This is a genomic window from Kordia jejudonensis (assembly GCF_001005315.1).
Lineage (GTDB): Bacteria > Bacteroidota > Bacteroidia > Flavobacteriales > Flavobacteriaceae > Kordia > Kordia jejudonensis.
This window is the reverse complement of the sequence record NZ_LBMG01000024.1, coordinates 57,672-107,578: the sequence shown is the minus strand read 5'-3', so window position 1 is coordinate 107,578 and position 49,907 is coordinate 57,672. Positions and strand designations below refer to the sequence as shown.

Annotated in this window: 42 protein-coding genes and 1 other RNA gene; 16 read left to right on the top strand and 27 right to left on the bottom strand. The window is 33.9% G+C overall.

All coding sequences use genetic code 11. The features are described 5' to 3' along the window. Positions 1–273: 273 nt before the first annotated feature. From AA089_RS12770 to typA, 5 genes are all read right to left on the bottom strand, one after another. Complete coding sequence (locus tag AA089_RS12770) at positions 274–1,752, bottom strand: sulfatase-like hydrolase/transferase (RefSeq protein ID WP_046757340.1); 1,479 nt, start codon at positions 1,750–1,752, stop codon at positions 274–276. Next, the gene (locus AA089_RS12765; RefSeq protein ID WP_046757339.1) at positions 1,742–3,130 is read right to left on the bottom strand and encodes a hypothetical protein; all 1,389 of its coding nucleotides are present in this window, start codon (positions 3,128–3,130) and stop codon (positions 1,742–1,744) included. Before AA089_RS12765 ends, AA089_RS12770 begins: the two co-directional genes overlap by 11 nt. Next, positions 3,120–3,332 carry a hypothetical protein gene (locus tag AA089_RS12760; protein WP_046757338.1) on the bottom strand — a complete coding sequence of 71 codons (213 nt, stop codon included), beginning with the start codon at positions 3,330–3,332 and terminating at the stop codon, positions 3,120–3,122. The genes AA089_RS12765 and AA089_RS12760 overlap by 11 nt, the downstream gene beginning before the upstream one ends. 63 nt (positions 3,333–3,395) lie before the next feature. Continuing rightward, complete coding sequence (locus AA089_RS12755) at positions 3,396–3,638, bottom strand: hypothetical protein (RefSeq protein WP_046757337.1); 243 nt, start codon at positions 3,636–3,638, stop codon at positions 3,396–3,398. A 122-nt stretch (positions 3,639–3,760) separates the two neighbouring features. Continuing rightward, the gene (gene typA / locus AA089_RS12750) at positions 3,761–5,560 is read right to left on the bottom strand and encodes a translational GTPase TypA (RefSeq protein ID WP_046757336.1); all 1,800 of its coding nucleotides are present in this window, start codon (positions 5,558–5,560) and stop codon (positions 3,761–3,763) included. 165 nt (positions 5,561–5,725) lie between these two features. Here typA and kdsA point away from each other — a divergent pair, with 165 nt between their 5' ends. Then, positions 5,726–6,544 (top strand): 3-deoxy-8-phosphooctulonate synthase, encoded by an 819-nt coding sequence (gene kdsA / locus AA089_RS12745; RefSeq protein ID WP_046757335.1) that lies wholly within the window; start codon positions 5,726–5,728, stop codon positions 6,542–6,544. 337 nt (positions 6,545–6,881) lie between these two features. Here the strand turns inward: kdsA and AA089_RS12740 are convergent, their stop codons facing one another. From AA089_RS12740 to AA089_RS23685, 9 genes are all read right to left on the bottom strand, one after another. Continuing rightward, the gene (locus AA089_RS12740; RefSeq protein WP_046757334.1) at positions 6,882–7,232 is read right to left on the bottom strand and encodes a DUF1801 domain-containing protein; all 351 of its coding nucleotides are present in this window, start codon (positions 7,230–7,232) and stop codon (positions 6,882–6,884) included. A 101-nt stretch (positions 7,233–7,333) separates the two neighbouring features. Beyond that, positions 7,334–7,639, bottom strand: coding sequence for a hypothetical protein (locus AA089_RS12735; protein ID WP_046757333.1), 306 nt, complete (start codon positions 7,637–7,639; stop codon positions 7,334–7,336). A 100-nt stretch (positions 7,640–7,739) separates the two neighbouring features. Continuing rightward, positions 7,740–9,524, bottom strand: a complete 1,785-nt coding sequence (locus AA089_RS23695; RefSeq protein WP_053002378.1) for a helix-turn-helix domain-containing protein — start codon at positions 9,522–9,524, stop codon at positions 7,740–7,742. Positions 9,525–9,978: 454 nt separating this feature from the next. Beyond that, entirely contained in the window at positions 9,979–10,224 is a 246-nt protein-coding gene (locus AA089_RS12725; RefSeq protein WP_046757332.1) for a hypothetical protein, read from the bottom strand. A gap of 158 nt (positions 10,225–10,382) precedes the next feature. Then, on the bottom strand, positions 10,383–10,607 hold the full coding sequence (locus tag AA089_RS12720) for a hypothetical protein (protein ID WP_046757331.1): 225 nt from the start codon (positions 10,605–10,607) through the stop codon (positions 10,383–10,385). Positions 10,608–10,763: 156 nt separating this feature from the next. Then, positions 10,764–11,009: a hypothetical protein gene (locus AA089_RS12715; protein ID WP_046757330.1), complete on the bottom strand. Its 246-nt coding sequence runs from the start codon at positions 11,007–11,009 to the stop codon at positions 10,764–10,766. 93 nt (positions 11,010–11,102) lie between these two features. After that, positions 11,103–12,944, bottom strand: coding sequence for an AraC family transcriptional regulator (locus tag AA089_RS12710; RefSeq protein ID WP_162200443.1), 1,842 nt, complete (start codon positions 12,942–12,944; stop codon positions 11,103–11,105). A 47-nt stretch (positions 12,945–12,991) separates the two neighbouring features. Continuing rightward, positions 12,992–14,272, bottom strand: coding sequence for a sensor histidine kinase (locus AA089_RS23690; protein ID WP_053002376.1), 1,281 nt, complete (start codon positions 14,270–14,272; stop codon positions 12,992–12,994). 57 nt (positions 14,273–14,329) lie between these two features. Further along, positions 14,330–15,613 carry a sensor histidine kinase gene (locus tag AA089_RS23685; RefSeq protein ID WP_053002373.1) on the bottom strand — a complete coding sequence of 428 codons (1,284 nt, stop codon included), beginning with the start codon at positions 15,611–15,613 and terminating at the stop codon, positions 14,330–14,332. A gap of 131 nt (positions 15,614–15,744) precedes the next feature. On the opposite strand from AA089_RS23685, the gene AA089_RS12695 reads away from it, so the two are divergent. The 7 genes from AA089_RS12695 to AA089_RS12665 all read left to right on the top strand — a co-directional run bounded on the left by AA089_RS12695 (position 15,745) and on the right by AA089_RS12665 (position 22,607). Then, positions 15,745–16,371 carry a hypothetical protein gene (locus AA089_RS12695; RefSeq protein ID WP_046757328.1) on the top strand — a complete coding sequence of 209 codons (627 nt, stop codon included), beginning with the start codon at positions 15,745–15,747 and terminating at the stop codon, positions 16,369–16,371. A gap of 5 nt (positions 16,372–16,376) precedes the next feature. Next, positions 16,377–16,676 (top strand): winged helix-turn-helix domain-containing protein, encoded by a 300-nt coding sequence (locus AA089_RS12690; RefSeq protein WP_046757327.1) that lies wholly within the window; start codon positions 16,377–16,379, stop codon positions 16,674–16,676. A 199-nt stretch (positions 16,677–16,875) separates the two neighbouring features. Then, positions 16,876–18,279, top strand: a complete 1,404-nt coding sequence (creD, locus tag AA089_RS12685; RefSeq protein WP_046757326.1) for a cell envelope integrity protein CreD — start codon at positions 16,876–16,878, stop codon at positions 18,277–18,279. Between the two features lie 186 nt (positions 18,280–18,465). Beyond that, positions 18,466–18,774, top strand: a complete 309-nt coding sequence (locus tag AA089_RS12680) for a hypothetical protein (protein ID WP_046757325.1) — start codon at positions 18,466–18,468, stop codon at positions 18,772–18,774. Positions 18,775–18,782: 8 nt separating this feature from the next. Beyond that, positions 18,783–19,292, top strand: a complete 510-nt coding sequence (gene xrtK / locus AA089_RS12675; protein ID WP_082113267.1) for an exosortase K — start codon at positions 18,783–18,785, stop codon at positions 19,290–19,292. Then, the gene (locus tag AA089_RS12670) at positions 19,270–21,948 is read left to right on the top strand and encodes an MSEP-CTERM sorting domain-containing protein (RefSeq protein WP_046757323.1); all 2,679 of its coding nucleotides are present in this window, start codon (positions 19,270–19,272) and stop codon (positions 21,946–21,948) included. Before xrtK ends, AA089_RS12670 begins: the two co-directional genes overlap by 23 nt. After that, positions 21,945–22,607: a DUF1361 domain-containing protein gene (locus AA089_RS12665; RefSeq protein WP_053002371.1), complete on the top strand. Its 663-nt coding sequence runs from the start codon at positions 21,945–21,947 to the stop codon at positions 22,605–22,607. The genes AA089_RS12670 and AA089_RS12665 overlap by 4 nt, the downstream gene beginning before the upstream one ends. Before the next feature lie 35 nt (positions 22,608–22,642). On the opposite strand, the gene AA089_RS12660 is transcribed toward AA089_RS12665, so the two are convergent. After that, positions 22,643–25,543, bottom strand: a complete 2,901-nt coding sequence (locus tag AA089_RS12660; RefSeq protein ID WP_046757322.1) for a Calx-beta domain-containing protein — start codon at positions 25,541–25,543, stop codon at positions 22,643–22,645. A 72-nt stretch (positions 25,544–25,615) separates the two neighbouring features. Then, positions 25,616–26,824: an NAD(P)-dependent oxidoreductase gene (locus tag AA089_RS12655; protein ID WP_046757321.1), complete on the bottom strand. Its 1,209-nt coding sequence runs from the start codon at positions 26,822–26,824 to the stop codon at positions 25,616–25,618. A gap of 167 nt (positions 26,825–26,991) precedes the next feature. Here AA089_RS12655 and ssrA point away from each other — a divergent pair. Continuing rightward, positions 26,992–27,388: a transfer-messenger RNA gene (gene ssrA, locus AA089_RS24090) on the top strand. Positions 27,389–27,811: 423 nt separating this feature from the next. Continuing rightward, a complete protein-coding gene (locus tag AA089_RS12650; RefSeq protein WP_082113266.1) occupies positions 27,812–28,777 on the top strand; it encodes an SMP-30/gluconolactonase/LRE family protein in 966 nt (321 codons plus the stop codon). A 104-nt stretch (positions 28,778–28,881) separates the two neighbouring features. Here the strand turns inward: AA089_RS12650 and rimK are convergent, their stop codons facing one another. The 3 genes from rimK to AA089_RS12635 all read right to left on the bottom strand — a co-directional run bounded on the left by rimK (position 28,882) and on the right by AA089_RS12635 (position 31,911). Further along, positions 28,882–30,258, bottom strand: a complete 1,377-nt coding sequence (gene rimK, locus AA089_RS12645) for a 30S ribosomal protein S6--L-glutamate ligase (RefSeq protein WP_046757320.1) — start codon at positions 30,256–30,258, stop codon at positions 28,882–28,884. Between the two features lie 388 nt (positions 30,259–30,646). Continuing rightward, positions 30,647–31,366, bottom strand: coding sequence for a tetratricopeptide repeat protein (locus tag AA089_RS12640; protein WP_046757319.1), 720 nt, complete (start codon positions 31,364–31,366; stop codon positions 30,647–30,649). Further along, complete coding sequence (locus tag AA089_RS12635) at positions 31,366–31,911, bottom strand: RNA polymerase sigma factor (protein ID WP_046757318.1); 546 nt, start codon at positions 31,909–31,911, stop codon at positions 31,366–31,368. Before AA089_RS12635 ends, AA089_RS12640 begins: the two co-directional genes overlap by 1 nt. 107 nt (positions 31,912–32,018) lie before the next feature. Between AA089_RS12635 and AA089_RS12630 the strand changes: the two genes are divergently transcribed. The 3 genes from AA089_RS12630 to AA089_RS12620 all read left to right on the top strand — a co-directional run bounded on the left by AA089_RS12630 (position 32,019) and on the right by AA089_RS12620 (position 36,966). Then, a complete protein-coding gene (locus tag AA089_RS12630) occupies positions 32,019–33,425 on the top strand; it encodes a hypothetical protein (RefSeq protein ID WP_046757317.1) in 1,407 nt (468 codons plus the stop codon). Between the two features lie 60 nt (positions 33,426–33,485). Continuing rightward, positions 33,486–34,073: a hypothetical protein gene (locus AA089_RS12625; RefSeq protein ID WP_046757316.1), complete on the top strand. Its 588-nt coding sequence runs from the start codon at positions 33,486–33,488 to the stop codon at positions 34,071–34,073. A 139-nt stretch (positions 34,074–34,212) separates the two neighbouring features. After that, positions 34,213–36,966, top strand: a complete 2,754-nt coding sequence (locus AA089_RS12620; protein ID WP_156168996.1) for a CHAT domain-containing protein — start codon at positions 34,213–34,215, stop codon at positions 36,964–36,966. Positions 36,967–37,332: 366 nt separating this feature from the next. On the opposite strand, the gene AA089_RS12610 is transcribed toward AA089_RS12620, so the two are convergent. The 3 genes from AA089_RS12610 to AA089_RS12600 all read right to left on the bottom strand — a co-directional run bounded on the left by AA089_RS12610 (position 37,333) and on the right by AA089_RS12600 (position 39,408). Further along, positions 37,333–37,899 carry a hypothetical protein gene (locus tag AA089_RS12610; RefSeq protein ID WP_162200442.1) on the bottom strand — a complete coding sequence of 189 codons (567 nt, stop codon included), beginning with the start codon at positions 37,897–37,899 and terminating at the stop codon, positions 37,333–37,335. Between the two features lie 62 nt (positions 37,900–37,961). Then, entirely contained in the window at positions 37,962–38,981 is a 1,020-nt protein-coding gene (lpxK, locus tag AA089_RS12605; RefSeq protein ID WP_046757346.1) for a tetraacyldisaccharide 4'-kinase, read from the bottom strand. Between the two features lie 43 nt (positions 38,982–39,024). Further along, on the bottom strand, positions 39,025–39,408 hold the full coding sequence (locus AA089_RS12600; RefSeq protein ID WP_156168995.1) for a hypothetical protein: 384 nt from the start codon (positions 39,406–39,408) through the stop codon (positions 39,025–39,027). 219 nt (positions 39,409–39,627) lie between these two features. On the opposite strand from AA089_RS12600, the gene AA089_RS12595 reads away from it, so the two are divergent. Together AA089_RS12595 and AA089_RS12590 are read left to right on the top strand one after the other, a co-directional pair. Then, positions 39,628–40,722, top strand: a complete 1,095-nt coding sequence (locus tag AA089_RS12595) for a Nif3-like dinuclear metal center hexameric protein (protein WP_046757311.1) — start codon at positions 39,628–39,630, stop codon at positions 40,720–40,722. Positions 40,723–40,724: 2 nt separating this feature from the next. Further along, entirely contained in the window at positions 40,725–41,504 is a 780-nt protein-coding gene (locus AA089_RS12590) for a zinc ribbon domain-containing protein (protein WP_046757310.1), read from the top strand. A 30-nt stretch (positions 41,505–41,534) separates the two neighbouring features. Here AA089_RS12590 and AA089_RS12585 read toward each other — a convergent pair whose 3' ends face one another. Continuing rightward, entirely contained in the window at positions 41,535–42,341 is an 807-nt protein-coding gene (locus AA089_RS12585) for a class I SAM-dependent methyltransferase (protein WP_046757309.1), read from the bottom strand. A 120-nt stretch (positions 42,342–42,461) separates the two neighbouring features. Between AA089_RS12585 and AA089_RS12580 the strand changes: the two genes are divergently transcribed. Next, the gene (locus AA089_RS12580) at positions 42,462–44,387 is read left to right on the top strand and encodes a T9SS type A sorting domain-containing protein (RefSeq protein ID WP_046757308.1); all 1,926 of its coding nucleotides are present in this window, start codon (positions 42,462–42,464) and stop codon (positions 44,385–44,387) included. 406 nt (positions 44,388–44,793) lie between these two features. Here the strand turns inward: AA089_RS12580 and AA089_RS12575 are convergent, their stop codons facing one another. The 4 genes from AA089_RS12575 to AA089_RS12560 all read right to left on the bottom strand — a co-directional run bounded on the left by AA089_RS12575 (position 44,794) and on the right by AA089_RS12560 (position 49,889). Then, positions 44,794–46,338: a peptide MFS transporter gene (locus AA089_RS12575; protein WP_046757307.1), complete on the bottom strand. Its 1,545-nt coding sequence runs from the start codon at positions 46,336–46,338 to the stop codon at positions 44,794–44,796. Between the two features lie 119 nt (positions 46,339–46,457). Continuing rightward, positions 46,458–47,597 (bottom strand): hypothetical protein, encoded by a 1,140-nt coding sequence (locus tag AA089_RS12570; protein ID WP_046757306.1) that lies wholly within the window; start codon positions 47,595–47,597, stop codon positions 46,458–46,460. A gap of 337 nt (positions 47,598–47,934) precedes the next feature. Next, the gene (locus tag AA089_RS12565; RefSeq protein ID WP_156168997.1) at positions 47,935–49,023 is read right to left on the bottom strand and encodes an amidohydrolase family protein; all 1,089 of its coding nucleotides are present in this window, start codon (positions 49,021–49,023) and stop codon (positions 47,935–47,937) included. 281 nt (positions 49,024–49,304) lie between these two features. Further along, positions 49,305–49,889, bottom strand: coding sequence for a hypothetical protein (locus AA089_RS12560; protein ID WP_046757304.1), 585 nt, complete (start codon positions 49,887–49,889; stop codon positions 49,305–49,307). Positions 49,890–49,907: the final 18 nt, after the last annotated feature.

Genomic DNA, 49,907 nt, shown 5'->3' with positions numbered 1-49,907 from the left:
GTCAACACATATCAGGGACGTACAACTTTTAAATTTAACATTCAACATTTAGCATTTAACATTGATTTTTTGTCACGAATACACGAATATTTGGTTTTTGGTCTTGGGTTTTTGGTCTTTGCTCTATATTCTTTGTTCTTTGTTCCTTAATCTTGGGTCTTCGTTCTATGCTCTTGGATCTTGGGTCTATATTCTATGTTCAGAATCTTTCTCAATACTCATATCTCAATACTCAATACTAAAAACACAATACTAAATTCTCATTTCCAAACACTACTCCACTTTCTTAAAAACCATATTTCCATCATTATCAATATATTCATACACGCCAGTTGGTGCGTTTTTTTTGATGATCGAATAGCTTTTGTCGTCTTGAAGATTCTCTAACAACGCTTCGTTATCGCCTAAATACGTAAACAATGTTCTAAATAGATTGACGGGCGTTTTTAGTTTTGCATCGTACGTTGGCGCTGTATTGTTTGGCCATTTGATGGCTAACGCCGCAGAAAATGACGAGTAAATTAGTGCTTTGTCTGTTTGTTTTTCAAAGAGTTCTTTGGTGTAATTCAATCCCACATAACCGCCGTGATCCGCTGCAATAACAATTAAACCATTAGGATCATTTTTGATGATCACACTTGTAATTTCTTTCAACCATTCGTTTGCTTCTTTGACGCTTTCAAGATAGTTTTCACGTTCAATTTCTTTGCCTAATGCTTGATTTTTGAAAGTCGTAATGTGTCCTGGTGTAATTTTTTCAATGAAATAAAAACTGCGCTTTCCTTGTTGCTTTTTGATGGTTTCCGCGACAGGTTGTATCAACTTTTTGTTTATGGAAAATGCGCCAATCCCAAACCATGGCACTTCATCCATCGTGAAGTTACACGAATCGTATGCAATTGTCGGTCGGTTGAGTAATAAGTACGGATTTTGCATGAATAGAAACGTTTCGTAACCGTTGTTTTTGAAGATTTCTATCACAGGATTGTTTCCTGCAATGACTTCACGCGCGCCAAATAATTGTTCGCCTTTGTAATGGTGTTTCATCCCAAACATGGAACTATTTGATAATACTGTAGATGTATAATTGCTTCTGAAATTTGTGTACAATTTGAATCCGCTATTTTCCAAATAGGCTTCAAATTCCTCATTTTGAAAGTTGTATGGCGCTTTTTCCAATTCGGAAAAATTCACGTAACCATCTGGCTGAATGATATAAATGTTTGGAAATTTGTTGAATTCCGTTTCAACAATTGCATCAGGCTGTGTCAACCAAGTGTCCGAATCAAAAGTTGCTCTGAACAATGTCGGCAACAAAGTAACAAATGCCACAAGCGCCATCAAAAATTGAATGACAACTATTTTTTTGTAGTGTTTTCTGAGTACAATCGCGAGAAGCGAAAATCCAATGATGTATGCTAAGATGATTTTTTTTTGATGAAACCCATTAATTCTTCCTGCAAAGTAAGCACAGAAAAATGCCGCATTTAAGACTGGTAATGTAATGTGAGCGAATTTGGTTAAAAATTTTACACGCTTTATAATTTCCCAAGAAATTGTAAATACAACTATTGGAAGGAGAATGTATACACTAAAGATTACGACAAATTGAAACGCCGAATTGACCAACATAAAGTTAGAATGGTATACGTAGAGAAACGAGTACAAACCTGCCGCAAGCGCAAAAATGATGGGATATTCTTTGTTGCTTGCTACAAACTCTTGTATGCTTTTTCGAAGTTTAGCCAACATGTTTTTTCTTGAATAAATACAACACGCGTTCTGAATCGATAATTTCTTTTTTCTCAATCAATTGAAAATGTGCTGTGTATGTGTTTTCAAAGTTTTCCAAATTGTAATGCCCAAATTGATCTTTGAATTCTGCTTTTGCATTGAGTAAACGTGTTGCATAGGAATCGTTTCGTTTTGGAAATTCAATGATTAAGTGTTCTGAAAAGGAAGCAAAAAAGGCAGCTGAGTTTTCAAAAGGCACATTTCCTGTTAAGGACAAGTGATGAATTAACGCTAATGCCAAGGTGGCGTCTGGTTTGCATTCCTGAACACGGTGTACAAACGAGAAACGTTCGGTATTTTGGAAACCAATTGCTGCTGACGGATTGAGCAAATCAATCACAAAAGGCACCATATTTTGCTCTTTGTTTTTCTTTACCGCATAGTAGTTTTGATCGACAGCATTGTTGTCAATATCGCCTACCAAAGCGAGTTCAATATTCGTTGTAATTTCGCGTACAAATGTTCCGTCATTTCCGCCAACATCAATGACAGTAGTAGCTTGAAGCTGTTGTATCCATTTGTTGATGATGGTTGATTTTTGCTGAAAAGCAGTATCGGAATAGTTGGTTTTTTGGTAATAATTTCCCCATTCTGATTGCTCTTTGAGTTGCAGTTTTTTGATGTAATTGTATAAACTATCAATGATGTTAAACAATCCTTTTTTTGATAAAGAAGCTTGTTTTGTAGCTTTTACGGCTGACTCTTGATGTTTGTTTTCATATTTTGCCAATAAGTGAATGTTGGTATATAAAAACGGATTCAGTTTTGTACTTTTTGGCAGTAAGGAAGCTATCATTTTTAGTGGAATTCCGTCAATGAAATTCGACATCGTTTTTAGGAATTCTGCACCGTGATATTTTGCCAATAACAAAGGTCCTAAAAAGTGGGTAATAAATTGTTTGTACGCTCGCCAAGGTGTATTTTCAACATAAAAATCTAGCGAAAGTGTATCGATAAAAATAGCATTTCCTTTGTGAAAAGCGATGTTATACGCTGTTGCATCTTTTAGAGAAAAACCATTTTGCAACGCGTATTTCTGTAATTTTAAAGTGAGCAATGCAGCTTCTTTGTATTGTTGAAAACTCCATTCGTACGGATATGTTATAAACGGAATTTGCTCAGGTTGAATACAGATTTTTGTTTCCGTGTATTCTAGTTCTTCATGCGGAATTAACAGCTTGTGCTGAAACGCTTTTTCGAAAAATCCTGAATCTTTGAGTTTGTTGTACTGTGGAAAGTAACTTGGAAATATAACCCGTTTTATGACATTGTTTTCTACAAATACATGTCCACTAGGATCACGATATGAAGAAGCATGTCGCGAATTAGTTGTCATCTTTCGATGGGTTTTCTATCTGAGAATCGTCAATATTGATATCATCAAATACATCTTCATCTGTGGTGTTTTTATGCAAACCAAAGATTGTTTTTATTTTAAACATGACATTTTTAGAAAATAATACAACGCCAGCCACAATAGCAACAAGTGCTTGCACTAACATTGCTCCGAGTCCTGCGTCAAAATATAGAAAATGCATAGTTTTGATATTTTGGTAAAGATAGAAAATAGAATTGTAATAACTAATCTTCTAAAAAGAGTTTTACAATGCTTTACGACGTGTAAGATGATAGATATTAATTCCTAAAATGGCAAAGTTTGTTATGATAATTGGCAAACCAACGCGTAATGTTGGCATTAGAAAACCGTATAGTACAAATAGGATACAACCAATTGCATTGATCATTCGCAAGTTTTTCAAGTCTTTCACTGTAAATGATATTAATACTGCAGCAGATGCTAAATAGCCTACCCATTCTGTTCCTGTAATTCCGAATAATTCCATGTTTTGTTAATTGAAAAATTGAATGATTGAATGATCGTATATCAACAATCGTATTTTATATATTAAAAAAGGTTTCACTACCTGCGCAATGAAACCTTTTATATAATTTGAATCTTGTATTCTTAGATTGTTTTGTTGCGCTTTCGTTCTACTTCTGTTAAGTATACTTTTCGTAAACGTAAGAAGTTTGGCGTTACTTCAACATATTCATCTTTTTGAATGTATTCCAACGCTTCTTCCAAAGAGAATTTGATTGCAGGAACAATTTTTGCTTTGTCATCGGCTCCTGAAGAACGTACGTTTGATAGTTTTTTCGTTTTGGTAACGTTTACTGTCATATCGTCTCTACGAGAGTTTTCTCCGATTACTTGTCCTTCATAGATATCTTCTCCTGGATCCACAAAGAATTTTCCTCTGTCTTGCAATTTGTCAATTGAATAAGGAATTGCAGTTCCTTTTTCCATGGATACTAATGAACCATTTTGACGTTCTGGAATTCCACCACGTAATGGTTGGTATTCTTTGTATCTGTGTGCCATGATTGCTTCTCCAGCCGTAGCTGTTAACAATTGGTTACGCAATCCGATGATTCCTCTTGATGGAATTAAGAATTCACAAACCATACGATCGCCTTTGGCTTCCATACTGAGCATTTCTCCTTTACGAAGTGTTACCATTTCGATCGCTTTTCCTGAAACGTGTTCTGGTAAATCGATCGTTAATTCTTCAATTGGCTCACATTTTACACCATCAATTTCTTTGATAATTACCTGTGGCTGACCAATTTGTAATTCGTATCCTTCTCTACGCATTGTTTCAATCAATACTGATAAGTGTAATACACCTCTACCAAATACGATGAATTTGTCTGCGCTGTCTGTTTCGTTTACACGTAAAGCTAAGTTTTTTTCTAGCTCTTTCATTAAACGATCTTTGATATGACGAGATGTTACAAATTTTCCATCTTTTCCGAAGAAAGGAGAATCGTTAATGGTAAATAACATACTCATTGTTGGTTCGTCAATTGCGATTGTTTTTAATCCTTCAGGATTTTCCAAATCTGCAATGGTATCTCCAATTTCGAATCCTTCTAAACCAACGATTGCACAGATATCTCCAACTTGAACTTCAGACACTTTCTTACGTCCAAGACCTTCAAATGTGTGTAATTCTTTTATTTTTGATTTGATGATACTTTTATCACGCTTCACTAAAGCAACTTGCATTCCTTCTTTTAGTGAACCTCTTTGTAAACGTCCGATAGCGATTCGTCCGGTAAACGAAGAATAGTCCAATGAAGTGATTAACATTTGCGTGCTTCCTTCTTCAAATTCTGGCGATGGAATGTGTTCCATAACCATGTCTAATAAAGGCTCAATATTTTTTGTTTCGTTTTTCCAATCGTCTGACATCCAATTGTTTTTCGCAGAACCGTATACCACTGGGAAATCTAACTGCCATTCTTCAGCACCTAATTCGAACATTAGATCGAATACTTTTTCATATACTTCTTCTGGCGTACAGTTTTCTTTGTCTACTTTGTTTACAACAACACAAGGTTTTAATCCTAAGTCAATTGCTTTTTGAAGTACAAAACGCGTTTGTGGCATTGGCCCTTCAAAGGCATCAACTAATAATAAAACTCCATCAGCCATGTTTAATACACGTTCTACTTCTCCTCCAAAATCGGCGTGACCTGGTGTATCAATGATGTTAATTTTAGTTCCTTTGTAGTTTACAGAAACGTTTTTAGACGTAATTGTGATTCCACGTTCACGTTCTAAGTCGTTGTTATCAAGAATTAAGTCTCCTGTGTTTTCGTTTTCACGAAATAATTGACAGTGATACATAATTTTATCAACCAAGGTTGTTTTCCCGTGATCTACGTGCGCAATTATTGCAATATTTTTTATTGAAGCCATTTATCGCTGATTTTTAAGCGTGCAAATGTACTGTTTATTTGTTAGACAATGTAATTTTATGGAGTTTTTTAAGTTATCTTTCTGTTAATCAATCATTTTTAAACGATTTCTTTTGTGTTATGATCTACTAAAATTTAGCGTATCTTTGTGCAAAATTTACACCATATGCAATTGAGTTCTATTCCTAAGATTAAACATACTCATGCTAATAATTTCTTTTTATTGGCTGGTCCTTGCGCTATTGAGAGCGAAGATATGGCATTACGCATTGCCGAAAAAGTGATTACAATTACAGATAAATTAGCAATTCCATATGTATTTAAAGGAAGCTTTAAGAAAGCGAATCGTAGTAGAATTGATAGCTTTACTGGCATTGGAGATGAAAAAGCCTTAGAAATTCTTAAAAAGGTTTCTGAGACCTTTGATGTACCAACTATTACGGATATTCATGAAGTTTCAGATGCTGAAAAAGCGGCGCACTATGTTGATGTTTTACAAATTCCTGCGTTTTTAGTACGCCAAACCGATTTAGTAGTTGCGGCGGCAAAAACAGGAAAGGTTGTAAATTTGAAAAAAGGACAGTTTATGAGTCCCGAAAGTATGCAACATGCTGTGAAAAAAGTACACGATGCTGGAAATGAAAAGGCTTGGATTACCGATAGAGGAACCATGTTTGGCTACCAAGATATGATCGTGGATTTTCGTGGTATTCCAACTATGAAACAGTTTGCTCCTACCGTGTTGGATGTGACACATTCATTACAACAGCCAAATCAATCGAGTGGTGTAACTGGTGGACGACCAGAAATGATTGAAACCATTGCACGTGCTGGAGTTGTAAATAATGTGGATGGATTGTTTATTGAAACACATTTTGATCCTGCAAATGCAAAAAGTGATGGCGCTAATATGTTGCACTTAGATCATTTGGAAAGATTGCTTACTAATTTGGTAAAGATTCGTAAAACAATCAATAGTTTATAGATTGTTAGATTTTTAGATTTTTAGATTTTTAGATTTTTAGATTTTTAGATTTTTAGATTTTTAGAAAAATAGACTTTTTTAATTCGTCTCGACTGCGCTCGATGTGACAATTAATATCTAAAACACCTAATACAAACTAGCGGCTTTTTTTAGTACTTCTATTCAAATTTTATCATTGATATCTTCGATTGTTTTGTATTGAGAATAGTAGTTTTTAGTTCTCAATACTATTTTTCGTGCCTCAAAATCACTCGAACAGACGTTTAAATTCTAAATACACAATGAGTAACATGAAACTTATTTAATGAATTAGATTATCAAAAAATATACAAAGTCGTTAGTAAAAACTAGCGGCTTTTTTTAGTACTTCAATTAAAATTTTATCATTGATATCTTCGATTGTTTTGTATCGAAGTGAAGCCATGATTTTACGTTTTTCTGTGACTAAATGTTCTTTGTGAATTTGTATTTCTCCGCCTTTTACAATTCCGATATCTACATATTGTTTTTTGTGACTTGCGTTTAGATAGCAAAATGGTTTTCCCTTGAAGTAATAAAACGGAATACGGTATTTGTATTTTAATTCGATCTCATAAGGAAACGCATATTCAATTAATACTTGTAATTGTAGTAAGATAGATTTATACGGTTCGGGTTGTTGTAGTATGTAATTTTCAGCGGGATTCATGTTTCAAAATAGTATTCTAAGATACATTTTATTTTGAAATTGGTGTATAAAAAAAGACCTCAAATACGTTTGAAGTCTTTTTTTATTTTAACTTTTGACGATTAACAAAATGGGCGCTGTGTTTGTGTGCAACCTTGTTTTGTTGGTAAGTCACTGTAACAAAAATCAGTGTTATCGGTTCTAGTCGTTGGACGTGTACAAACTGTTACCACTTGAGACAAACACATATCATCCAGTGTGTGTGTTACTGTTATGCAATGCGTAGATTCGCAGGTAAATCCGTCTACAGATACAATTTGCGTGTCTGCACCTTGTAGCATTCCACCTTTAATAGTATTTCTAGCATTAAATGATACGATAGTCGTTTTTTGAAGTTTTAATTTGGAGAGGAGTTCTTTTTTTTTCATTTCATAAGGTTTTACTAAGTTACCTTCAAATATATATCCGAAGACATGATTTATTCGTAAACTATATCTAGAAATTCATAAATTTCGAGTGTAAAAAACATTACCCAATATTCTGATTTTCAAGCTTTTTTATGAAATACGACGGATATAAACCTGTTTTATTTTTAAATGCTCTTGAAAACGATTCTGAACGGTTAAAACCTATTTCTTGTGCGATGGAATCAATGGTATAGGAACGAAATTTTTTATCTTCTTTAAGCCGTCTGATGGCATAATTGACACGTAAATCTGTAATGTAAGCTGTAAACGATTTTCCTTTGTGCGTGTTTACCAATTTTGAAAGATACGAAGTATTCGTTTTTAACTTTTTTGCGACTTCATTTAAACTGCAATGTTTACTTAGGAATAATTGTTTCGTTTCAAAATTTTGAAGTTTTTTGAGTAGTTTTTCTTTAGTCTCGTCAATAATTTCTACTTCTTTTAATGCTGTTTCTTCTGGTTTTTGAGTTATTATTTCACTTACAATGTTAACTTCAGGAACTGTTTTTTCTTCTTTTTCATCTTCAATACTTTTCAGTAAAGCTTCAAATTTTTGCTGATTATCTTTTTCTCTTTTTTTATAAAAATAAATTAATCCGCTTATAATCAATACTGCTAAAAAGATACTCACGTATAATAATACTTGTGTTTTTTGAGTTCTTTTTTCGGCTTGATTCAACTCTTCTTTCAAAGATTTTAGATCATATTTTTTTATTATTTCAATACCGATAGCATTCTGCTTTTTATCATTTTCGGTATATACTTCGTTGGTCTTTTCAAAATAATACAGACTCTTTTCGGTATTCCCTATTGCTTTATACGACTTGCCCAAAAACTCATACATATCTTCTAAACTAAAGAAGTTTGTATTTTTTTTCTGTTGATTTGCTTCTATTTTTTCTAACGTTTCTATAGTTTTTTCAAAATCACCTTTATAGTAATGTATTTTTGCCAAGTTTAAATTTATAAAAGGTAATTGTCCTTGAGAACTTTCTACTTCGTATGCTTTTTCTCTTGCTCTATTTAGGAAAATTTGTGCTTCAGCATAGTTTCCTTGATTCATCTTTGTTTCCCCTAAAAAATTATATAAATATGTTTTTGCATCTTCATCACCATTGCGACTACTAAGTTCTATTCCTCTATTACCATAATACTCTGCCTTTTTGAATTCTCCTGCTCTCATACATGACTTAGCAAGTGCAATATGAATACTTACCGTTAGTACTTTAAATTTATCTTTATGTTCATCTTCTATAATTTTTAATGTACCTTCTAATAATTCAATAGCACCACTATTATCTCCGACTTCAATTTTTAATAATGCAATATTTTTTGATATTGCTAATTGTCGCCCAACATGTTTGATTTGTTTAGCATAAGTAGCCGCATTGAGATAACTTTCCATTGATTCCTTATATTTACCATAATCATAGTAAAAATTACCCTGAAAGATATAAGTAGTCAGTAATAAATCTGGATCGTCAATGGCCTTCGCTACAGCAATAGCCTTATTTATATACACTATTGCCTCCTTTAAATTAACTTTATAGTTTTCCCACTTTGCCAAACAATAATATCCCCAACACTGTGCATATTTATCTTGTGAAGAGAGCATATTATTATTAATATGTTCTAAACTTAATAATGACTTTATAGGATCTTCTGCATATTCTAGTGTAAACAAGCGCGCAAATTCTTTCGGAGGCAATTCTTTTAATGATGCTTTGAAGGCTTCTTCATCAACACTTTGAATGGTGTCTTGTGTTGTGTTTGTTGCAAAAGTAGTTTCACTAAAACAAAAGGAAATGATAAGGAATATAAGTAGTATATGTTTTTTTGAGGGCATATATGGTATTTTCTTTAAATTTTGTGCTTTGAGCAGGTAGGTTATCAAAAATAACGGTTTTCCTGTATTTTCGCTATTGTTTTGCCGTCAACTTTTAGAAAATATCATTAGTTTGTTAATAATCAAATAGGTGTACTACAATAACCGAACTCGTGTTTTATAAATTGAGAGGAGCTTTTTGAAAGTTCCATTACTTATTTTTTCTTTTGCTACATGATATCCTTATTTTTATACCGTAAAATAATGAATATTTTCCGTGTATTGATAAAGCTCCATACCATTTGTGGTTGCGTAGAAAGGATATATTTTTAATAATTTAATTCAAGCATTTATGCACTTTATAGTATATATTATACTAAAGATTTTTTCTTAACTCAGTATGTTAGGTTTTAGGTATAAAAAAACTCCCTAAGTAATTCTTAGAGAGTTTTGAAGAATTAATAATTGCAGAGTGTTAGCAACCACCTGAATTGTTCAGGCAACTTACTAAACTCTGATTTGTTTTGGTAGCTCCTGTCCAGCAATATTCTGTTTCTATGATTGGATTCGTATTTGTATCCACACATCTTGTATCACAAGATATATCAGTGTAGGCACATCGCTCTGTTTCTTCACGGCTACCATTTCCTCCAAATACGTGATTTAAGTTTGATATTTTGATCTTATTTACAATTAGTTTTAGTTTTCTATCTTTTTTCATACAGTATTTTTTAATAATTAATTTTATTTAATATTAAGTAGAATATAGAATTTAGGGACAATAGTACTCTACTACCAATCTATTAAAACAAGTTTGCTATTTTAATAGATGGCTAGTAATTTTTTTCTTAAATACTTTTTCAGATTAAAGTTGAATAATTAACATTCTCTTGATCCAATACCGATACAATTTCCTAAGCTGTCGTTTGTTTTTGTTGCTCCAGTCTTACAATCGACTCCAATTATTGTTGTTATTACAATAGTTGTAAGCTCACATGGCAAATCAACAGAAGGCACAGGATCTCCACCTGCTCCAAAAATAGTATTCAGTTTAGATATACTCACTTTTTTAATTGCTAGTTTCAATTTTCTCTCTCTTTTCATATCGTATATTATAAATAATTAATGTGATTTCAAATATAGTAGAAAATGAAATTTACGTTTTACAGCGCTAGTCGTGATTTATAAATAACGACAACTCAAAATCATATCAAGACTAAGACAACAAATACTAAGTATATTAGAAAAAATGCTTAATGTTTAACATTGAGCAGACATAATACATTGTAAGCTTTGATTTGTTTTTGTAGCTCCTGTTCCTGAGGTTGGATCAGGACAGGTACCATTTTGTGAAATGTTACAATTTAGAGGTGCAGTTTGATTATCTGTAGCACAAAGCACTGCTGATGCAACTGTTGTATTAGGATCTGCACCTCCATACAATACAGTAAGTTGTGAAATTTTCATTTTGTTCATGACCAACTTGAGTTTTCTTTCTTTTTTCATTTTATGCAATTTTTAGGGTTTATTCAAATCAAATATAGTAGAAAATGAAATCGATGGTATGATATGTTTGTCGTGATTTATAAATAACGATTATTACGATTCGCTATTCAACTGTTTTTCAAGCTCTTTTATGAAGTATGAAGGATATAATCCTGTTTTTACTTTGAAGGCTTTTGAGAACGATTCCGAACGTTTGAAACCTATTTCCTGTGCAATAGCGCCAATGGTAAACGATCTAAATTTACGATCGTGCGATAAACGTTCAATAGCATAATCGACTCGTAAATCTGTAATGTATGACGTAAATGATTTTTCTTTGTGTGTATTGATTACTTTGGAAAGATAGGTGGTATTGGTTTGAATTTTTTTAGCAACTTCAACCAAAGTACTGTCTTTACTTAGGAATAATTCTTTTGCTTCAAATTCTTCAAGTTTTTCTAAAATTTCCGCCATTTTTGGATCTATTTCAGCAGGCTGTGTTTCCGAAGCTTCTTTTGATGCAGCTATCGCTTCAGTTTTTTGATCAGCCTGTTTTACTTCAGTACGGAGTTTTCCTTTTTGTCGTTTTTCTTCTAGTTGTTGCATCAATAAGGCAAAACGTGCTTTATTTTTTTGCTGTTGTTTTTTATTGAATATTAGTAAACCTATTATAATAATAATTAATAACGTTATACCTAGAATATAGATTAGCTTTGTACGTTGAGATTTTCGTTGCAATTCTTCTACTTCATCTTTTAACTCTACAAGATCATATTTCTTTATTAGATTGTTATTTATTTCATCTCGTTTTTTATCATTCTTATTCCCAATTTCTTGTGCTATATCATAATATTTCATAGCTTCATCTCTATTCCCGAACTCTCGATATGATTTTGCCAAGAGATAGTACATCTGTTGTAGGCTCAAAATTTCAACATCATATTTGTTTTTGATCTTTTCTATTTCTAGAAGTTCATCAATTGCTAACTGGTACTTTTTTTCATCAAAATACGTCCTTCCTCTATAAAACTTTAGGAATAAATCCAGACTCTCGTGTCCAACACGTTTTTTCATTATTTCCTCAGCTTCATCTAAAAGCTTATGACTTTTTTCATATTCTTTTTTATCTCTGGCAATTTCTGCAAAAGACGATAAAAAATGGACTTCATCGATGGAATCTCGCTTATCAACTTTTATAGCAGCACCTTTTTCACAATAAATAATTGCAGCATCAAAATCTTCAAGATATGTATATACACCACACAAATTTAGGTAGATTTCTAATTCTTCTTGTGCAGTTACTAAACTCGGATCTTCTTTAATTTCTTCAATGATTTCGAGAAAAAGTTCAATCGCGCCAATTCTATCATACGCTTGCATTCTTACCAAAGCAATATTGCTTTTTACAAAGATTTCTCTTTTTTTATTCTTTTCTTTTTTTGCTATGCTAAGAGCTTCGTAATACGATTTTAAAGCAAGTTCATGGTTTGTTAAATCGAAATGAACATTTCCTTTTCGTAATAATCCTAAGTAAAGTATACTATCGTTTTTTAGTTCTCTAGCGATTTTAATTCCCTTAGTTAATAATGATAATTCTTTATCTGTGTTTCCTGTTGCTTTTTCCCAAACTGCAAGTGTTACATATGCTCCCGCTATTTCTTCTTGCCTTTCAGAACTTATATATACATTTTCGATATTGTTAGCTATAATACTTGCTTTTAAGGAATCTTTCCCTTTTTCTACATATAACTCCAAAGCAAGAGAACGCAATGGTTTCCCTTTTAAAGAGTTTTTGTACGCAATAGTATCTAATTTTGTAGTTTTAGTGGTATCATCTTGTGCTAACGCAGTAAACGTTATATAATATATAAGAATGTACAGAAGTAGTGTTCTGCATTTTTTAAAGGGAAATGTATACATAAATTTGGGTAGTAGTTCTTTGGTTATTCGTCTCAAAAGTAACGAATTTTATAACATTTGATTGTGTGAAAAAGCTTGATTATTTATTTTTTTGGAATTACAAATTTGAAAGTAGTATGTTTTTGCACAACACTTTCTACCCAAATCTTACCATCATTACGTTCTAAGATTTTCTTTACCAATGCCAAACCGATTCCTATAGAATTTCCTTTAGCATTTGCATCTAGTTTTTGAAATAACTGAAATATTTTTTCATGATATTGTGGCGCAATTCCTGGACCATTGTCACGTACAGAAAACTGAACACCTTCGTTAACAAACTCATAATCAATAGAAATCTTCACCGTTTCTTTATCGTTGTGTTTAATAGCGTTTTGAATGAGATTTTGAAATAGTTGTAATAGTTGTGATTCATTAAACGCTATTTTTGGCAACTTTTTTTCTATGGTAATTTGAATATTTTCTTTGGCGTTTACAGAAATAATTCTCTCTAACAACTGCTGTACATCAATTGTTTTTATGCTTCTTTCCGTGTCCATTTGTAAAGAGTAATTTAAAATTCCCTCCACCAATAAATCCATTTGTGTTATTTGCTCTTTAATCAATTCTAAACTTTTGTTAGCTTCTTCATCTAAACCATTATCGTCATCATCCGTAAGCCAATCTGTCAACGTATACATATTCCGCAACGGACGTTTTAAATCGTGTGAAACTACATAGGCAAATTCTTCTAAATCCTTGTTTTTTCGCAATAATTCTTTGGCTCTGTTTTCAATAGCGAGCGTTCGTTGTTTTACGGTATCTTCTAAATTAATATTGATAAATTCTAACTTTTTTCGGTATCTGATAAAACCATTCATTACCAAAAAAGAAAATACAAAAATAGTTCCTAACGATAGTAAAATAGCACTTTCCGCTATGCTGTCCAATTCAGAATTAAACACATGATATGACAAGTGTATTAACTCAGAAGCACTGTAAACTAAGACCAATGTTCGATTGCTTAATAACAACACAGAACCAAAAATAAACACGTAAGTAACTAATAAAAAGTCCAACGAAAAGTTATTTAAGCCTGTTGCATAGGTTAAGTAATGCTGAAATGCTAACGTGGAAATAAACACATACCAGCCATATTGAGAAGTGATGGATTCCTTTTTTAGATACGGCAATACGCCAACAATTAAAAATACAACAGCAAAGATGATGTTTCCATGAAAAGGCATGATCAAATCTGGATTGTAATATTTCATAACTTCCAGATATATAAATGTGCTCGGCGCGCCAAGAATAAGCGTTAAACTGCTATTCTTAATTTCGAAAGGTTCGAGCCTTCCTAACGCTTTGAGGAAATTTATAATCATATGGTTAAAAAAAGCAAACTGCTTTTAGAAAAGACTTTAAAGTTTGTGCTTTCACTATTAATTTTGAATGGTAAAAAAGAATGTTGTCCCTTTTCCAATTTCACTTTCAACAAATATTTCTCCACCATTTCGTTCTATAATTTTTTTGACCAATGCCAAGCCAATTCCAACAGAATCAACTTCAGTTTCTACTTGTAATTTTTGAAATAGTTCAAATATTTTATTGAAATACTTTTCTTCAATACCAGGACCATTGTCGCGAATTGAAAATTGATGTACATCATCAATCAACTCATAATTAATATGAATTTCTACTTCTTCTTTGTCATTATGCTTAATGGCATTTTGAATCAGATTTTGAAAAACTTGTAACAATTGTGATTCATTAAACTTAACTTTTGGCAACTTATCTTCGAGCTTAATTTTGACGTTTTCACGAGAGTTTACCGTAATAATTCGTTCTACCAATGTTTGTGCATCCACAATTTTAGCTACTTGATCTGTGTCCATTTGCAAAGAATAATTTAAAATTCCTTCCACCAACAAATCCATTTGTGTCACTTGTTCTTTGATCAATCGGAGACTTCTATTTGTATCCTTGTTTAAATTGTGCGATTCATCTTCCGTAAGCCAATCTGTCAATGTATATATGTTTCGTAACGGACGTTTTAAATCGTGTGAAACGACATAAGCAAACTCTTCTAAATCTTTGTTTTTTCGCAACAATTCTTTGGCTCTATTTTCAAGATCAAGCGTACGTTGTTGAATACGATCTTCCAAATCTGCATTGACCGATTCTAGCTTTTTTCGATATCGAATTAACCCATTCATCACTAAAAAGGAGAAAATAAATATTGTGCTCATGGAAACCAAAATGGCACTTTCGGACATTCGATCTAAGTCTGAATAATACACACGATACGACAAATGAATCAACTGTGAAGCACTGAATAATATGACCAAAAGTCGATTGCTCAATAATAATACCGAACCAAATATAAATACATAGGTTACCAATAAATAATCGAGTGAAAAATTATTTAACGCCGTAGTATACGTCAAGTAATATTGAAAAATGATCAATGTCCAAAACACAATCCAGCCATAAATTTCATTCAAAAATTTACTTTTTACATAGGGCACTAAACCTACCAACATAAACAATGCGGTAAACACTTCTTGTCCGTGATACGGAATGATTAATCCTGGATTGTAATACAGCATAAACATCACATATATATACGTACTTGGTGACGCTAAGCAGAATGTGAAGCTACTGTTTTTTATTTCGAAAGGTTCTAATCTTCCAATATCTCTGAGATATTTGAAAATCTTATTCAAGCAATACTTTTTTTAAAATTATAAGATTTTAAAGTTATGGAAATCATCCAAATAATCAAGTGTAATAAAATGATTTTTATTTGTGTACTATCTTTTTTTTATTTTACTTTGTATTTCAAAGTACTTTAAATATGACTTCATCAGACTACTTAAATGATATTAAAGAGATTAAAAATCTCATGAATAAATCGTCTCGATTCATCTCATTAAGCGGACTTTCGGGCATCATGGCAGGAATTTACGCGTTGATTGGCGCTTGGTTTGCACGACAAGAAATTGGAAAAGTATATGGTCTTAAAAGAGGAACAGCATACGTTAGTTCGAATGAAATTACCATCAAATTATTAGCCATTGCAGCCATCGTAATTATTTTAGCAGTTGTGACAGGAATTATTTTGACACAACGAAAAGCACGAAAAAATGGAGAGCAGATTTTTGATAAAACTGCTATTAAGTTATTAATCAACTTTCTGATTCCGTTGGCAACTGGAGGAATTTTAGCCTTAATTATTTTACAAAAAGGGTTTATTGGCTTGATTGCTCCTATTACACTTATATTTTACGGTTTGGCTTGTGTAAACGCGAGTAAATTTACACTTGGACATGTAAAATTTTTAGGCTTTGCCAATATTATTTTAGGATTAGTTGCCACTCAATATGTTGGGTATGGTTTATACTTTTGGGCAATAGGATTTGGAGTATTTCACATCATTTATGGCGGATTGATGTACGTATTAGTTGAAAGAACTACTAAATAAACACTGTGAGCATCATTACAAACATAAATAAAGCTTTTGATCACCGAATTCGTTTGGGCATTATGTCCATTTTGATGGTAAACGAGTTTGCCGATTTTAAAATGCTAAAAGAGTTGCTTTCTATCACCGACGGAAACTTGGCAAGTCATGCAAAAGCATTGGAAAAAGTTGAATATATTAAGGTAGAAAAGCAATTTATAGGACGAAAACCAAATACACGTTACAGCGCTACACAGTTGGGAAAATTAGCGTTTAAAAAACACATTGAAGCCTTGGAACAACTCATTAAAAAAAGTGAATCATGAAGCTACAAACGAATACTTCATTTTTTAACTCGAATACTAATTCAATACAAACACATACTAAATACTTATGATATATCACATTCAAAATATAGAAATTTGTTCAACTCAAATGTTTAGGAAACACTCCTAACCCACAATAACACGCTATTTTTTTACACATATACTTTGAAATTCAAAGTACTTTTAAACAAAGAAAAACATGGAACACCAAACAGAAAACTACAGAAACAATAAAGGCAAGTTTAGCACTTGGATGAAAACTTCAATTACCGCGCGCATGGCAATGATGGGCGCATTAATTTTACTATTAATGATTCCGCTTACGCTGATTCAAAAACTGATTAAAGAACGTGAATTTCGTCAACAAGATGTCGTTGAAGAGATTAATGACGGTTGGGGAAATTCAATTTTATTATATGGTCCAATTTTGAAAGTTCCGTATAAAACCTATGAAGAAACGGTAAAGTATGACGCAGAAACAGAACAAACGTATAAAGAGAAACGTACGATTTTAAAGCATGCTTTCTTCTTCCCGAAAAAGTTAAATTTTAATGCTGACGTAAAAGCTTCTCCGAAAAAGCGAAACAATTTTGAATCGGCTGTATTTACCGCAAATATTGTTGCCTCTGGAAATTTTGAAATACCTGATTTTTCATCAAAATCGATTACAGATGAAGATATCGTTTGGGAAAAAGCAACGTTACTGATTAAAACCACCAATTTAAAAGGATTGAAGAGTGAAGTTGCGCTCAACTTAAACGGAACTACGTACGGATTTGAAACTAATTTTAGTGCAAACAATTCGTATAAAAACAGTTTGAACGAACTCGAAAGTTCATTTTTAGCAGTGAAAGATGTTCCGAAAGCAGGAGAAAGTTCATTCAATTTTAGCCTAACGTACAACGGAAGTGAAAGCATTCAGTTTATTCCAATTGGAAAGATTACTGATGTAAAAATGACCTCTGATTGGCAAGATCCAAGTCATATTGGAAATTTTATTACACAAGACGAACACGAAACCGAAAACGGCGGATTTGAAGCAAATTGGCGAATTTTGAACACAAATCGTTCATTTTCACAACAGTTTTTTAAAGCATTGCCACAACTTTATGAATTTTCATTCGGAACAAAATTTATCATTCCATTGGACGAATATCAAAAGAGTGAACGCGCCGCAAAGTATGGTTTTCTAGTAATCGGATTGACGTTTTTAGTGTTTTTCCTAATTCAAACATTGAGCAAAATAAATATTCATCCGTTTCAGTATTTAATGATCGGAATTGCACTCGTGATGTTTTACACGTTGTTGATTTCCATTTCGGAACATAGTAGCTTCTTAAAAGCGTATCTCATTGCAGGAATTGCGGTTATTGTCATGATTACATTGTATTCAAAATCGATTTTAAAAAACTGGAAATTCCCGCTGTTTATCGGCGTTTCGTTAACGGCTTTATACGGATTCATTTTTGTAATCATTCAGTTAGAAAGTTATGCACTTTTAGTCGGAAGTATTGGATTATTTGTCATTTTAGGATTGGTCATGTTTGTATCACGAAAAATCGATTGGGGATTTGAAGATCAACCAGCTACAGCAACAGAATAGCTAAAAATGTATCTCGACTGCGCTCGATATGACAATTCATAAACTTATAAACCTAAAAACTATCAAATCAATGTAGTTAGTCGGTTAGTTTGGTGAGAGACGATTCCTGACTTCTTGGAAGTCGAACACTGAGAAGTTCAGGTTTCGTTTTTAAAACAATTCAACTTTAATTTCAATTTCAAAAATATGAACATTCAATTTTTATATAAATTATTACAAACCGCCAAAATCACAGCAATTTTGAGTTTTCTAGGCGGTACTTTTTTGCTGATTTTATATCTCTATTTTTCAGGATCGAGAACAATTTTAAGCTTAGGTGTTTTTTATGCACTTTTCGCATTAATGGTAAATAGTATTTTATTTTTTACCCTTTTTATCACATTGAAGCACAGCGAAATTAAACGTAAAAAGATTGTAAAATCATTGCTATTGATGATTGTCAATATTCCGATTGGCTGTTTTTATATCTTGGCAGTTTCGTCCTATACTTTATAATTGTTGAGATGAAAAAAACAATCTTTAAACTTAGTTTTCTGTTGCTTTTGGTCTTGGCACTAAAAGCCGTTTACAGCGCAAGCACGTTGGAACAGTTGCGCTATTTTATGTTGCCCATGATTCCTTTTATCGAATTGTTTTCGCAAACAACTTTTCAATGGATTCCTGAAGTTGGCTATAGTTCTCCTTTACATATTGTTATTGAAAAATCGTGTGCAGGCGGGAATTTTTTCATCATATGTTTTGCTTTTTTAAGTTTCAAAATGTGGAAGTTTCAACCGTTTTTACAGTTTTTATTTCGAATCTTTTTAGTAGGAATTTGCAGCTATTTCATCATGATTTTTGCCAATACTGCACGAATTGTAAGCGCTATAAAACTTACCGAATGGAAAGTAACCGAAACATTTATTGATCCTAAAACTGCCCATTTGGCACTTGGTTGCATTCTGTACATATTGATACTTCTTTTTATGAATCATTTTATTTCTTCAAATTATGCCAAAGTTCAAACTACATAAATCGTTAGCGTATGTTGTCACGGTGCTGTTGCTTCAAATTATCTTAGGATTTTTGTTGTACACTGCCTTCAATTCGCCAACAGGAAATTCCTTTACTTGGTCGTCTATTGTCAATTATTGGTTGCTTTTGTTAGTAGCTACTGCCGGATTGGTATATGCGCAGGTGACTGAAAGACTCAAAAGTTGGATTTTACCATGTTTCATTACTATTGGATACTTATTTTTTATACTTTTTCTATTAAATACGGATCTTTTTAAAAGAATTCCACGTATAAAATCGACCAGTATTAATTATGAATTGATTCCGTTGTATTTTACGATTCCTGGTATTTTTCATGCCATGTTAGATTTGATTCTGACCTATTTTAAACCTGATGGTAAGCTTTCTTCAAACCTTAAAAATTTCTTTTTTGCCATTTCGGTTCCTATTGGTTTGTATCTTTTTACCATAATTTTAATTCCACTCATCAGAGGTGCGCATCATATCAGTTTTAGATTTGATGGATTTTTAGTTCAAGCGATTATTTGCATTGCTATTGCGGCGTTTTTGTTCTTCTTTTTACGAATCATTTTAGGAAATATTATTGGACGGAATTTAAAAGGAAATCACACATTTATGGTATTGCTATTTGGATTGTTGCTTCCGATTCTTGGAATAATTTTAAGCACAGAATTTCAACTGTTTGGTGATTTCAATTTTATATTGATTTATGTTGCCGTTGTCGGAAATGCCATTGGTTTGTTTCTACTTTTAGAAAAGTCAACCGTGAAGAAATTTATTGGCTTCTTATTGGCGTGTTTTGGACTTCCGTACGTGTTGTACTTTTTTATTGTGTTCTTGCCGTACATTCCACTTTCATTTATCGCATTGATCGTACTTGGTGCTGGAATTGTAATGCTAACTCCGTCGGTTTTACTTCTTATACAATGGAACGTAATGTCTAAAAATATTGTTCCTATTTTAAAAATATATGGGAAGGAAAAAGTAGTGTCATTAGGTATTTTCTGTTTTTTGATATTGCCGATTTCATTTGTATTATTTTGCCATAATCATAAAGTATTGCTTAAAGATGTTATTGCTGAAACAGAATATTTTGATGCTAGCAATCATGAATATCAAGATTTTGATATTGATAAATTAGCATACATTTTTCATCAAATGGAAAAGAATCGCCGTAGACTTTCGTTTAATTCTCCTGAGAAACGATTGCCTTTGTTGTCTATTTATTATGATTGGTATGTCTTTGATAATTTACAATTGTCACGTAAAAAAGCGGCAGAAATTGATCGTTTATTTTTGGGCGATAAAACCTATACGTTTTCAGGATATCGTCCGCCAGAAACCTTAACCGCTTCTGTAAAATACACATATACAACCGAGTATGATAAAGCTAGCGATTTTTATAAAACACAGATTGATTTTGCCATTACAAATTTGGATAATGTGGGTATGCGTGAGTTTCGTTCAGAGTTTAGTTTGCCAAAAGACGTTTTTATTAGTGATTACTATTTAGATATTGGCGAAGAACGCGTTCATGGAATTTTAGCTGAAAAAAGTGCCGCCAATTGGATTTATGAGCAAATTACGAGTCAACGTCGCGATCCTGGAATCTTACAATATGTATATGGAAATGTACTTTCTTTAAAGGTGTATCCGTTTTTAAAAAATGAAACGCGTACAACTGGTTTTACACTTCATCATAGAAATCCTGTCCATTTTACAATAAACGAAACGCCTGTTGCTATTGACGTAACGCCATTGTCGCAACATGTAATTGAAATTGCCTCCAATGCTTTTTATATTCCTGCGAAAGTAAAACTTGATTTGCCAAAAGTAAGTGCGCCAATTCAGTATTATTTTTTAGTTGACAATACGCGCGAAGGCGAAATACAACGAGCACAGTTTGAAGAAGATTATAAAAATCTAGATGCGAAGATGAAGGAAAATGCACAGATTTTATATGTGGATGCAGATGTAAATTGGGGAAAGCCAACAACGCCCAAAAAGTCAGGTTTTAATCTGCTGAAAGCTGTTTCGCAGATTCAATATATGCATCAAGATAAAAAGACAATTCCGTTTGTGGTCGTGTATGCTGCCAATATGAATCGTTTTTATGGAAAGTATACACATTGGGAATTGAAACATCAATTTCCGTATGATAATTTTGTGGAATATGGCGCTTGGAATCAGCAAGCAGTTTCTGCATTGGAATTTGTAGCATTTACCAGAAATGGGAAATCGCATTATGTACCCAATGACAATTTGCCTTCGTTGATTTCTTTTGATGAAACTGACGAATTTTCTATGCAACCAACTTCTAATTCGTATTTGAATGCGCTACAATTGCGATTGTTTCACGATGTAAATGATTTGAATCCGAAACGAAAACGAACACGTTGGTTAGACGGTTTACGCCAGAGTTTTTCACAGAATATTTTAACGCATAGCACAACGTATATTTCACTTGAAAACAAAGCTCAGGAAGAACGTTTGCTAAAAAGGCAAGAAGAAATTATGAGTGCTTCACATTCAGACGAAGCAGGAACAGAAATGCGACAGATGAGCGAACCATATTTCTGGATATTACTTCTGCTCTTTTTTGTGTATATCGGACGACAACAATTTTTACAACATAAAAACTCTAAAATTATATGAATTTACAAGGTTATCAATTGAATCAGTTTTTACTACTGAATAGTCTATTTTGCGTTTTAATGGTATTGTTTCGCGTGTATGTAACAGGAAGTTTGTTTTACAGTTTCCTGATTTGGAATTTGTTTTTAGCAGGCATTCCCTATTTTATTTCTTCTGCATTAGCAAAAACTGTTTGGCTAAAAAAACAAGCATTGGTATTATTGGTTGTTTTAGGAATTTGGTTGTTATTTTTACCCAATGCGCCATACCTCATCACCGATTTGATGCATTTGCGACATGCAAAATCGTCATTGTCGTGGCTTGATCCTTTTATGTTATTTGCTTTTGCTTGGAATGGTTTGATTTTAGGCTTGTTATCTATGCATCAAGTATTTCACATTTTGATTGAGAAATGGAATCGTGCCGTTGCCAAACGTTTGTTATTCGGCGTTGTATTTTTGTGTGGTTTTGGTATTTATTTGGGAAGATTTCAACGTTGGAATTCATGGGAATTATTTAGTGATCCTATTATTTTATTGAAAGATTGTTTCCGAAGCATTTCAGATCCGATATACAGAATTAGAACTTTAGGAATTACCTTAGGTTTTGGAACGTTTTTGTGGATTTTATTTTTGACAACAACGTCTTTTTTCAGCATAAAAAAAGCATCTCGTGAATGAGATGCTTTCTATTTTTTTATATTGTTTTTATTCCATTAACAACCTGAATCAACAATAAGATCAACTGTTCCTATTGAAAAACAACCACCGCTATTTATATTTTCCACTCTATAAAATATTGTTTGTGAAGTGTTAATATTTGTATATGGACTTACGAGCGGGTTTACTTGTGTATTTGCATCTTGCACTGTTTCGTAATATGTAACAATGATTTCAGCAGGATTTTGATTTTGTATAATTTGCGCATCCAATTGTATCAAAGAAAAAGTTGCAATACCATCACCATTGCCATCACAAGCTGTAAGACTTAATCCTGCAGGTGCAGAAGGTATTGGATATAATACGATGACTAATGTAGCTACTTGTATGACACCTTGATCATCAATTCTAACATAAAAAATATCTCCATCTGAAACTTGAACCGCCAGATTTATTGAATTTAAGTTCGCATCAGCATCAGCTAGTGTGTAATGATAACTTACGTTTGCTATACCTACAGAATAATAACCATCCATGGTTGATAGATCAATAATAGCTGATCCGCTTCCATCGTCACAGGATTCTAGTGTACCCGTTTGCGGGAAGTTTCCATTGTTGTCATTATCATAGATAGCTACTGTTCCCTGCACGGTTGTGTTACTTGTATTTCCACTTGTTACCGTTCCACTCACTGTAAATTCTTCCAAAGATTCCACAATTGAATCATCTATAATTGGAATAGGAATTGTTGCAGAGAGGCTTCCTGAAGGAATAGTTATTGTAAGAGCAGTTGCAGTATAATCATCAGGGCTAATTGCTGTACCGTCAGTGGTAGTCATATTGATTGTTGTATCCGTATTACTCGCATAATTTAAAAAGACATGCATATTAGCGGTTCCTACACCTTCATCTACAGAAGCTATATGTGTTATTGATAGTTCTGGCATAAAAGGATCACTAGGATCGTTAGGATCACTTGTTCCGTTTGGCACTTGACCTGTACTTGGATTGTCAATTCCTGTGGTTTCTTCACAATCTGTTAGCCCATCGCCATCACTATCTTCATAACTCCAATATAGATATAGTTCTCCAATAGCAGTTTGTCCTGTTGCATTGTTTGTAGCTACTACAAAAACCATTTGTGTATTTCCTACTAAATCTGCAATTGACACTCCAAATGGAGAATTTAAAGGACTTGTTTGCGCTGTTGCATCGGCTTGTGTAAGATAGAATTCGTAAGTATGTAAATCGTTTCCAAATTGTGTTGCTGCTGCAACTAAATCGAATTGAACAGGATCACAACCAACTCCTAATGCTTCAGCGGTAAAAGCTAGTACATCTATCGGATCTAAGTAGTCAGGAATTTGATCTCCGTCACTATCATCATTTGTCGGATCGTTATCTCCATCATAGTCTTCATCAGCTGTATTAATTCCGTCGCCGTCGTCATCTGCATCTTGATAGTTTGGAATTCCATCATTATCAGTATCATCATTAGACAAGTCGTTATCGCCATTTACATCTTCAAACGAATCAAAAATACCATCGCCATCCGTATCTACAAATCCTGTACATGAACTCAACGCTCCTAAATCAACTGTAATTTCTCCGCTGAACGTTCCTGTAGTGACATCTGTAACTTGATTGTTGGCAATATCAATTCCTTTTATAGAATAATTTAATGATCCGCAATACGTAATCGTGTAATCAAATGTACCATCTGTTACAGGAATGATTAAGGTTTGACTGTCTAAGAAAAGTTGCAAATAACCATCTGTTACATTGTTTCCGTCACACGTCACAAAAGTCCCTGTAAGCGTTGTGGCATTTTGGTTTGTATCACTAACAACGATAGTTGTAGTTGTATCGTTGGTAAACGGACCGATAGTTGTTGTAAATGGTTCGCCTGTACAAGAAATATTTGGCACTGTAACAATGAGTTCTTCTCCAGAAGGAACCAAACCACATTCTAAGCCATTACCGTTTGTATATCCGTACGTTCCTGTAGTGTTTAATAGTGAAGAATATAAATCTACAGGTGTGTATGGCATTGGATCTCCTTCTTCATCTATCAATTCGATACATAAATATATTGAAGGATAAGGATAGTCATAGTTCCAAAATGTGAAGTGACTAACATCTCCAACATATTTGTTGCCTTGTAATGTAGCTTCGCCTTCTTCAACCCAATATCCTTCTATTTCATCAAAATACCATAGTGGAATTGTAGCTGGCGGATTGGAAGCATTTGCCGCTAATGGCATTGAAATTTGTGATGCACTTCCGTCTGCGAGTTGTAATTCTTCTCCTGTACCACTTTTTAGCTCAACCGCTAACATTCCATAGGTTTCTAAAGCCACTGCGCCTCCACTAGCATTTTGTGCAAATAACATTCCTGGCATCATGGTTTGCATATTAGCATCATCTGGACTTAAGTGTTTTAAGACTACTTTTACTTCTCCCGAATAGGCTGAACCATCTGCTTTCGTGTAGTTTCCATCAAAAGTTACTTCTGTTCCATTTGAAAGATTTACAGTAGCTTGCTCACCAGTGTTTATGGTAGCAATGATATCTTCTTTTAATAACATTATTTCTACCCGATTGACTTCTGAAGCTGAAGGTGCCAATGCTCTTGAACCTGCAATGTATCCATCTTTTTCAGCAGTGATGTACGCAAATTTTTCATATGCTGATGCAGCATCGACAGAGAATATTCCAAAAAGATCGGTAGTTGTGGTTGTATTTCCAATACGAATTGTAGCACCTTGTACAGGTTCTTTTTGTTCGTTTACAACGCGACCTAGAAAGCGTGCGGTAATTGCGGTTCCGAAGTTTTCTTCAAAGTTGCTATTTATTTGAGGATCTTCGGTTTCTGTAGTGATAGCATTGTCGTCATTCTCGCAAGAGAAAAAACTCAGTACCACAATACAAGAAAGTATTGAAATAATTTTTTTCATGAGTAGTCGGTTTAGTTATTTAACTATATAACAACTAAACTTTTAAAACTCCTACAAATTATATGTCATTACTTATGATTCGCCATCCACATAATCCTGTAAATAGGCATAGCGTTCTGCGAGTTTTCCATCAGAAGTTGTCATTTTAGCTCTTGCTAATACACCATCTTTATCGCCATTGTAAAACGCAGGAATTACATGTTGTAAAAACATTTCTCCAAAGCCTTCACTTGCATCTTTCGGAAGTTCGCACGGAAGGTTGTCAACTGCCATAACTGTGATTGCATTTTCTGCATCAAAAGCGACTTCTTGTTCTGTTTGCGGATCATAACCATAGAAAGGATCAGCAATGGTTGAAGGTCTGATTGTACTTGCCACAGGACCATCAATATCGCATGAAATATCAGCAATTAAATTAATTTTGAATTCAGGATGTTTGGCATCTTCTCTTGTGAAAAGATATGGAGCACCATCGCCATAAAAGTGTCCTGCAATGAAGAAATCGGTCACTTTTGCATACGGCATAAAGTTGCTCTCGTAACCGCTTGGATCTTTGTAAAATTCAAATTTATCTCCAGCTTTTCCATCAGTACGTTTGTTGTATTCCATGACATCAATCATACAATAGACAGGTTCTGTAAAGTCAGCAGTTAAATACACTGTATCAGTCACTTCTTTGATTCCTAAGTGATCTAAAATTTCTTTAGCTCCATAGGCAACTTTTCCTGTTCCAGAGAGTATTATTTTTATATTTGGAATGGTAATTTTGTCTAATTCTTTCTTCACAGCAGCTAAATCTGCAAGGTGTTCTACTTTTGGCAATTTGAATAAACCATCGCGTAAGCCCAATGCGCGAAAACCATTGTACGCACCAACTAAACCTGCATAACGTCCGAAACCTATTAAACGTCCACCATTGTCTTTTGTAATGACTTCATGATCGTACATTTCAATATTTTTGGCTAACATTGCTTGTAGCAACTTACGATTGTATGGTTGTTTTTTGATGGTATGTGAAAAGTAAAAGTATTTTTTATTTGGAATTAAATGGTCAATTGGCACTTCTTTGACACCAATCATAACGTCACAATCAGATACATCATTTGTTACTTCGAATCCTTTTTCCGCGTAAGCGTCGTCAGAAAACACTCGAATATCGGAAGCTTCAACTTTAAAAGTGGCTTCTGGAAATTGTAGGTTGGCTTCTGCTAATTTTTCTGGAGAAAACACTACGCGTCGGTCTGGCGGATTTTTACGTTCTTTTATGATGGCGAATTTCATGGGCTTTTTTTAATATAATCAGTAATAATAGGAACTGACAGATTGTGTTTGGTATATTTTTTGCTCTAAAATAATAGTATTTGGAACAAAAAACACAAAGCTATTAAAATTTGTGCTATTTTTGCTTTCCTTTTTACGATTTAAAAGTAAAAGTTCTTAAACATATTGGGGTCGACTGGTTTTGACAGCGAGTCGAATTGGAGTGTAAGCACGTCGAGCGCTGAGACATAGCTCGTAAATCTCATATTTCACACTTTTTAAATGGCGAAAATAACTACGCTTTAGCTGCCTAATCTGAATTATAGTAAGATAAGCCCAGTTTCCGTTAGACGGAAAAGCTGAATGTCTCCCGGTAGCCCTTGTTGATGGCGACCGATTTAGAGACACCATAAAAGTCAACATCGAAATTACGTAACTTCGCCGTAATTTTTACAACTAAGAAGATAAGCTATTAGTAGGCGGTTTTTGGTCAGCTAATAGTCGAAAACTAAACAAGAACTAAGCGTGTAGAAAGCATTTTAATTGCTTGTTTGGACGAGAGTTCGATTCTCTCCGACTCCACAAATAACGCTCTAAAGTATTTATTTAGGGCGTTTTTTATTTTAAATAGTATCACAATAGCTGCTGCTTCAAATTCTGCAAAAAAACCTTATTACAAATTTCCTACAGTAAAATTAGTAGTACATATATATTCTAATTCCTGATATTCTAAAACGTATAAGCATAGAGTTTTTAGTATTTCTTGGTTATCTTATTTGATTATTAATTTTAAACTATGAAAAAACAAAACACTAAAAATTAACAAATTGAGCGTTTCTGATACGAATCCCAAACTCATTAAAGGAGGTTTACATAAAAGTGACTCGACAGAATTTTCAGAATGCTGTGCACAAAGAGAAATATAATCTACAGCGAACTTCGGTTCGCTTTTCTTTTGCCATATGATTTTGTACATTTCTAAATTGAAAATACAGACAAAACGCATACATGAAAAAATATATATTCATTCTCATTGCAATTATCCTTATAAGTTGTGACTTTAAAGAGAAACCACAAGAAAAATCTACGGAAGCAGCAAAAATCAACGAAGTCACGGTTGCCTACAAAACTGATGCTGCTTTAGGCGAAGGCGCTTTTTGGAATCATGAAACCAACGAATTGTACTGGATTGATATTGAAGGGAAAACAGCACATATATTTAATCCGAAAACAACAGAAAATCGCTCGTTTCCAACTGCTTCACATATTGGTACTATTGTCCCGAAAAACAAAAATGAAGCGCTCATTGCTTTGGTAGACGGAATTTACACAATGAATGTTCATACAGGCGAAACTACAGTATTTGCAGACATGAAAGCGCAATTAACAGGCTGTAGACTTAATGATGGAAAATGTGATCCAGCTGGAAGATTGTGGGTTGGCTCCATGAATTGGCAACAAGAAAAAGGAAAAGCAAAACTCTTCGCGATACAAAATAATGGTGCCGTTACTACAAAACTTGATAGTGTAACCATCTCAAATGGAATTGTTTGGACAAAGGATCAAAAAACCATGTATTATATTGATACGCCGACTTCTCAAATAAAAGCATACGATTATGACAATGCAACTGGTAATATTTCCAACGAACGTGTTGCGGTTCAAGTGTCATCAGATTTAGGTTTTCCTGACGGAATGGCGATTGATGCCGAAGATATGGTTTGGGTTGGTATGTGGAACGGAAATGCCGTTATTCGATTTAATCCAAAAACTGGAGAATTGCTTCAAAAAATAGAAGTTCCTGCGCACAATATTACATCATGTGCGTTTGGCGGCGATAATTTGGAAATACTTTATATCACTTCTGCAAAATTAGACATGACCAAAGAAGAAGCCGAAAAATATCCGCTTGCAGGTTCTATTTTTCAAGTACAGACAGGTGTAAAAGGTGTAAAAAGTGCTTTCTTTAACTAAAAAAAGTCACATAAATATGGATGCGTTCGTTAAAGAATAAGGCGAGTTGGATACTCGCCTTTCTTGTTATCTTATATTATACCAATTAAACAATAAAATTGGTATTATTTATGTGTAAACTTTAATTTCTTTTCAATTGATTCAATCATAATATTTGCAATGTCCAATCCTGTGGCATTCTCAATACCTTCCAATCCTGGAGAAGAATTTACTTCTAACAACAACGGACCTTTGTTCGATCGGATAATATCAACACCCGCAACAGGCAAACCAAGAATTTTTGCAGCTTTTATAGCTAATTTGCGTTCTTCCATAGTAATTTTAATTTTAGAAGCCGTTCCACCTTGATGAATGTTGGCTCTAAATTCTCCCTTGGCAGCTTGTCGTTGCATAGATGCCACAACTTTTCCATTCACTATAAAACAACGAATATCCTGTCCGTTAGCTTCTTTAATGAATTCCTGCACCAATATGTTCGTTTTAACACTTTTAAAAGCATTAATTACACTTTCTGCCGCTTTGCTCGTTTCTGCCAAAACCACACCTCTCCCTTGTGTACTTTCCAATAGTTTAATGATTAATGGAGCTCCATTTACCATTTGAATCAAATCTTTCGTGTCCAAAGGCGAGTTCGCAAATCCCGTAATAGGAATATGAATATCATGCTTCGCAAATAGTTGTGTAGCTTGCAGTTTGTCTCGTGATTGTGTAATAGCTTCCGAAGAGTTTAAACAATACGCGCCCATAGCATCAAATTGACGAATTAAAGCGCATGCATAAAATGTCAACGAAGGTTTTATTCTAGGAATAATAGCATCAAACTCATCGACAATATTTCCACCGCGATAACGAATTTGTGGCTCTTTTGCATCAAATTTCATGTATGCTTGTTCTACATTTAAAAACACCATTTCATGTCCTCTAGCAATTCCTGCTTCCATGATCCGTTTGTTGCTATACAAATTTGGATTACTCGCCAAAAGTGCAATTTTTAATCCTGATTTCTTTTTGATTAAATGTTTATACGCATCCTGAATATCCTCAGTAGTAAAGTCCGATTGTAAATACGTTTCAGAAGGATTCACGATAAAACGATTCATTAACGCTTCGCGCCCGAGCAACATTCTAAATTCCATTGCATCTCTATTGGCAAGCGTTACTTCAATCTCAAACGTATCTGCACCAACTGTAACTGCTGTTTTTATCACAAAACGCTCTTCCGAAATTCCGCTAGAACTTTTTATAATACGTCTATCATAAATTTTCGATTTACATTTGATAATGATACTGCGATTTTCCTGTATCGGATTGACTTCAAATTGAACCCAATCTTCATTACCTTCTTCTAATACTTTAATGTTATTGGCTTGTATAGAAGATGTTTTTGCACCTGAATCTACACGCGCTTTTATTGCTGGAATTTTTAGTGTATCAAACGTACACCATTCTTCACTTCCAACGATTTTTAATGTTGAACTCATTATATTTTATGTATTAATTTTTTTAAATTTTTTAAGAAAAGTTGCCTTTTTTCATGATAAATTATCGTCTCTCTTATCTGACGACATAAACCAAATTGTACGCTAAAAAACGAGGTTTCTCAAATACGAAAAGTAAATTCCTTACACGGCATACATGTACTTTGTGGTACGTACTTTATAGTACATTTTATTTCAGAAGTCAGCCTGAGAATTCGGCGTCTACAATAGAAAACAACTGTTGGAGTAGACTTCTTTATGCTCCTAAGTCCGAATTTTAAAAAAGTGTTCATTTATATAGGCAATGCGCTTCATATGTGAACGCATTTACAAAGCAAACATAGTAAAAAAATAGATGGAAAAAACTTTTTTTATTTTTTTTGAAAAAAAATTACAACTTGGCTAAAATCTCTTGTATTTCTGTGGCTTTAAAGTTTTTATCTAGATTGTCAATTGCCTCAAAATTACTTTTTGCTCGTTCAAAATTTTCATTTTTAAGCTCAATTAACGCCGCATACCAAAGCGTTTCTACCTGATAATCAAATGTGATACTTCTCAATGTTTCTAATTGCGCTAAAGCGAGATCGAACTTTTCCTGATTTAACAATGACATAGCGTAATAAAATCGGGTTGTAGGATTTTTATCGGTCTTTAAAATAGTATTAAAAATCTTCTCTGCGGTTGCGTAATCGGCACTTTCATAGGCTTTAAACGCTTCAAATTGCACATGTTGTTCATTTTCTCCTCTAGTTACAGGAAGATATGTATTTGGGCAAATTTCAAAATACGAATCATACATATTTCCATCTGAACGTAATGCATTGATCGTTAAAAACATTCCAACAATAAACACGGCAGCAATTGCCATTTTACGAAAATGAAGTTGAAAAAAATTGCGTGTTTTTGCAGTAGTTTCTAGCGCATCAATAGCTTGCAAACGTTGCTTAATTTCATTGCTTTTAGAAAGTTGAAACGCCATGGCTACTTCTTGATACGTTTCGTAGGCTTCTCTAAATTCGGCATCGGTTTCTAACAACGTTTCAAAACGTGCTTTCTCTGTATCAGACAAGCGATTGGCAATATAATCTTGTATAAATTCTTCTTTCTGCATTACTTAATTTTAAATAACGATTTTAAACGTTTCAAACATCTCGATTTATGACTTCTTACTGTATTTCCATCTTTATAATCTGTTAACGCTACAATTTCATCCACAGTTAAATTTCGATAGTAAAACAATTCCAATACTTTCCGACAACTTTCTGAAAGCTGATTCAAATTTTTACTCAATGCAATTGACTGTTCAGATCGCGACATAGCTGCTACTTCAATCTCCGTATAGGTTTCTTCTTGAGTTTCTGTGTGAATGTATTTAGCTTCTTCTTTTAATTTCTTCAAAATTTTAAACTTTCCAATGCCAAACAAATAGGTTTTTATAGAGCTTGACGTAATTACTAACTGCGATGACACAAAATTATGATGCATGGCAATAATGGAATCTTGATAAATATCCAATGCAAGATCACTAACCAAACCATACTTCTTTGCATAATTTAGAAACTCAGTTTTGTATTGTACATATATAGTTTCTAATGCCTTCTTATCATCAGATCGTAATAAATCTTGCAATGCGGCATCTGTACTATTTCTACTCATTAGTTACGTAAGAAATTAAAATATTAACAATGGAATGAAAAAAATTTAGGGTAGCTGTTAATATTAAGCTTGTTAAAGATACAAAAGGATAAACAAACACATTTACTATGAAACATAAATTACGCATAATACTAGCTATTTTCTGTTTGATTTCATTTCAAAATGCTGAAGCTCAATTATTTAAAAAAATGAAGCAACGCGCAAAAGAAAAAGCAAAAGAACTTGAAAATAAAGTAGTTAACAAAGCTGAAAAAGAAGTAGATAAAACGATTGATAATGCCATTGAAGGTAAAAATGATCCGAATGCGGGAAAACCTACGATAAAGAAAAACAAAAAAGACTTTGGCGATGTCATCATAAAACATTCTAAAAAATACGGAAGTGTTCAAATTTCGGAAGCTAGTCAAATAAAAGTTACGAAAACCAATTCGGGTTATACCATTACTGGAAATTGGTGGTCGCATGAAGCAGATATTTATGATGGTTTTACAATCAACATTAAAACAGATAAAAATCTAAAACACGATACAGAAGAAGCTAAAAACGGCGATCGATTGGTATTTAATATTCCTGAAGAAGCATCACTAAGTCTTGGTTACGATCCGCAATTACCATATAATAAAAAAGCAGACAATGGCTTCAAACGTGCCGTTACAGACGACTATCAAAACTATGATGTGTCAAAAGGAGAAGTGAGTATTGATGTCCTTACGGATGATAACATTCAGATTAGTTTTTCAGGAATGGTCACCTTACGGGAAGTTATTCGAAAAGCAACTACAGATGATTTTTCAGAAACCTTTTATGAAGCGTCTATCACGGGCGCATTTGATGGAGAAACCCCTAAATTTATCAACAATGAATCGGTTGTTAAAAATGAAAAAAGTACTCAAAACGAACCTACTTGGAACGGCAATAATACAAATTCAGATTCAACTTCCGCAACACCAGACATCTACAACTTTACATTTGAAACGATCACGAAAGTCACTGTTCCTGAACAAAATGCAACTTACAATATCGCATACCTCATCAATCCGAATGCCACCTATATTGGTATGAAAGTAGATATGAGTGAATATTCAGAAGAAGAAATAAATGGCGAATCTATCATTGTGATGGACAAAGGAAACACACACATTTTTGTAGAAACGGCTGGCATGAAAATGCGCATGTCTAACAAAATGATGGGACAGCAGCAAATGAGTAATCCAACGGATCAAATGGCGAATTATGATTATACAAAACTCAAAAAAACTGGAAATACAAAAACGATTCTTGGTGCAACTTGCTACGAATATGAAATGTCCGATAAAAATGTAAAAGTCAATTTTTGGGTAGCGCCAAGCATCAAATTATCAAATTGGTTCATGCAAAATGCAGATATTTTAGATGGATATATTATGGAATACACTGTACAATCCAATGAAGGAACGATGAAAAGTACAACCATTGCCATCAATGATAATATCAGTAAAACCATCAACCCGAAAGAATACAAAAAAATGTTTTAACCAAGAATCTAGCATCAATAGGTTTTCACAACTCAACGTATAACACAAATAATTTAAACAATGAAAAACTTACAACGTATTGCAATTACAACTATTATATCATTTCTACTCATAGCTTGCTTTGGCGACAAAAACACCGTGATTGGACAAGAATTTGGAGACACGAGTTTTATCAATAAAGACTTTACAGGAAACAAAGTAGCATTTTCAGCACTTCCTAAAAATATGTGTACGTATATAAGTGAAACGAATGTCATGAAACATTATCCTGATGCTAAAAAAATGCTTGTGGACGATGGACTAACATTTCAATCTAAAAGCTGTCGGTTTTTAGTGTACATGGATGATCAAGAATATAATTATCTTAGTGGAAGCATCTTTGCAGCCGAAGATGTCCTTGCCGAAGGCGAAAAGTGGGAAGAAACTTGGGAACTCAAAAAAATGACATCAAAATCTTCTGAATATATTACTGGACTAGGAAAAACTGCCATTTGGATCGGTAAAAAAAGAGAACTCCTCATAAAAATGGAAGGATATACAATTACGATCATGGTACCTGGATCAACATTTAAAAATGAAGAAGTAGCCAAAAATCGCGATTATAAAAAAATAGGGATTGCAATTGCTAAAAGCACAGGATTATTCTAAAAAAAATAGCAACTAAAAAAATTGTATTTTTAAGGAAAATCATCGCACGATTACGAAAGCCGTGAACACATACCAACTCAAAATAATCAAAATAGTACGCATTAGTTTTATACTGTGCGTACTCTTTATTTGTACCAGTTTGTCAGCTAAAAATTGCAACAAGCAAGAAGCTACAAAACAAGACTCCATTACCAAGCCTAGCATTTCTTTTTTATGGAAAAAATCGAATGCACTTAAAAATACAGAACAATATGATGAGCTGTTAGCCTTTTTGGAAAAACATCTAAAAAGTGTGCAACCACAAAATGAAAAAGATAGTTTGGATGTTGCTGACATGTATTACAATCAATATGAAGGAAATATTGGCATTGGGAAAAATCTAGAAAGTATCAACAGTGCCAATAAAGGAATTCCTTATTGTGGAGACGCTACCAGCAAAAGAGCCAAACATATCAAAGGCGTGTTGTATTATAAAAGAGCATATGGCGAATCGAATGTCAACTTTGCCAAGCGTGCGCAATTGAGCATGAAAACGGCTATTGAATATCTAACCGAAGATTACAATCTAAATTTAGACTATTTGGTTGATGCGCATGTATTTCTATCGAGTCAAGCAGCCTATCATGGAAATCTCGCCAAAGCCAAACGTTCTCTCCGCTTTGCTGAAAACATTTATACAAAACACAAACAATACCTTGATACTACAAAATCGCATCGGTATGAACCTATCTTGGCGTACCGAAAAATATATTTACTCTACCAACTGGCAAAGAAAAAAGAAGACAGTATTGAACTCATAAAAACTGCACAAAAACTAGAAGATATTCATGCATCCAAAGCATTTCAAGAAAATGAAAGAATTTATTACAGTACAGGTTTAAATCATATTGGCGATTGGTATTTAAGTCACAAAGAAGATTCATTAACTACTCCAGAAGATATTGAAATCGGTAGCTATTACATTGATAAATCTATTGATTTAGTTGTGAACAAAAACTATTCGGGCAACTATTTCTCATTTAAATACAACAAATGCAAAGCCTTGACAAAGTCAAATAAGTTGGAAGAAGCCAATACGCTTATGCTACACCTATTGGATTCAATGGCGCCAAACGATCGTAGAATATCATTTTTCTTAGCACAAAAAGCACTTATAAAGGCAAAACTTGGACAAAAAGATAGTGCGTTACACACTTTTCATGCTGTAATTGCACAAGTACATTCAGATACAATTCCGCTAGCTAAAGATTATAGCAATTTCAAACCAAGCAAAGTATATGGCGAATCGAGATTGATCCGAAGAGTTGCGGAAAAACTAACACTATTTTACAACGATGATCCAAACGTTCAAAAAACAATTGCAACACTATATGATTTAGCGTTTATACAGTTTGAAAATAGTTATGCACGTACCAAATTCAATCCTGCACAAAATCTACTTTTACGAAAAATCATCTACGGCAAACTTGCTACAACTAATAATGATACTACAAATAATATTTCCACAAGTGAATTACTGAGTCAAACGGAAACAATGATGAATCAAATGACGTGGCAACGCTTTTATCAAAACAGATATACCAACAAATTACCTGCGTTAGATTCCTTAAGATACAGACACTTAAAACTGCGTACGTTGCTGACAACGGCAAAACGCGACAACAATATTCGGGAAGAAGATTCACTTTTATACCTAATTAATCAGCATGAAGATTTCACGCGAGAAAAATTTCCAAACTTAGAATTACTCAGCAGTAAAGAGTTCGATATAAACAGTTTGCAACAAAACTTAGCAGACGACGAATTGGTCATCAAATACATGCTATTTGAACAAAAACTTGCCATCTTTTCCATTACATCAAACCATATTTCTTACGAACTTCTCCCTTGGACAACCCAACAAATTGACTTGGTAAGCACATACGTAGATGCTATCAAAAACAGAACGTATACTACTGAAAAAACAAAACTTTTAAAAGAGTTCTTACTGCCAGAAATTACCGAAAATATCAAAAAGATTATCATCAATCCTGATGGAGAATTGTATAAAATTCCGTTTGAAACTATTCAAATCAACAATCAATTTTTAGCCGAAACCTATGAAATTGGCTATACGTCCAATCTAAAATTTATTCACTTAGACAACATTACAAACGCCACAAACGAAACCACATTGGCCATTTACGCACCAACCTATGAAGGAGAAAATTTAGAAATTGTTACCCGAAGTGGAACGTCAAGATTAGAAGGTGCAAAAGCCGAAGCAAAAACTATTGGAAAGCTATTTCCTTCCAAAATTTACATTGGAAAAGAAGTTTCTAAAAAGTATTTCCTTGAAACAGCGCCAGAAGCAAATATTCTGCATTTGGCTATGCATGCGGAAGTAAACAATGAAGAAGCTGGCTTAAGCCGATTACTATTTAGTGATACCAATACAGACAAAGACGATCTTTATTTAGAGGAATTATACGCGTTGCAATTAGACGCTGATTTGGCGGTTTTAAGTGCCTGCAACACAGGATTAGGAAAAGAAAATGCTGGTAGAAGTATGGAATCGTTTCAACGTGCCTTTACCTTTGCAGGCGTTCCTGCAACAGTAGCAAGTCTTTGGGAAGTTCCCGATCAATCCACAAGTGAAATTATGAAAAGTTTCTACACATATCTAAAAAAAGGAACTTCGAAATCGGAAGCTTTGCAACATGCCAAACTCGATTATATAAACAATCACAAAGGTTCCAAACTTGTACAACCGTATTATTGGGCAGGTTTCATTCTCTATGGAAATCAAACCGCAGTGACAACAAGTACTTCAAATACAATTTGGTATGTGTTAGGAATTGGTGTAGCTTTACTATTGTTCCTGTTCGTTCGTAAAAAACTAAAAAAATACTAAAGTTCAAATCAACGAATTTCTAGTATATTCAAACTAATAACGAATTCAAATTCATATGACGAAAAAAATAATAGTTGGTATCATTTGTAGCTCCGCATTTGTTTTTTGCTACTATCTCACCAACTCTTTAAAGTTTGCATTCATAGGAACAGCTCTCCTATTAGCGTACGGTTTTTGGGTAATTAGAGTCGAATTGAACCTGCCATTTAACAACGAAAAAAGAGCAGAGAAATCCAAAAAAAGATACCAAGAATTTAAAAAAGAACACGATAGAAACAGTCGTGATAATCCCACGATTTAAATTTTTAATGAGAAACGCACTTTTTCATGAATCCGTTTATTGTAGTAACACAATATAAAAATGTACTATTCAATAATTGTAAAGCGCACTTGCTGATCTATATCTCTGATTATTTGTAAAATACCTTTTTCTTTAGAATAATACAAAGTATCTGTATTTGAACTTAATAGATATACATTTGTATACAAAACACCATCAATACTAACACTTGGTATAATCTGATTTTCATACCTAAAAGAAGCACCAAAATCTTCAAAACAATTCCCCAAATAAATTTCAAACTCAAAACCACCTACCTTATTTGCTTCTACTCTTACAATGCCGCTGTAACATTCCGTAGCATCCGAAAACTCATATTCGCCATACTCAATATATGTTTTTCCAGTAGGTCCAAAAGAAAATAAAGGAGACACATTTGGCCCATCTTTATAAAAATCATTTTTTGTAGACACTACATCGAATGTTATAGTTTCCTGAGTTGACACATCTAACAGTCTAAATGTTTCATCAACATCGTACACTAACAAATCGTTTGCTTTTTGGCTCAAATTATAATAAGTATCGTCAGTTTTACACGATTTCAAGCTTATGATAACAACCAATGGTAGAAAAAATCTAAAAAAGTATTTCATTTTCATTTCAATAGTAAGTGTAACAAATTAACACATCAACGAATTAACACATCTTCAAATCATCAAATTGACACATCAATAAACTGCATCACTTGCTCCTGAAAAACGTCTTCATCTGCTAAAAATGCGACTTCAATTGGCAAATAATACAAATTGTCCAAGCGTCCTTGCAAACGCATAAAATCTTTCTCCGTGGTCACTATCTTTTGATTTCCAGCTTTCTGTGTAATAGTATTCAATTCGCTTTCGCTGAAATCGTGATGATCTGGATATTTCAAATGTGTATACAATAATCCTAGATCGTTTACATATTCCAATAACGGTTTTGGATTTGCAATTCCTGTCACCAACACAAACGGTTCATCTTTTAAAGAAAATAACGGCAATTGTGCTGTTTCATTTTGAACAGTTTCCGAATACGCAATGGTAGTAAAAAATACATGTTGCTGCGCGTTTGGTTTCAACTGATCGGTTATTTGAAGCATTTCAGATTTGGCAACAATTGTCGGACATTTGGTTACCACAATAACATTTGCTCGTTTTGCGCCCGATTTTGGTTCACGTAAATTTCCCGCAGGCAACATAAAATCATTCACATACAAATCATTATACGGCGTCAATACAATATTGAAACCTGCCGTTACCTTTCGATGTTGAAACGCATCATCTAGCAAAATGATGTCAGGTTTATTTGATAAAAGCTGCAATTTTTCAATGCCGACAGTTCGTTGAGCTTCGACCGAAACAATGATTTCGTCGCCAAACTTACTGTAAAATTGTAACGGTTCGTCGCCAATATCAGCAGCAGTTGTTTCTGCATTTGCCACTAAAAAACCGCTCGTTTTGCGTTTGTAACCTCTACTTAAGGTTGCAACGTTGTAGTTCGCTTTGGTCAATCGGATCAAATATTCAATCATCGGCGATTTCCCTGTGCCGCCAACACTAAGGTTTCCAACACAAATCACGGGAACATCATACGAAGTCGATTTCAACCAACCGTTATCAAACATCCAATTGCGCACAAACACAATGGCTCCATACAGTATGGAGAAAGGAAGTAACAAAAGTCGAAGTCGTCGCATAAAAGCGAAAATATCAATTTTTACGGACATCAAATACTAAAAATCATTCCTTTTTCACATATACTTTCTCGTTGGAAGCAAACAACACCAATTGTTTCTCTTGCAATTCGCCATGTGTAATCAGAATTTTAAAAAAACGGTAACTATCTGGAAATACTGAAATTTGTGGCGAAATTAAGTTTTCGGTTTGGTATAATTTCCCTTCCGGAGATTCGTCAAAATCAGCAATTACGATATAATAAAAACTCTTAAACGCTTGTATTTCCTCATCGTCACTCACACGTTCATCACTGGCAACTTTAATAGCTTGCATCCTAAAATGCTCATTACTTCGTGATAATACGTTTTCAGAATTAATCTCTAACACGACTTTAAACAAGCGATCATCCTCAATAGGAATAATGCCTCGCCGTGTTTGTGACAGCATAAAAGTAGTTGATAAAAGCAGCAAGATCGTACACAAATTTGTTTTCATATATATAAAAATTTAGTTCATATAGTTCAAGGTAAATTATTATGCTGGAATTCGTAGAAAATACTTCACAAGCGTCGTTATAAATTCGTAAGCGTTCTAAATAGCAGGGTTTTGACATTTAAATATGTGAATTTTCATGCTAATCTCTATATTTGAAAAAAAGCTCAAAAAATGATCGTTCAAGATATTATTTCACACATTGAAGAATTATGTCCAATCGCCTATGCTGAAGATTTTGACAATGTAGGTTTGCTCGTTGGAAACAACAAACAAGAAGTGTCTGGTGTACTAATTTCGTTAGATACACTCGAAAATGTAGTGGATGAAGCCATTGAAAAAAACTGTAATATGATTGTGAGTTTTCATCCGATTATATTTTCTGGTTTGAAAAAAATCACTGGAAAAACCTATGTAGAACGAGTTGTGCTGAAAGCAATCAAACACGACATTGCCATTTATGCCATGCATACGGCGCTTGATAATTCGTGGAATGGTGTCAGCGATCGTATCTGTTACGAATTAGGCTTGACCGATAAATCGATTCTAATTCCACAAAAAGGAACTATCAAAAAATTAGTGACATTTGTACCAAAGAAAAATGCAGAAGCTGTTCGAAACGCGCTATTTGCAGTTGGAGCTGGAAGTATTGGAAATTACGAAAATTGTAGTTTTAATGTAGAAGGTTTGGGTAGTTTTCAAGGCAATGAAGCGTCAAATCCTACAATTGGTAAAAAAGGAGAAACACATTTTGAAGAAGAAATACAGCTTGGAATTACATTTGCAAAGCATTTGGAAGGAAAAATCATAAAAACGCTACACGAAACACATCCGTATGAAGAAGTTGCTTATGAAATTACAACACTAGAAAATACAAATCAACATATTGGAATGGGCATGATCGGTACGTTTAAAAAACCGATCAGCGAAATGCACTTTATCACACTATTAAAAACAAAAATGCAGGTTCCTGTGATAAGACATTCGGAATTATCAGGAAAAATGATCCATAAAATTGCCGTTTTGGGTGGAAGCGGAAGTTTTGCCATCGAAAATGCAAAACGTGCTGGCGTGGATGCGTATGTAACGGCAGACTTGAAATACCACGATTTTTACAAAGCGGAAAACACCATTTTATTAGCGGATATTGGGCATTATGAAAGCGAACAATACACAAAAAATCTTTTATTTGAGTATCTTACGAAAAAAATTCCTAATTTTGCGATCATTTTATCAGCAGAAAATACAAATCCAATCAAGTATTCATAAATATGGCAAAGAAGAAAGAAGTTACGGTTGAAGAAAAATTACGCGCACTTTTTGATTTACAATTAATTGACTCTCGTGTTGACGAGATAAAAAACGTAAGAGGAGAACTTCCTTTAGAAGTAGAAGATTTAGAAGATGAAGTAACTGGATTGAACACTAGACTTGAAAAACTTCATGGTGACCTTGATCAAATAGATGAAGACATCAAGAGTAAAAAGAATATTATTGAAGAGGCGAAAACCTTGATCAAGAAATACACTGAGCAACAGAAAAACGTTCGTAACAACAGAGAATACAACGCTTTATCTAAAGAAGTTGAATTCCAAGAGTTAGAAATGCAGTTGGCTGAAAAGCACATCAAAGAATTTAAAGTTGCTATTGAGCAAAAGAAAGATGTGATTGCACAAACGAAAGAACGTGTTGACTTAAGAGAATCACATTTAAAGCACAAAAAAGCAGAATTAAATGATATTCTTGAAGAAACAAAAAGAGAAGAAGAATTTCTTTTAAAGAAATCTGAAGAATTCGAAAAACTTATCGAAGACAGATTGTTAGCAGCTTACAAGCGAATTCGTAAAAATGTTCGTAACGGTTTGGCTGTTGTAAAAATTGAAAGAGGCGCTTCAGGAGGTTCGTACTTTACAATTCCACCACAGGTTCAGGTTGAGATTGCTTCTAGAAAGAAAATCATCACAGATGAGCACAGTGGTCGTATTTTAGTTGATCCAGCATTGGCTGACGAAGAGAAAGTAAAAATGGAAAAACTTTTCGCTAAGTTTTAATTCCAAACAACATATGATGAAAAAACCTCGCTATTGGCGAGGTTTTTTTGTGGCTTTTAATTCGTATATCAACGGATACAACTTATCTTTTGTTTCGTACATGCCTTCCTTATTTTTAACTAAGTTTGGCAATACATCATATGGCGACGCATCGTGTTCGTTAAGGAATTCAATTGTCAATCCTGCTTCAATAAGTGCATTGATAACATCTGACATTCCATGATTCCAAGCATATTCTTTACTGATCATTTTTGTTTCGCCATCTTCAGCGTACGTACCTTCATACTCTTCGTAAATTACTTCTTCTTGATTGTACGCATATCGTAAAACTGGCGGCGTTTGCAAATAATCAAACATCCATACGATAGGATGAAATTCTGCCATATAAAACGTGCCACCATCTTTTAAACGCGATGCAATAATATTTCCCCACTTTTTTAAATCGGGTAGCCAACCAATAACGCCGTAACTGGTAAATACAATATCAAAAGTTTCTGTTACATGATCATTTACATCAAAAACATTACAACAATGAAACGTTGCATCTAAATTGAGTTCTTCAGTTAATGATTTTGCCAATTTAATAGCTTCATCCGACAAATCAATGCCCGTTACTTTAGCACCCATGCGTGCCCAACTCAATGTATCTTGCCCAAAATGGCACTGTAAATGTAAGAGAGACTTTCCTGCTACGTTTGGTAAACTATCAAGTTCGTACTTCATTAATGATGAATTCCCTTGTTTAAAATCGTCCATCGCATACATATCGCTTTTTGCATGAATGGCAACCTTTTTATTCCAAGTTTCTTTATTAATTTTAAAATAATTATGTTCCATTTCGTCGGTTTTTTATACCTTTTGTCGTAATATTGTGATTAGTTTTAATTCCTTAGTACAATTCTAAGGATTTTAAATTAATTCGTACCCTAATAAATCTTACTTAATATTTAAATGACTATGAAAAAAACTACTTTTACTTTTTTCAAAAGTATTTTTGCACTTATTTTATTAATCGGCACTACAGGTTTTGCCCAAAACGTTGATGTCGTAATTTCAGTAAATTGGCCAGCTTGGTCATCAGAAAATAAAGTGGAGCTGTACAGCCCTTCTGGAATGTTATTACAAACTGTAGACAATGGTTATGATGGTAATGGAAATGCTCCTTATACCGAAACTACAACACCAGTAAGCTATCCTGTAAACAGTAGTACAACTGCTGGTTACTATGTAATTGTATATGACTTTTATGGAGATGACTGGAACAACGGAGGAACTGTTACCATCACAGCAGATGGACAAACAGCTTTTGCTTTTAATGGAAATTTTTCAAATAACAGCGCTACAAATCCTGTTGAAATTTCACAAACTACATATTTTGCTTTAGAAGAGCCACCAGCTCCTTTTCCTGGAGTTTCTCAATTTGATACAAGTGGAAACGAATACATAGAGTACATTCCTGGAAATATGCCCGTGATTATTTCTGCACCGCATGGTGGTGTAAAACAATCTGGACAAACAATTGGTGGAACATTTTATCCTGACAATGATAGTGCTTTACCAGACAGAGGTTGTGGAACAAACGAAAGAGATGACAACACAGATATTTTAATTCGTGAAATTCAACAATCTGTATACGATCAAACAGGATGTTATCCGTATATCATTATCAACAACTTACACAGAAGTAAATTAGATCCAAATAGAGAGCAAAATGAAGCTACTTGTGGAGATTCAGATGCATTATTTTATTGGAATACGTTCCATAACTTTATTGATGCCGCAAGTGCTGATGTAATGAGCAAATGGGGAAAAGGATTATATATTGATTTACACGGACAAAGTCACAGTATTCCTAGAATTGAAGCTGGTTATAACATCTCAGCTTCTGACTTAAATAATACAACTAACAACTACTTAAATTCAGTTTCAAACTCTACCATTACAAATCTTGTAAGTGACAACTTAGGTAACTTAACGCAAGAGCAATTGGTAAGAGGTACGACTAGTCTTGGTGGATTATTTGCAACTACAGGTGGAGCATTTTACAATGCACAAGGATATCCTGGTTGTGGTTCTACAGCAGGATACAGAACAGTTCCAAGTCATATAGATACTGGAAATAATAGTTGTGATGATACACGACCATTTTCAAATGCATATTTTGATGGAGATTTTTACAACAACAGACGTCACGGATCTGGACCAACTGCCAGCGACGGACTTGGCGGCGGCGGAACCATTGATGGTATCATGACTGAAGTGAATAGACGTGTCCGTGATTTAGGAACGTACAATGGAAGTGTGTATGATTCACGTCCACAAACATTAGTTCCTTTTGCAGATGATTATGCGACGGTAATTACCAATTATATAGAATTACATTATAACAATTTTGCTGATTTTACGTATTCATCTAACATGTATGATCTTGCCGATTCAAATCCGACACCAACACGTACAACAGGAGTTACCGGAGTATTTACAGCAGATCCAGCAGGATTAGTTATCAATGCAACTACAGGAGAAATTGACTTATCAATGTCTACTGACGGTGTATACACAATCACGCATACAGTAGGAGATTGTAATTTATATACAGATTCTACAAGTTTGACAATTACAAATACGTTAAGTACGCCAACGGTAGAAGATACTTTGTTTGCAATGTATCCAAATCCAACAACAGGCAGCTTACAAATTGAATCTAAGCAAACACTTTCACAAGTGATTGTATACAACTTAGTTGGACAACAAGTGAAAGCGATTACGATGCAAGCAGATCAAAAATCTATTGATATTAGCAATTTAAAAACAGGAAGTTATTTTGTAAATGTGCAAAGTACTACTGGAAACACCTATACAAAACTGATTGTGAAGAAGTAATTCGGATCATAAAGTAATAGTTCTAAATCTAGAAAAAGCCTCGCAAATTGTGAGGCTTTTTTGATTTTGTACAATTTCACTTTTAACAATCTGATTTAAGAAACATTAAACCTATAAACTATCACAAAATATAGTCTTTCAATACTGCTTTAATTCCAATGATTCGCGGAATCGTCATGTATGTTCCTATTTTCTCAACTGCTTTCTCAGTAGTTTTACAGCGTTCTTATGTTAGATATAAAACACTTCCACAAGTATAGTATCTACAAAATTAATTGGTTGTTGATAAAAGCAAATGTCTTTCTGTGAAGACACCAAATATACTTTGTGTGGAGAAATCACAGAGAACAAATAGTTAGTTAAGTTTAAAAGCCTCGCTGGTTACGAGGCTTTTTTCATTTTTTGATTAATGAACGCCGCTCATCAACTTTTTAATAAAAGGTGATATCATGATGACAACAAGTCCAATACAAGCTGTTAAAACTCCAAAAACAGCATAAACGGATACATATTGATACAATTGTTCAAATGCTGCCTGATTGGGTCCAGAAAAACTAGACGTTAATCCTGTGACAGTTTCTGTAATGCTTCCAAAAATGCCACTGGCAAACATATTTTCTTCTTCTGAAACGGTGGTTAATTTGGCAATTTTTCCAGCAAAAAAATGTCCATAAAAGGAAGCCGAAAAGAAAACGCCCATAATAAAAGCTAAATACTTTTTTGGTGAAAGTTCTGTCATTTTAGACAAGCCAATTGGCGAAATGCACAACTCGCCTACTGTCAAAATGAAATATCCAACAAACAAATACCACATTGGCGTTTTGGCAACACTATCAACCGAATTTGCAGACATGGCAAAAACGATAAAACCCAAACCTAGTAGCAACAATCCTAAACCTGCTTTTATGGCAGAATTTGGATTTTTCTTTTTCTTCATTAAAACTGCCCACAACCATGAAAACGGAATCGCCAACAAAATGATAAATCCAGAATTGATACTATTGGTTTGTGCAGCGTTCAATCCGACAAGATTGATATTTCGATCCGCAAACAACGTCAACGAACTTCCTGCTTGTTCAAAAATTGCCCAAAACAACGCCATCAAAATGGTAAAATAAGCGGTTACCAACAATCGCTTTCGCGCGATAGTTCCCACCGAACGATAAATGTAAATCATGGTAGCTGTTATGGCAATGGTAGCAATCCAAACGATATAATGTTCATATTGATTAAATCGGACAATTAACGCAAATATTGGAACGGCTAAAAAAGCGCCAAACCAAACCAATTGTCCTGTATGCAATCCTAAAAACTTCTTATTGTACACTTCCTCATTTGGAACTTTTCCTTTGCCTTGAAATACATTTTTATTGGTTCCTCGGTAGAAATAAAACAATCCTACCAACATGCCAATTCCTGCCAACATAAAACCATAATGCCAACCATACACTTCTGCAAACCAAGCACATAACAATGGAGCAACTGCACCACCAATGTTGATTCCCATATAAAATATCGTAAATCCAGAATCGCGTCGTTTATCTTCTTCTTTATACAATGCGCCCACAAATGTGGAAATGTTAGGTTTAAAGAATCCGTTTCCAACTATGATTAACGCTAACGATCCATAAAAGAAAATTGGCAACTCTATCGTTAAGAAAAAATGTCCCAACGCCATTAAAATCCCGCCAAGGAAAATAGCTTTCCGATAGCCAATATAATGATCGGCAATAATTCCTCCCAAAACGGGCGTTACATATACTAATGACATATATGCGGCAAAAATTCCGATAGACATATCATCACTAAACAGCAATTGTTTGGTCATGTATAAAATCAACAAGGCTTTCATTCCGTAAAACGAAAAACGTTCCCAGAGTTCGGCAAAAAACAAATAAAATAATCCTTTAGGATGTCCGAATCGTGTATCGGAAGTAGTAGCAGCTGTCATATGTATTGTATTAAAATTTAATAGAATACAAATATGTTTTTACCTAGTTTTAATAGAAAGTCGTGTTGTAAAGTATAGTAAAAAATAACAAGCTGTGCAGATTTGTGTCTGAGACACAATTAATTACAAATAGACTTATATTGATCATTTTCAGATACTTGCACAAACTCATCAAGTAAACCTTCGTCAATTGTGATGTTTTCAGGAATCATACGCAAACGGTATTTTCCTTCGCCCAAAAACGTAAACACGTCTCTACGTTCCAATTGCTGATCGGTTTCTAGTTGTAAAATTTCGTTGATATTTTCAATAATTCTGGTAAGATAAGTTTGGTTTTTTATTTCTCCAGCCGAACTCACTAAAATACTTTGCAAATCACCTTGTCCATGTGCGCGACGAATGGCAAATTTCAGCAAGTTTTTGTATTGTGTGGTTTTTGAACCAAAATCGACATGTGCATTGTTGATGTTTTTTGACGGAATACTTAATTGAATCAATGACCAATCTAAAAATTTGATACGCATTTCGTTTGGTCGCGGTGTATTTGCGAGTTGAATTACCCAACTTGTCGCCAACACTAAGAATAAAGAAATTAAGGATGTTTTTGCGATAATCTTAATCAAGTAAGTTGCGAATTCGTCATTTAAACTTAAAAATATTTCAGGTAATTGCGATATGAAAATTAAAATCATAATGATGACGGAAATCGTTGCTACAATTTTCAAACCACGATGCAAAAAGGTTTTGTAGAAGGAAATTAACAATAAAAAACACAAAAATCCTGATAAAATCAAATCTGGAATAGCGTTCAATTTTACGTTGTGATACACATTGTCATTTCCAAAAATACTTGACATGAGCAACGTAACGGAAGTCACAGCAATGATAATTCCGATAATGATTTTTACATTCTTTGTATTGTTGTAAATAAACTTTGGCGCGTGATAAAAGTAGAACAACGCCAATAATAAAAATAGATTGTTGATAATGGAAAGTAAGTTGACTCCAATTTGATAAGCCATCGTATCCGAAAACTCAAAACGTTGCGAAACATACGCCCAAATTCCTGAACCAACCCATACAAACATTGCCAAACTTAAATATAGCAATCCACTATCTACGCGCTTTTGCGATTCGTCTTCTTCTAAAATCTGACGGAAACGCTTCCGAATGTTGGAGTAAATTGCCAATAGCAAAACGGCTCCGATAAAGGAAATAAAAATGTGTGCTAGATTGTGAAATTGTGCTACATCGGTCATAAAATGACGTAAGATATTATATTATTTTAAATCATTGAAAGGTAAAAGTTAAAATGAAATATGTTTTAAAAATTCCCTTTTTCAAATTAACGCATCAACAAATTAACTCTTTTTTTCTTGTCACGAATTCAAGAATTATTTCTTTTAAATACTATTGTTGAAATATTTCTCAAATCATCAAATTAACGATTTAACAAACTACAACATAAAATAACAAATTCCTCAGCGTTATGAGATGCTGAATCAAGTTCAGCATGACGAAATCGCACATAAAAAACCAAATCAACAAATCTTCAAATCAACGAATTATCAAATTGACAAAATAACAAACTCAAAACTACCCTTCCAAAATTTTACGAACTAGGTCTTTTTTAGCGGCTTCATCATCACCAAATAACCAACGTAAGACATTATCTTCCCAAATATCGTCGTATTGATTTTGGTCTATAATATTCCGTTCTATGGCTAAATCGAGTAATTTTCCTGGATAAGACGATTGTGGTGCGCTTTCCATTTCTCCCAACGGATACGGATCGTCTAATCCCATCAAAATTTGCTTGCTTCCTTGTCGGTCAACCATCAATTTAAACGAATCGGTATCATGCACCAACGTATCAAAATAAATATTTGGATGTCCAACCGCTTTTCTCGGATGTACTTTTCCTTCAAACAAATCTGGTCGTCCATCAAATCCTTGAATACGACGTCCTAAATTCATTTGCGCCAACTGTCCGCCATGTGCAAAACAGGTTCGGATATCTGGAAAACGTTCTTGCATTCCGTTCAACGTATAAAAATGGTACGCATCGCCACATTGTGCCAACATCCAAATTAAGTGAAAACGCCAGTTTACATTTTCCAATTTGATCATTTTATCGCCATCATACGGATGAATTTCAATCGCCAATTTATACTTATTTGCCAGTTCAAAAATTGGATCATTTTCTTCATCAAACACCGAACGCCACTGTCCTATGGAATCCATAAAGTGCGTTGGTAAGCACAGTACGCGCAGTCCTAATTCTTCCACGCAGCGTTCAATTTCCCAAAGCGCACCATGTATAAAACCTGGATGCACTACAAATCCGCAGGTAAATTTTGATGGATGATCGCGTTGTACTTCTGCATTAAAATCGTTTTGAAAACGCAACGCATGTTTCATCGCTTCCAGGCGCAAACCATTTCCGTATAACTGTGAAAGATTTAAAATAACGGCATGATCAATTTTATTTTTCGCCATCCATTCTAGCTTTTCATTCAAGAAAAAACTCGAATCTGTCACAGGTCGTTTCCAATCGTCTTGCAACATATATTTACGTTCGTCATCTACCCAAAAAATCTTTTTATCCTTCATAAACTGAGGAATTTGCTCTGGATAAGGCAACAAATGTGAATGTCCGTTAATGCGCAGTTTTCGTTTCAAGATGGTGTTATTTTTGGGCGTGTCCTCCAAGAAAAATGGAGGTCGGGCTTTCGGCAGTCGCTTCTCCAATCAAGTTGGAGAGAGCTTCAACAAATGCCTCAATCCCTCACGCGAAATTAATCCTATAAAAATACTATTTCTTATGATATCGTATGTTGTATTTATGTTTTAAAATTCTAAAATTTTCAACAAATCACATTTTTTAACACAAAAAAACCAGTCATGAACACTTTTGTACAAAAAGCATACAGACTGGTTTTAGCTATATTGATTTTGGGCTAAAATTAGCTCAGGTGAACTTCCGATTTTTTACGCGTACTTTTTAAAGCAATCGTATTGTTGAACTTGTTTTGATATGCAAAAATGGTTTCGCGTCCTTGTTGTTGTTGTACAACTTTTACAGGAAACGCAAACGAAGCTGCATCTAAATTTAATTCGTGTGATTCTAAATTTTGACTAAATGTTTCGATAAGTCCATTGAACTCATTCGTTAACTTTTCATTTAAAATGTAGAATTTACTAACGCCATCGTGCTTTACAATTAACGCTAATTCTTTACTTTCGAAACCTAACATTGGCTTTTTGTGTAATGGAATTGCGTAGCACGAGTTGCTAAGTTGCACAACTTCTGTCGCATTGTACAAGTATCCTGAATCGTTCAATGCAATTGCCAATCGTTGATGCGTTTTTGCAACTCCGCTTGATAAATTTGAAATAGAAATTGCGTTTACATTGTTGAGTAAACGTCCAAATCCGCTTCCAATTTTTTCTAGGGAAATACCGTTGTTACTGGCTAAAGCTGAAGTTGGGAACATGGAAAGCGCACCTGCGCCCATGACACTTGATACAATAAAGTTTCTTCTATTCATTATGGTTAGTTATTAGTT

What these genes read in the sequence shown, in the direction of transcription:
- AA089_RS12665 (WP_053002371.1), top strand. Translation starts at nt 21,945, where the DNA reads ATGAATTTACAAGGTTATCAATTGAATCAGTTTTTACTACTGAATAGT.
- typA (WP_046757336.1), bottom strand. Translation starts at nt 5,560, where the DNA reads ATGGCTTCAATAAAAAATATTGCAATAATTGCGCACGTAGATCACGGG.
- AA089_RS12755 (WP_046757337.1), bottom strand. Translation starts at nt 3,638, where the DNA reads ATGGAATTATTCGGAATTACAGGAACAGAATGGGTAGGCTATTTAGCA.
- AA089_RS12610 (WP_162200442.1), bottom strand. Translation starts at nt 37,899, where the DNA reads ATGAAATACTTTTTTAGATTTTTTCTACCATTGGTTGTTATCATAAGC.
- AA089_RS12770 (WP_046757340.1), bottom strand. Translation starts at nt 1,752, where the DNA reads ATGTTGGCTAAACTTCGAAAAAGCATACAAGAGTTTGTAGCAAGCAAC.
- AA089_RS12595 (WP_046757311.1), top strand. Translation starts at nt 39,628, where the DNA reads ATGATCGTTCAAGATATTATTTCACACATTGAAGAATTATGTCCAATC.
- AA089_RS23690 (WP_053002376.1), bottom strand. Translation starts at nt 14,272, where the DNA reads ATGATTATAAATTTCCTCAAAGCGTTAGGAAGGCTCGAACCTTTCGAA.
- creD (WP_046757326.1), top strand. Translation starts at nt 16,876, where the DNA reads ATGGAACACCAAACAGAAAACTACAGAAACAATAAAGGCAAGTTTAGC.
- AA089_RS12695 (WP_046757328.1), top strand. Translation starts at nt 15,745, where the DNA reads ATGACTTCATCAGACTACTTAAATGATATTAAAGAGATTAAAAATCTC.
- AA089_RS12580 (WP_046757308.1), top strand. Translation starts at nt 42,462, where the DNA reads ATGAAAAAAACTACTTTTACTTTTTTCAAAAGTATTTTTGCACTTATT.
- AA089_RS12560 (WP_046757304.1), bottom strand. Translation starts at nt 49,889, where the DNA reads ATGAATAGAAGAAACTTTATTGTATCAAGTGTCATGGGCGCAGGTGCG.
- AA089_RS12590 (WP_046757310.1), top strand. Translation starts at nt 40,725, where the DNA reads ATGGCAAAGAAGAAAGAAGTTACGGTTGAAGAAAAATTACGCGCACTT.
- AA089_RS12720 (WP_046757331.1), bottom strand. Translation starts at nt 10,607, where the DNA reads ATGAAAAGAGAGAGAAAATTGAAACTAGCAATTAAAAAAGTGAGTATA.
- AA089_RS12670 (WP_046757323.1), top strand. Translation starts at nt 19,270, where the DNA reads ATGCCAAAGTTCAAACTACATAAATCGTTAGCGTATGTTGTCACGGTG.
- AA089_RS12760 (WP_046757338.1), bottom strand. Translation starts at nt 3,332, where the DNA reads ATGCATTTTCTATATTTTGACGCAGGACTCGGAGCAATGTTAGTGCAA.
- AA089_RS12640 (WP_046757319.1), bottom strand. Translation starts at nt 31,366, where the DNA reads ATGCAGAAAGAAGAATTTATACAAGATTATATTGCCAATCGCTTGTCT.
- AA089_RS12660 (WP_046757322.1), bottom strand. Translation starts at nt 25,543, where the DNA reads ATGAAAAAAATTATTTCAATACTTTCTTGTATTGTGGTACTGAGTTTT.
- AA089_RS12625 (WP_046757316.1), top strand. Translation starts at nt 33,486, where the DNA reads ATGAAAAACTTACAACGTATTGCAATTACAACTATTATATCATTTCTA.
- AA089_RS12715 (WP_046757330.1), bottom strand. Translation starts at nt 11,009, where the DNA reads ATGAAAAAAGAAAGAAAACTCAAGTTGGTCATGAACAAAATGAAAATT.
- AA089_RS12765 (WP_046757339.1), bottom strand. Translation starts at nt 3,130, where the DNA reads ATGACAACTAATTCGCGACATGCTTCTTCATATCGTGATCCTAGTGGA.
- AA089_RS12630 (WP_046757317.1), top strand. Translation starts at nt 32,019, where the DNA reads ATGAAACATAAATTACGCATAATACTAGCTATTTTCTGTTTGATTTCA.
- rimK (WP_046757320.1), bottom strand. Translation starts at nt 30,258, where the DNA reads ATGAGTTCAACATTAAAAATCGTTGGAAGTGAAGAATGGTGTACGTTT.
- AA089_RS12650 (WP_082113266.1), top strand. Translation starts at nt 27,812, where the DNA reads ATGAAAAAATATATATTCATTCTCATTGCAATTATCCTTATAAGTTGT.
- AA089_RS12585 (WP_046757309.1), bottom strand. Translation starts at nt 42,341, where the DNA reads ATGGAACATAATTATTTTAAAATTAATAAAGAAACTTGGAATAAAAAG.
- AA089_RS12725 (WP_046757332.1), bottom strand. Translation starts at nt 10,224, where the DNA reads ATGAAAAAAGATAGAAAACTAAAACTAATTGTAAATAAGATCAAAATA.
- AA089_RS12735 (WP_046757333.1), bottom strand. Translation starts at nt 7,639, where the DNA reads ATGAAAAAAAAAGAACTCCTCTCCAAATTAAAACTTCAAAAAACGACT.
- AA089_RS23695 (WP_053002378.1), bottom strand. Translation starts at nt 9,524, where the DNA reads ATGCCCTCAAAAAAACATATACTACTTATATTCCTTATCATTTCCTTT.
- kdsA (WP_046757335.1), top strand. Translation starts at nt 5,726, where the DNA reads ATGCAATTGAGTTCTATTCCTAAGATTAAACATACTCATGCTAATAAT.
- AA089_RS12740 (WP_046757334.1), bottom strand. Translation starts at nt 7,232, where the DNA reads ATGAATCCCGCTGAAAATTACATACTACAACAACCCGAACCGTATAAA.
- AA089_RS12600 (WP_156168995.1), bottom strand. Translation starts at nt 39,408, where the DNA reads ATGCTGTCACAAACACGGCGAGGCATTATTCCTATTGAGGATGATCGC.
- AA089_RS12655 (WP_046757321.1), bottom strand. Translation starts at nt 26,824, where the DNA reads ATGAAATTCGCCATCATAAAAGAACGTAAAAATCCGCCAGACCGACGC.
- AA089_RS12680 (WP_046757325.1), top strand. Translation starts at nt 18,466, where the DNA reads ATGAACATTCAATTTTTATATAAATTATTACAAACCGCCAAAATCACA.
- AA089_RS12635 (WP_046757318.1), bottom strand. Translation starts at nt 31,911, where the DNA reads ATGAGTAGAAATAGTACAGATGCCGCATTGCAAGATTTATTACGATCT.
- lpxK (WP_046757346.1), bottom strand. Translation starts at nt 38,981, where the DNA reads ATGCGACGACTTCGACTTTTGTTACTTCCTTTCTCCATACTGTATGGA.
- xrtK (WP_082113267.1), top strand. Translation starts at nt 18,783, where the DNA reads ATGAAAAAAACAATCTTTAAACTTAGTTTTCTGTTGCTTTTGGTCTTG.
- AA089_RS12570 (WP_046757306.1), bottom strand. Translation starts at nt 47,597, where the DNA reads ATGACCGATGTAGCACAATTTCACAATCTAGCACACATTTTTATTTCC.
- AA089_RS12575 (WP_046757307.1), bottom strand. Translation starts at nt 46,338, where the DNA reads ATGACAGCTGCTACTACTTCCGATACACGATTCGGACATCCTAAAGGA.